Below are 57,671 nucleotides of genomic sequence, written 5' to 3'. Positions count from 1 at the left end.
CCAGGATCGCCAAGGGCGTGTGCCACTGACTGTCGCGTTTGAAGTGGCCGATGTCCTTGTGCACCTTGTTCAGGCGCGCATAGAGGTTCTTGCGTCGCCACAGCAGGGCGCCGATCAACAGCGCCAGGGGCAGGAACAGCAATGGCCGCTGTGCCAGGCCGTCGGTCAGTTCACTGAGGCTTGAGGCCCAGGGCAGGGTGGTGAGCTGTTTCTCCAGGCGCTGAGGGACTTCCTGCAGCCACTCGGCGTCCAGGGGCTTGTTGCTGGGAATCCAGAACATCTGCTCGTCGAGTGTCGCCCGCAGGCTCTGGGACGTGCTCAACAGCTGCTTCTGGTTCAGTTGCAGGGTGATGGATTCATTGAGCAGGGCGCTGAGCTCGCGGTTCAGGCGCTCCAGCAGGTCGGCGCGGGTTATCGCCAGGTCGATCAGGGTCCTGCGCAACTGAGGCGTGACCTGCTCCGGGGGTTGGGTCTTGAGCAGGTTTTCGACGTAGGCGCTGGGGCTGCTGAGCAGTTCCCGCTGCTGGTTGATCTCGAACTGGTAGAGGCGGATATCGGCGATTTCGTCCGCCAGGTCGCGGTCCAGTTTCAGGCGCGGCAGGGCCTGTTTCTGCTTGTAGAGAATCTTCGACAGCAGCAGGCTGCCCTTGAGCACGTTGATCTGTTCGTCCAGGGCCGCATCGCTCTGGCTCACGCTGTCCAGTTGCTGCTTGGTCTGCAGGTTCTGCTGGGTCAGCTCGTTGAGGCGGTCGGTGCACACCAGCAGGTAGTCGGAGAGCTTGAGGTTGGTGGCGCTCTCGGTGGCCAGCAGGCTACTGCCCCCGGCCTTCTGCGCCTCGATGGACTGCTGGGTCACGGTTTCCTGGGATTGGGCCAGGCGTTTCTGGTTGATCAGGGTCTGCAGGTCCTGGATTTCCTGTTCCAGGCGCGCGGTTTTTTCGATCAACAGGTCATGCTGGCTGTTGCCCAGGTCCTGGAGCTGGCTGTTGCCCGCCAGCTCCTGGCGGCGCAGGGGAATCAGGGCGTTGATCGCCGCCAGTTCGGCATTGAGCAGGTTGCGCTGGTCGGCACTGAGCAGCTTGCCGCCGTCCTTGCCGGACTTGAGTGCAGCGTTGATCTGCAGGATTCGCGTCTGGCTGCTGCTGATCTCGGCCTGGGCCCGCTCGGGGCGGGTCTGGGCAGTGATGGTCAGGCTATTGGCATCGGCCAGGGCCTTTTGCAGTTCGCCCTGGGTGGCGCTGCGCTCGGCCAGCAGTTGCTCCAGCTGGGACACCGCCAGCGTGGCGTAGCGCTGGGCCACCGGCACCACTTTGCTGGCCTTCAGACGTGCCAGTTCGCGCTGGTTGTCCGCAGTCAGGCGTGGCGCGTTGCTCAGCTGCTGCTTCAGGTCCGTCAGGCGTCGTTCGTAATCCTGCTTGTTGTTCAGCTGGTTCAGGGTGTTCTGCAGCAGGTTCTGCAGGGCCTTTTGATCGGCTTCCGGCAATTTGCGCTCGGCGATCTTGTCCAGACTTTGCTGGACCGACTCGGCGCTGGGGGGATCGCCGCCCTGTGCGGCGCCGACAGAGAGACTCAGGCCCAGCAGGGCAACAGCGATGAATTTACGCAGGGTAGGCATAGAAGTCGGTCAAGCAATTGGGAATAGGGGGGAACGCCGCGGCGATGGCCTGGCGCGTTCCCGAGTTTAGAGGAAGAGTCCGGGGCCGGGGCGACTTCCTTCGGGGAATCTGACGCCAACTTTGCCGATCTTGTTCCCGTCCATCACGGCCACGGTCCAGATGGTGTTGTTCCACTCCACCTGGTCGCCGACCACCGGCGCGCCGCCAACCTTCTGGGCAATGAAGGCGCCCAGTGGCATATCCGCGTCCTGGCCATCGAGCTTGAGCCCGTAGAGCGCCGACACCGCGCCCAGCTGGGCGTCGCCTTCCAGTACGAAATCGCCGAAGAAGCGCAGGTCCAGCCCGCGCTCCGGAGCCTGGCTGAAGAGCTTGCCCAGGGCCGGCAGGTTGTGTTCATGACCGATTACGCACAGCAGGTCGTCGGCCTCGAGCACGGTACTACCCGACGGATGGAGCAATTGCTGACCGCGAAACAGGGCCGCGATCCGCGTGCCTTCGGGCATCTTCAGCTCCCGCAGGGCGGCGCCGATGCACCATTTTTCCGCTCCCAGGCGGTAGACGAACAGTTCCCACTCGCTGGTGACGTGGACTTCCAGGGCCGCCCGGGAAATCGGTGCCGGCTCCGGCGGCACCGTGACCTTGAGCCACTTGGCCACCCACGGCAGGCTGGTGCCCTGGACCAGCAGCGAGATCAGCACGATAAAGAACGCCAGGTTGAAGTACAGCTGGGCGTTGGGCAGCCCGGCCATCAATGGGAACACCGCGAGAATGATCGGCACCGCGCCCCGCAGGCCGACCCAGGAAATAAACGCCTTTTCCCGGCCATGGAAGGCCTTGAACGGCAGCAGTCCCACCAATACCGAGAGCGGCCGAGCGAACAGAATCATCCACAGCGCCAGGCCCAGGGCCGGCAGAGCGATGGGCAGCAGGTCGTGGGGCGTGACCAGCAGCCCCAGCACCAGGAACATGCCGATCTGCGCCAGCCAGGCCATGCCGTCGAGCATGTGCAGGATGCCATGGCGGCTGCGCACCGGACGGTTGCCGATTACCAGGCCGCACAGGTACACGGCGAGGAAACCGCTGCCGTGCAGGGCGTTGGTCAGGGCGAACACCACCAGGCCGCCGGCAACCACCAGGATCGGATACAGGCCGTTGGCCAGGTGGATACGGTTGACCAGTTGCAGCATCAGCCAGCCGCCTCCCAGACCGATCACCGCACCGATGCCGAACTCGCGGATCAGGTCGGTCAGCAGGCTCCAGTGCAGGCCGGTGTGGCCGTTGGCGAGCATGTCGATCAGGGTCACGGTAAGAAACACCGCCATGGGGTCGTTACTGCCGGACTCGATCTCCAGGCTGGCGGTAACCCGTTCGTTGAGGCCCTTGCCCCCCAACAGGGAGAACACTGCGGCGGCGTCGGTGGAGCCGACGATGGCGCCGATCAGCAGCCCCTGGATCAGGTTCAGGTCGAACAGCCAGGCGGCAGCCATACCGGTCAGCCCGGTGGTGATCAGCACCCCCACCGTGGCCAGGGACAGCGCCGGCCACAGGGCCACGCGGAAGCTCGCGACCCGGGTGCGCAAGCCGCCGTCCAGCAGGATCACGGCCAGGGCCAGGTTGCCCACCAGGTAGGCGGTCGGGTAGTTGTCGAAGATGATGCCGCCGCCATCGACCCCGGCGGTCATGCCCACGGCGAGAATGATCACCAGGATCGGGATGCCGAGGCGGGAGGAAAGTGAACTCACCAGAATGCTCGCACCTACCAGCAACGCGCCGATCAAGAACAGGCTGTTGATGGTCGTCGCATTCAAAGGCAGTACTCCAGAGCGGAAAAGGCGGGCGCAAGCTGACCATGCAGTCTGCGTGCCAGCGATTCTAACCTGTTGAAATGCGCCACTGTCAAAAAGCTTTTGATGACAGTGGCGGATTTTTTTGGGGTGAATTCCGGCGCCGATTTACTGGCGTGTTCCGGGGCTGGCGAGCGGTTTCAGAGGCTGAATCGCGCGACCATGCTGTTGAGGTCCACCGCCAGGCGCGACAGCTCGTTGCTGGCTGCACTGGTCTGGTTGGCGCCGGTGGCCGATTGCACCGACAAGTCGCGGATGTTCACCAGGTTGCGGTCCACTTCCCGGGCTACCTGGGCCTGTTCCTCGGCGGCGCTGGCGATCACCAGGTTGCGTTCGTTGATCTCGATGATGGCGCTGTTGATGGTGTCCAGCGACAGGCCGGCACCGCGAGCGATGTTCAGGGTCGACTCGGCGCGCTCGGTGCTGTTGCGCATGGAGTCCACTGCGTGCTCGGTGCCGCTCTGGATGCTGCCGATCATGCGTTCGATTTCGCTGGTGGACTGCTGGGTACGGTGCGCCAGGGCCCGGACTTCGTCGGCGACCACGGCAAAGCCACGACCTGCCTCGCCGGCACGGGCGGCTTCGATGGCGGCGTTGAGGGCCAGCAGGTTGGTCTGGTCAGCCAGGCCGCGAATCACGTCCAGTACCTTGCCGATATCCCGGGACTCGTTGGCCAGGTCGCCGATCAAGCTGGCGGTGCCTTGCACGTCGGAGCTCATGCGCTCGATGGCGGACACGGTTTCCTGTACCAGATCGCGACCGTCACCGGCGGAGGTGGTGGCGTTCTTCGAAGCTTCCGAGGTGCTCACGGCGTTGCGTGCCACTTCTTCCACGGCGCTGGTCATTTCATTGACCGCGGTGGCGGCTTGCTCGATTTCGTTGTTCTGCTGGGTCAGGCCGCGAGCGCTTTCTTCGGTGACGCAATTGAGCTCTTCCGCTGCCGACGCCAGTTGGGTGGCGGAGCCGGAAATGCGCTGCAGGGTGTCCCGCAGTTTTTCCTGCATCTTGGCCATGGCGCGCAGCAGGCGTCCGGCTTCGTCGCTGCCGTCGACCGCGATCGGCCGGGTCAGGTTGCCTTCGGCGATCTCTTCGGCGGCGCTCAGGGCGTTGGCGATCGGTACGGTGATGCTGCGGGTCAGCAGCCAGGCGAACAGCAGGGTCAGGCCGGTGGCCAGGACCAATAGGGAGACCACCAGATTGAAGGCCGAGGAGTATTGTTCGGCGGCCTGCTGGTTGGTGTCGACGGTCTGCTGGGTGTTGATCTCCAGCAGCCGGTTGAGCACGGTGTTCATGGCTTCCGAGTTGTTCAGCAAGTCGGTGTTGAGCAGGTTGCGCAGCTCTTCCACCTGATTGCCGCGGGACAGGGATTTCATCCGCTCTTCGATCTGCCGGTACTGTGCCAGCAACTGGACGTACTGCTCGTAGGCGGTCTTTTCCTCGGGGCTGGTAATGAACTTCTCGTAGACGACCTGGGCGGCGCGGATCTGCTGGTTGCGCATGTCCAGCAGTTCGATGGTCTTTTGCTGGACATCGGGTTCACGGTTGACCAGCAAGCGATAGGACAGCACCCGCAGGCGCAGGGTCAGCTGAGTGAACTCGTCGAGGCTCTTGATGCTCGGCACGCTGCTCAGGGTGATGTCCTCGGCGGCGCCGCGGATCTTGCTCATCTGATTCAGGGCGAACACACCCAGGATCAGCATCAAGCCGCCGATCATGGCAAAGCCGAGGAAGGCCCGTGGTGCGATGTTCATATTACGAAGGGACATGGTGAGTACCAAAAAGGGCGCATCCGTGCGGGGGCTTGAGACTGATCTACCGTGACTTATCGGTCGTACGACTAAAGTCTTGAGCCTCGCCGTGGATTTAGCCTTTTGGCTACGCACCCGGCCGGGAGCGTCGATTGCCGACTGCGTCGGCCCCAGGCCCGGAATAGAGCCTTGGGGCCGGGGGCAGGGCTTTTACAGCTGGAATCGGGTCACCAGATTGTTCAGGTCAACGGCCAGGATCGACAGTTCGCTGCTGGCGGAGCGGGTCTGATTGGCGCCGGTGGTGGACTGCACCGACAGGTCGCGGATGTTCACCAGATTGCGGTCCACTTCCCGGGCCACCTGGGCCTGTTCTTCGGCGGCGCTGGCAATGACCAGATTGCGCTCGTTGATTTCGTTGATGGCGCTGTTGATGGTGTCCAGGGACTGGCCGGCGCTGCGGGCGATAGTCAGGGTCGACTCGGCGCGCTCGGTGCTGTTGCGCATCGAGTCCACTGCGTGCTCGGTGCCGCTCTGGATGCTGCCGATCATGCGTTCGATTTCACTGGTGGACTGCTGGGTGCGGTGCGCCAGGGCCCGGACTTCGTCGGCGACCACGGCAAAGCCGCGGCCGGCCTCGCCGGCACGGGCGGCTTCGATGGCGGCATTGAGGGCCAGCAGGTTGGTCTGATCGGCCAGGCCGCGAATCACGTCGAGCACCTTGCCGATGTCCCGGGATTCGTTGGCCAGCTCGCCGATCAGGTTGGCAGTGTCTTGCACGTCACCGGTCATGCGCTCGATGGCCGAGACGGTTTCCTGCACCCTGTCCCGTCCGTCCCCGGCGGAGGTGGTGGCGCTCTGGGAGGCTTCGGAGGTGCTGACCGCATTGCGTGCCACCTCTTCCACGGCGCTGGTCATTTCATTGACCGCCGTAGCCGCCTGTTCGATTTCGTTGTTCTGCTGGGTCAGGCCCCGGGCGCCTTCGTCGGTGACGCTGTTGAGTTCCTCTGCCGCCGACGCCAACTGGCTGGCGGAGCCGGAAATGCGCTGTAGGGTATCGCGCAGTTTCTCCTGCATCGTGACCATGGCCTGCAACAGGCGTCCGGCTTCGTCATTGCCGTCGACTGTGATCGGCCGGGTCAGGTTGCCTTCGGCAATCTCTTCGGCCGCGCTCAGGGCATAGGCGATGGGCTGGGTGATGCTGCGGGTCAGCCGCCAGGCGAACAGCAGGGTCAGGGCCGTGGCCAGCATCAGCAGCGCCACCACCAGATTGAAGGCGGTGTTGTATTGTTCGGCGGCCTCATGGTCGGCGACGGTGGAGTAATGGGTGTTGATCTCCACCAATTGATTGAGGGTCGCGTTGACCTTCTCGGCACTGTCCATCAGCTCGGTGTTCAACAGCCTTTGCATCTCGTCGAGCCGGTTGTTGTGCGACAGTTCGATCAGTTGGCGTTCCAGTTGGCGGTGGTGGGCCAGCAGAGTGCTGTATTCATCGTAGGCGGCGCGCTCTTCGGGACTGCTGATGAGCGTCTGGTAGAGCACTTGGGCTTCATCGATCTTCTGGTTGCGCTGGCTGATGGACTCCAGGGTCTGTTGTTGTGCCTGGGGGTCGCGGTTGAGCAGCAGTCGATAGGCCTGAATCCGCAGGCGCAGGCTCAACTGGGTGAACTCGTCGACGCTCTTGATGCTGGGGATGGTGTCCTGGGTAATCCGTTCGGTTGCCTCGCGGATCTTGCTCATCTGATTCAAGGCAAAGATCCCGAGGAGCAGCATCAAGCACCCGATCAGGGCAAAGCCGAGGAAGGCCCTCGGAGCGATATTCATGGAGCGCAGGGACATTGAATCTACCTCGGGTGGGCGCCGTACGCGCCGTGTCAGTCAGGGAAGTACCTGTGCTATCGCGTTGAAAAAACGCTTCTTGAATCGTCAGGAGTGCTTTCAGAAAAGTCTGATCCCTTGTTGGGAAAATTCATAAAAGTCCGAGGCGTCCGACGGAGCGTCAGGAACCCGAGGCCGGAATGACAGTCTCTAACAGCTCTCGCGGAAGGGTCATCGCCAGTAAAATCAAGGCTTTGCGCCTGGATATCCCTGGTATCCAGGGTGACTTTTCTTTATCGTACGCGCCCTTTGCAAACAGCCCGGAAGATCAAAATGTTGGAAGCATCCCTCAGCCAATTGGAACAATTGGTCAGTGACCTGGTGGTACAGAACCAGGAGCTGCTCGGCACGAACGAAACCCTCAAGGAACAACTGGCCCAGGCCAAGGATGAAAACGAAAGCCTGCAACTGAGCCTCATGGAGCAGGAAGAAAAGCAGGGCGCCACCGCGGCCCGCATCCAGGCTCTGGTTGAGCGTGTCAGTGCGAGCCCTGCCAACCCATGAGACATCACATCGATGGGGTGAAGGTGGTCTCGATCCTCGGTGAGGATTACTCGATCAAGGCGCCGGCCGGTGAGGAACAGACCCTCATGGACGCCGCGCTGATGCTCAAGGCGGCCCTGGCCGACACCAAGAAAAAATACCCGACGCTGATTGGCGAGCGCCTGTTGGTGCTGGCAGCGATGAACCTGTGCTCGCAGCAGATCGAAATGAAAAAGCAGCACGCCCAGGAGCTTGAGCGTTATCAGGAGCAGGTGAGCGCCACCGTCGAGGTGATAGCCAAGACCATTCAACAGAATTGATGGAAGTGCACACAGCCAGCGGGCAATAGGTTGGACAAGCAGGAGCAATGTTTGTATACAACTTCCCGCGGCTGGCGCGGTATCTCAGCCTCTTATAACCATAAGAAAGAGGTGTTCCATGCAATTCTGGCGACGCAGTATTCAATGGCAACTGATCCTCAGCATGGGTTCGGCCCTGCTGGTCAGTCTGTTGGTGGTCGTAGCGATCTACACGGTGCTGATCAATCACCTGACCCAGAACTACCTGGTGGAAAGGGCGCTGCCTTCGAGCATCGAAGCCATGCGCAACGATATCGAACGCATCCTCACCCAGCCGCTGACGGTCGCCCGGGACATTGCCAGCAACGGCATGCTGCGGGACTGGCTGGCGGCCGGTGAAGACCCGTCTCAGGCTCAGGTATTCATCGATTACCTGGAAGGCATCCGCGCTGAAAACCACGCTTTCACCACCTTGATGGTGGGCACCGCGACCAACCACTACTACAACGAGAAGGGCCTGGATCGCACCCTTAGCCGCTCCAATCCCAAGGATTCCTGGTTCTACAACTTCATCGACAGCGACAAGCCTCGGCTGCTCAACATCGACACCGATGTGGCCTCCGGCGAGCTGGCGATGTTCATCGATCTGCGGGTCAAGAAGGACGGCAAGCTGGTGGGGGTTGCCGGGCTGGGGTTGAGCATGAAAGAGCTGTCCGAGCTGATTCACAATTTCAGCTTCGGCGAGCGCGGCAAGGTCTTTCTGGTACGGGCCGACGGCTTGATCCAGGTGCATCCAGAGGCGCAGTTCAGTGGCAAGCGGCATTTGTCCGAACAGATCGGCGAGTCCGCGGCCGAGGCGGTCATGGGCCAGGAAGGCTTGACCCGCCGCCATTTCGAGCGTGATGGCGAGGACTTCGTGGCCTTGAGCCTGCCGCTGCGGGGCATGGGCTGGTCCCTGGTGGCTGAGGTGCCGGAGACGCAGATTTACGCCGACGCCCGGCAAGCCTTGTGGATGACCACCGGTATTGGTCTGGCCATCGCCCTGGTCTGCCTGATGCTGGTGGTGTGGCTGGCCCGTGGCCTGGTGCGCCCGGTGCGACAGGTGACCGAAGGGCTGGTGGCTATTGGCAGTGGCGGTGGCGACCTGACCCTGCGCCTGGATGCCAGCCGTGCCGATGAGTTGGGGGATCTGGCCCGGGGCTTCAACCGTTTTCTCGACAGCCAGCGCGGCATGATCGGCGAGGTGCTGGCGACCACCGAGCGTCTGCGGGCCTCGGTCGGACAAGTGGCGGCGGTGGTGGAGAACACCGCCGAGCGCTCCGGCCGGCAGCAGGAAATGACCGACATGGTGGCCACTGCGGTGCATGAAATGGGGCTGACAGTGCAGGACATTGCGCGTAATGCAGGGCAGGCGGCGGACGCTTCCCAGGCGGCCCGGGATGAAGCCCTGCAGGCCCGGGAAGTGGTGGGCGGTTCGATTCGGCATATCGAGAGCATGTCCGGGGAAATCGCTCTGGCTGCAGGCGCCGTGGGCGAACTGGCCGAGCAGGTGGCCTCCATCGATCAGGTGCTGGCGGTGATTCGCGGGGTTTCCGAGCAGACCAATCTGCTGGCCCTCAACGCCGCCATCGAGGCGGCCCGGGCCGGGGAGATGGGCCGGGGCTTTGCGGTGGTGGCCGATGAAGTCCGGACCCTGGCCCAGCGCACCCAGACTTCTACCGATGAGATTCAGCAGATGATCCAGGGGCTCAAGCAGGGGGCGGAGAACGCCGTATCCTCGATGCAGGCGGGGCAATCGGCCACCGGCACTGGGGTTCAGTCCAGCCAGCAGACCGGGGCTTCGTTGACGGCGATCACCGGGCAGGTGGAGCACATCAGCGACATGAACCAGCAGGTGGCCACTGCCACGGAAGAACAGTCGGCGGTGACTGAAGAGATCAACCGCAATGTCCAGGGCATTTCCGATCTGGCCCGGGCCACGGCGGCTGAAGTACACGCCTGTCGTGAGGACTGTCGGACCCTGCAGCGTCTGGCCGAAGACCTGGCGCGCCAGGTGGGCGGCTTCAAACTGCACTGAGCAGCCTGTAGGAGCTGGCTTGCCAGCGAACCGCACGCCACGCAGTGTCAGGCCGGACGCTTTGCCGGCAAGCCGGCTCCTGCGGCGCTCGCCTCAGAACCAGGCGTCCTGCATCTCCAGGCAGGTCGGGTCCCGGGTTTCCAGCAGCGTCAGCTCGTGCTGGCACCCCGGCACTTCCCAGGTCAGGAAGTAGCGCGCGGCCTGCAGCTTGCCCCGATAGAACGCCACATCTCCGGCATTGCCCCGAGCCAGTCCTTCCTCGGCCTTGATGGCCTGCTCCAGCCAGCGCCAGCCGATCACCGTGTGGCCGAATGCCTTCAGATACAGCGCCGAGTTGGCCAGGGTTGCGCTGACCTTGCCGCTGGCCAGATCCCCCAGCAGCCCCAGGGTCACGCTCTGAAGACGCGTCACCAGTTGCTCCAGGGGCTGACGCAGGGCGTCCAGGGATTCGTGTGCCTGGGCCTGCTTGCTGGTGTCGGCGATCAGGCGGATCAGGCGCTTGAGACCGGCGCCGCCGTTCTGCGCCAGCTTGCGCCCCAGCAGGTCCAGGGACTGGATGCCGTGGGTGCCTTCATGGATCGGATTCAGACGGTTGTCGCGGTAGTACTGCTCCACCGGGTACTCCCGGGTATAGCCATGACCACCGAGGATCTGGATCGCCAGCTCGTTGGCCTTGAGGCAGAACTCCGAAGGCCAGGACTTGACGATAGGGGTCAGCAGGTCCAGCAGTTCATGGGCCTGTTGGCGCTCGGCCTCGCTGGCCAGGGTGGTGGTGTCATCGAACAGCTTCGCCGCATACAACCCCAGGTCGAAGGCGCCTTCGACGTAGGCCTTTTGGGTCAGCAGCATGCGTCGCACATCGGCGTGCTGGATGATCGCTACCGGTGCGGTGGTCGGGTCCTTACTGTCCGGCAGGCGACCTTGCGGGCGCTCGCGAGCGTATTCCAGGGAATACAGATAACCGGCATAACCCAGCATCACCGCGCCCATGCCGACGCCGATCCGCGCTTCGTTCATCATCTGGAACATGTAGCTCAGGCCCTGGTGCGGCTTGCCCACCAGATAGCCCACGCAGTGGCCGTTATCGCCGAAATTCAGCGCCGTGGACGTGGTGCCGCGCCAGCCCATCTTGTGGAACAGTCCGGCCAGCAACACATCGTTGCGCGGCCCCAGGCTGCCGTCGTCGTTGACCAGGAACTTGGGCACGATAAACAGGGAAATTCCCTTCACCCCGGGCGGCGCATCCGGCAGCTTGGCCAGGACCATGTGCACGATGTTTTCCGACAGCGGATGGTCGCCGCCGGAGATGAAGATCTTGTTGCCCTTGAGGCGGTAGCTGCCGTCGGCAGCGGGTTCGGCGCGGGTGCGGATATCTGACAGCGACGAGCCGGCATGGGGTTCGGTCAGCGCCATGGTGCCGAAGAAACGGCCGTCGATCATGGGCTGCAGGAAGCGCTGCTTCTGCTCTGCGGTGCCGAAGCTCTCGATCAGGTTGGCGGCGCCCATGGTCAGGAACGGATAGGAGGTCGTGGCCGCGTTGGCGGCCTGGAAGTGGGCGAAACAGGCCTGGGACAGCAGGGTCGGCAACTGCATGCCGCCGGCCTCGAAACTGCGGGTCGCATTGAGAAAGCCGGCTTCGAGGAAGGCATCCACTGCCGGTTTCACTTCAGGAATCAGCACCGCTTGGCCGTCTTCGTAGCGCGGCTCGTTTTCATCGCCCTTGCGATTGTGGGGAGCGAAGAACTTCTCGGCGATGTTGCGGGCGGTGCCCAGGGCGGCATCGAAGGTTTCGCGGTTGTGCTCGGCAAACCGCTCGCGCTGGGTCAGGCCCTCGGCGTCGAGTACCTCATACAGCTCAAAGGCCAGATTGCGGGAACTGAGCAAGGTCTCGGACATGGCGGCTTACCTGATGATTAGGGAATGGGCCGAGTCTATGCGGGTGAATAAAGGCTGGATAGCAAGATTGATCACGGTGATGCAAAGCCCAAAAAACCGCTGTAGACGCCGGCTCGTGTAGGAGCGGGCTTGCCCGCGAAGACGTCATGGGAGGGCGATGGAGGGCTTAAGGGACTTTTCGCCGGCAAGCCGGCTCCTACAGAGGACGGGCAAAAAAAATGGGCGCCGGTGAGGGCGCCCATCGATGCAGCCGAACCTTCAGCGATCAGCCGATGGTCATCAGGCTGGCGTTGCCGCCGGCCGCTGCGGTGTTGACGCTCAGGGCGCGCTCGATCACCAGGCGCTCCAGGGCAATCGCGGTCTCGCCCTGGGACAGGCCCTGGACGCCAACGATGGCTCCGGCACGCTGGGCCACTTGCTGGCAAACGCCGCGCAGTTGGTCAGAGTCGCCATGATGCAGGACCGCGTCGAATACCACTTCGTCCTTGGTCCAATCCGCCACCCGCTGGATGCGCGCTTGCACGTCCTTGGGCAGGCGGGCGAACAGCGCTTTGCTGAGGTCGCTTTCCGGCCACACCGCCGAACCGCCGACGGCCAGTACTGCCGCCAGTTGCGTCAGCAGGTCGCCCTCGACCTCTGCCAGGCACAGGACGTGCTCGCGGGGCAGGATGGCATAGCTGTTGCGCTCGCCGGTCGGGCCGTTCAGTTGACGGGTGATACCGCTTTGCGACTGGCCGGCGAACTGTTTGCACAGGGTTGCCAGCTCCACCAGCTTGCTGCTCTCGGCCCAGGCTTGCAGGGCATTGAGCGGCTTGCTCAGGGCTTCGCGCAGACGCAGGTCCGGAGCGTTGGCAGCATCGGCGCGAACGAAGGATTGCTCGATGGCATCCACCGGACGGGTCGACAGCAGGCGGTACAGGTACAGCGGGCCGCCAGCTTTCGGGCCAGTGCCCGACAGGCCTTCGCCGCCGAACGGTTGTACGCCGACCACGGCGCCGACGATGTTGCGGTTGACGTAGACGTTACCGGCGTTGACGTTGTCCACCACCTTGGCAATGGTTTCGTCGATCCGGGTGTGCACGCCCAGGGTCAGGCCGTAGCCGGAAGCGTTGATCTGGGCGATCAACTGGTCGATGTCCTTGCGCTTGTAGCGCACCACGTGCAACACCGGACCGAAGATCTCGCGCTGCAGCTCATCGAAGCTTTCCAGTTCGATCAGGGTTGGCATGACAAAGGTGCCGCGCTTGCATTCTTCACTGTCGGCAATGGCCATCTGGTACACGCTGCGACCTTTGTCGCGCATGGCCTGGATGTGCTTCTCGATGCCGGCCTTGGCTTCGGCGTCGATCACCGGGCCGATGTCCACCGACAGGCGCTCCGGGTTGCCCAAGCGGTTTTCGGCCATGGCGCCCTTGAGCATTTCGATCACGCGGTCGGCGGAATCTTCCTGCAGGCACAGCACGCGCAGGGCCGAGCAACGCTGGCCGGCACTGTCGAAGGCCGAGGACACCACATCGATGACCACTTGTTCGGTCAGGGCCGAGGAGTCGACGATCATGGCGTTCTGGCCACCGGTTTCGGCGATCAGCGGGATCGGACGGCCCTGGTTGTCCAGGCGCCCGGCGATGTTGCGTTGCAGCAGGCGCGCGACTTCGGTGGAGCCGGTGAACATCACGCCTTTGACGCGTTCGTCACCTACCAGGCGGGCACCGACGCTTTCGCCCTGGCCCGGCAGCAGTTGCAGCACGCCTTCGGGAATCCCGGCTTCCAGCAGCAGGCGCACGGCCTGGGCGGCTACCAGCGGGGTCTGTTCGGCCGGCTTGGCCAGGACCGGGTTGCCGGCAGCCAGGGCTGCGGCGACCTGGCCACTGAAGATCGCCAGCGGGAAGTTCCACGGGCTGATGCACACCACAGGACCCAGCGGACGGTGGGCGTCGTTGCTGAAGTCATTGCGTGCCTGCACCGCGTAGTACCGCAGGAAGTCCACGGCTTCGCGCACTTCGGCGATGGCGTTGGCGAAGGTCTTGCCGGCTTCACGGGCCAGCAGGCCCATCAGCGGTTGGATCTCGCCTTCCATCAGGTCGGCGGCACGCTCGAGGATTGCGGCGCGTTCGGCCGGCGGCGTGGCCTGCCAGATCGGCGCGGCGTTCAGGGCGCACTGGATGGCGTTGTCGACGTCTTCCACCGTGGCTTCCTGGACATGACCCACCACGTCGCGATGATCCGACGGGTTGAGTACCGGCGCCGGGGTTTCGCTGCTGGAGGCGCAACCGAGCATCGGTGCGGCTTTCCAGTTGTTGTGGGCGGTGGCCAGCAGGGCGCAGGACAGCGACGCCAGACGGTGTTCGTTGGCCATGTCGATGCCGGCGGAGTTGGCACGCTCGGCGCCATACAGGTCACGCGGCAGCGGAATGCGCGGGTGCGGCAGGCCGAAGCCGCCTTCCAGGGTGGCCATCTGCTCGATCTGGTTCACCGGATCGGCCACCAGCTCTTGAATCGAGATCGACTGGTCGGCAATGCGGTTGACGAAGGAAGTGTTGGCGCCGTTTTCCAGCAACCGGCGGACCAGATAGGCCAGCAGGGTTTCGTGGGTACCGACCGGCGCGTACACGCGGCACGGACGGTTCAGCTTGCCTTCGGAAACCTTGCCTACAACCTGTTCGTAAAGCGGTTCACCCATGCCGTGCAGGCACTGGAACTCGTACTGGCCGGGGTAATAGTTCTGACCGGCGATGTGGTAGATCGCGGACAGGGTGTGGGCGTTGTGGGTGGCAAATTGCGGGTAGATGACTTCCGGCACCGACAGCAGTTTGCGTGCGCAGGCGATGTATGAAACGTCGGTGTACACCTTGCGGGTGTAGACCGGATAGCCTTCCAGGCCTTCGACCTGGGCGCGCTTGATCTCGCTGTCCCAGTAGGCGCCCTTGACCAGGCGGATCATCAGGCGGTGACGGCTGCGGCGGGCCAGATCGATCACGTAGTCGATCACGTACGGGCAGCGCTTCTGGTAGGCCTGGATCACGAAGCCGATACCGTTCCAGCCGGTCAGCTGTGGCTCGAAGCACAGGCGCTCCAGCAGGTCCAGGGACAGCTCCAGGCGGTCCGCTTCCTCGGCGTCGATGTTCAGGCCGATGTCGTATTGCTTGGCCAGCAAGGTCAGGGACAGCAGGCGCGGGTACAGTTCTTCCATCACGCGCTCGTACTGGGCGCGGCTGTAACGCGGGTGCAGAGCCGAGAGCTTGATCGAGATGCCCGGGCCTTCATAGATGCCGCGGCCGTGGGAGGCCTTGCCGATGGAGTGGATGGCCTGCTCGTAGGACGCCAGGTATTTCTGTGCGTCGTGCTCGGTCAGTGCGGCTTCGCCGAGCATGTCGTAGGAGTAGCGGAAGCCCTTGGCTTCGAACTTGCTGGCGTTGGCCAAGGCTTCGGCGATGGTTTCGCCGGTGACGAACTGCTCGCCCATCAAGCGCATGGCCATGTCCACGCCCTTGCGGATCATCGGCTCGCCGCTCTTGCCGATGATGCGGCTCAGGGAAGAGGTCAGGCCGGCCTCGTTGTGGGTCGACACCAGCTTGCCGGTGAGCAACAGGCCCCAAGTGGCGGCGTTGACGAACAGCGACGGGCTGTTGCCCAGGTGCGGCTGCCAGTTGCCAGTGCTGATCTTGTCGCGGATCAGCGCGTCACGGGTGCCCTTGTCCGGGATGCGCAGCAGGGCCTCGGCCAGGCACATCAGCGCCACGCCTTCCTGGGACGACAGGGAGAATTCCTGCAGCAGGCCCTGGACGATACCGGCACGGCCGCCGGCGCTCTTCTGGTTACGCAGCTTTTCGGCGATCGAGGCGGCCAGCTTGTTGGCGGCTTCGGCGGTGGCGGCCGGCAGGCGCGCCTGCTCCAGCAGCATCGGTACCACTTCCGGTTCCGGGCGGCGGTAGGCGGCGGTGATCGAGGCGCGCAGCACCGATTGCGGGAGGATGCTCTCGGCGAATTCGAGGAAGCATTGGTGAGCGTGATCGGTCTGCACGTCGCCGGCATCGTCGCCGTCCTTGGTGGTGACACTGCTCAGCTCGGTCAGGGTTGCACCGCCCTCGAGTTTTTCCAGGTAATTGAAAATCGCCTGCTTGATCAGCCAGTGCGGCGTACGATCGATCGAGGCCGCAGCGGCCTTGAGGCGCTCGCGGGTTGGGTCGTCGAGTTTGACCCCGAGGGTGGTGGTAGCCATATTTTTATCCTCATGTTTGCCACGCACGTGTGGCATCAGCTGGCGGCAAGATTATCCGTGCGCTGAAATAGGTGCAACCGGGTGCAACCCATTTTTAAGCGGAAAAAGCGGCAGCTTGTCAGGAATAAATTTCCTACATGAGATGCCATGCATCCTTATGGTGCCTTTGATTCTGAAAGACGCTTTTCTTGCTCCAAAAAGGAGCAAAAACGTCGCCAAAGGTCGATTATTCGACAAGGTGCAACTGATTCGATGCAAATTGGTTGCACCTTGTTCATTTTGTTGCATAGGATTCGCGCCCAAGGTGCAACCGTTCTTGCGGACCGGTTCATCGTCTGATGGCTTTCCTGGGGAAACATCAGTCATAAATGCGCGACCCGCCTGATCGTCTTCCAAACGTCATCGTTTGGCGGCAGGTGGCAGTGGTCGCCGCACCATAAAAACAAAGCCAGGGCGTAACTCAATGAGTGCAAGCAATCCAACCTTGATCACGTTCGTGATCTACATCGCAGCAATGGTGCTGATCGGTTTCATGGCCTATCGCTCCACCAACAACCTTTCCGACTACATTCTTGGCGGCCGCAGCCTGGGCAGCGTGGTCACCGCGCTTTCCGCCGGTGCTTCCGACATGAGTGGCTGGCTGCTGATGGGCCTTCCGGGCGCCATCTATATGTCCGGTCTTTCGGAAAGCTGGATCGCCATCGGCCTGATCGTCGGTGCCTACCTGAACTGGCTGTTCGTGGCCGGTCGCCTGCGGGTACAGACTGAACACAACGGTGATGCACTGACCCTGCCGGACTACTTCTCCAGCCGTTTCGAAGATAAAAGCGGCCTGCTGCGTATCATCTCCGCGGTGGTGATTCTGGTGTTCTTCACCATCTACTGTGCCTCCGGCATCGTGGCCGGTGCCCGTCTGTTCGAAAGCACCTTCGGCATGCCTTACGAGACGGCGCTGTGGGCTGGCGCGGCGGCGACCATTGCTTACACCTTTGTCGGCGGCTTCCTGGCGGTGAGCTGGACCGATACCGTACAAGCCACCCTGATGATCTTCGCCCTGCTGCTGACCCCGATCATCGTGCTGCTGGCCACCGGTGGCGTCGACACCACCTTCCTGGCCATCGAGGCCCAGGACCCGACCAACTTCGACATGCTCAAGAACACCACCTTCATCGGCGTGATCTCGCTGATGGGCTGGGGCCTGGGCTACTTCGGTCAACCCCACATCCTGGCGCGCTTCATGGCAGCGGATTCGGTGAAGTCGATTGCCAACGCCCGTCGCATCTCCATGACCTGGATGATCCTGTGCCTGGGCGGCACCGTGGCTGTGGGCTTCTTCGGTATCGCCTACTTCTCGGCGCATCCTGAGGTGGCCGGTCCCGTGACCGAGAACCCTGAGCGGGTGTTCATCGAACTGGCCAAGCTGCTGTTCAACCCATGGATCGCCGGTGTGCTGCTGTCGGCCATTCTGGCGGCGGTAATGAGTACCCTGAGCTGCCAGTTGCTGGTGTGCTCCAGTGCCCTGACCGAAGACTTCTACAAAGCCTTCCTGCGCAAGCACGCCTCCCAGCTGGAGCTGGTCTGGGTCGGTCGCGCCATGGTGCTGGTGGTGGCGCTGATCGCCATCGCCATGGCCGCCAACCCGGAAAACCGCGTGCTGGGCCTGGTGAGCTATGCCTGGGCCGGTTTCGGCGCCGCCTTCGGTCCTGTGGTGCTGATCTCGGTGCTGTGGAAGGGCATGACCCGCGACGGCGCGCTGGCCGGGATCATCGTCGGTGCCGTCACCGTGATCCTGTGGAAACACTTCGCTCTGCTGGGTCTGTACGAAATCATCCCGGGCTTCATCTTCGCCAGCCTGGCAATTCTGCTGGTGAGCAAGCTGGGCGCGCCGAGCGCTGGCATGGTCCAGCGTTTTGAAGCGGCCGAGAAGGATTTCAAACTCAACCACTGAGTGCGCAAATCCTGCCCTGATTGTTCGGGGCAATGAAAACGGCCCGCTGCGTTACCGCAGCGGGCCGTTTTTTTTAGTGCAGTTCAGCGTCGGGCTGGTTGAGGAAGATCAACACACCAAGGATCGCCATGTAGAACTTGAAGGCCGCGTCCTGGCCGTTCCAGGTCTGGGATTGCCACATCATGAACCACTCGCCACCCACCACCATGAAGCCGAAGAACCAGACGCAGAAGCCCAGGCAGAAGCCGGCAATCGCCCAGCGTTTGCGCCGGTTGAAGTAGCTGGCGACACCGTGCCGAGCCAGCCACAGGTGCAAGGCGCCAACGACCAGCAGCACGCCGGTCAGGGCCTCGCCGGTAATGATCAGCCAGTAGCCGACATTCCACAGCAGGGGCAGGGTCAGCGCGCGGTCGGTGGCGGTGTTGCCGGGGAACACGCTGTCCATGCTCAGTACATGCTGGACAAAGGCGAAGTTGGAGCCGTAGTCGCTGATGTTGTTGTAAGCCACCAGCAAGGCGAAAGCCGCCACCGCCAGGGTCATGGTGATTTTTACGTAACGCACAATCATGTTGGGTTCCTTTGAGGGTGAGTAATGATCCTGGGGGCTGGTTGGGGGTGGATGCGTCGGTGCCAACGCGGTGGGTGAAGGCCCTGGCGTCTGCTGCCAGGGCCGATGGATCAAGCTTGTTTCAGCGCCTGGTCGAGGTCCTCGAGCAAGTCCTCGATGGCCTCGATGCCGACTGAAAGGCGGATCATCTCTGGCTTGACGCCGGCCTTGGCCTGCTCTTCTTCGTTCATTTGCCGGTGGGTGGTGGAGGCCGGATGGCAGGCCAGGGACTTGGCGTCGCCGATGTTCACCAGGCGCTTGAAGATCTGCAGCGCGTCATAGAAGCGCACGCCCGCGGCGTAGCCGCCCTTGAGGCCGAAGGAGAGGATCGCCGATGGCTTGCCCTGCATGTACTTGCGCGCCAGTTCATGGTGCGGATGATCGGCGAGGCCGGCGTAGCTGACCCAGGCCACCAGCGGGTGGTCCTTGAGGAACTGCGCCACCTTGATGGCGTTGTCAGTGTGGCGTTCCATGCGCAGGGCCAGGGTCTCCAGGCCTTGCAGCAGCAGGAAGGCGTTCATCGGCGCCAGTGCCGCACCGGTGTTGCGCAAGGGCACGGTGCGGGCCCGGGCGATAAAGGCCGCCGGGCCGAACTTCTCGGTATAGACCACGCCGTGGTAGGCCGGCTCCGGGGTATTGAGGCTGGCGAACTTCTGCGGATGATCGGCCCAGGGGAAGTTGCCGCTGTCGACGATCACCCCGCCCAGGGAGTTGCCGTGGCCGCCGACGTACTTGGTCACCGAGTGCACCACGATGTCGGCGCCGAACTGGATCGGCTTGCACAGGATCGGCGTGGCCACGGTGTTGTCCACCATCAGCGGTACGTTACGAGCGTGGGCGGCCTGGGCCAGGCCCTCGATATCGACGATGTTGCCCGCCGGGTTGCCAATGCTCTCGCAGTACACCAGCTTGGTCTTGTCGTCGATCAGCTCGGCAATGGCTTCGGCCGAATCATCCCGGGCAAAGCGTACTTCGACCCCGAAGCTCGGCAGCAGGTGGGCGAACAGGGTGTAGGTGCCGCCGTACAACTGTGGCGTGGAGACGATATTGTCCCCGGCCTGGGTCAGGGTCTGGATTGCGTAGTGGATGGCAGCACTGCCGGCGGCCACCGCCAGCCCGGCAATCCCGCCTTCCAGGGCGGCCATGCGCTGTTCCAGCACATCGTTGGTGGGGTTCATGATGCGGGTGTAGATATTGCCGGGCACATCCAGGTTGAACAGGTCGGCACCGTGCTGGGCGTTGTCGAATTCGAAGGCGACGTTCTGGTAGATGGGCACGGCCACGGCCTTGGTGGTCGGGTCCGACTTGAATCCATGGTGCAGCGCAATCGTTGCGTCTTTCATAAATCCTCGACTCAGAAATAATCCATTAATGAGCACAGCCAGGCAGGTCGTGTGCCCGCGCAGCAGTCGGTGGTCCCGTGTGTCTGAGTCGCCAGCAACCGCTTGGTGTACCCCTCGCTTGGCCGCGAGCGGGCGCGTCAGTGTCCAATAGGCGTGACAGATGGGCAAGATGGCAGCGGGTTTGCGCCTGCAAATGCGATGGCGTGTCCTGACGCGGTCCCTGGCACAAGGTAAACTTGCGCTCCTGCGCAGGAGCAACCATGAACTATCGTCACGCCTTCCACGCCGGCAATCACGCCGACGTCTTCAAACACCTGACCCTGACCCGCCTCATCGCTCTGATGTCGCGCAAGGAGCAGCCGTTCGCCTACCTCGACAGCCACGCCGGCATCGGTCTGTACGACCTCAAGGGCGACCAGGCAAACCGTACCGGCGAGTACCTGGAAGGCATTGCGCGGTTGTGGGGCGACGCAGATCTGCCGGCGTTGACCGCCGACTACATGCAGGTGCTGCACAAGATGAACCCCGATGGTGAGTTGCGTTACTACCCGGGGTCGCCGGAGCTGGCGCGGCGCCTGACCCGTTCCCAGGACCGGGTGCTGCTCAACGAAAAGCACCCGGAAGATGGGCTGCTGCTCAAGGACAACATGAAGGGTGATCGTCGCGTGGCGGTGCACCTGGGGGAAGGCTGGCATGTGGCCCGGGCGTTGCTGCCGGTGGCAGAGAAACGTGCGGTGATGCTGATCGATCCGCCTTTCGAGCAGCTCGACGAGATGCAGCGCTGCGCTGCGTCGTTGAAGGAAGCCATTGGCCGCATGCGTCAGACCGTGGCGGCTATCTGGTATCCGGTGAAGGATCAGCGGGCCCTGCGGCGCTTCTATCAGGATCTGGCCGGTACCGGTGCGCCGAAGTTGCTTCGGGTGGAGCTGCTGGTGCATCCGCTGGATACGCCCAACAGCCTCAATGGCTCGGGTCTGGCGATTGCCAATCCGCCCTGGGGGCTGGAGGAGGAGCTGCGCGAGCTGCTGCCGTGGCTGTCGAAGAAGCTCGGCCAGACCCAGGGCGGCTGGCAGATGGACTGGTTGATCGCCGAGTAAGCGTTCGCTGGCAAGCCAGCTCCTACAGGAGGTTGTAGGGGCCGGCTTACCGGCAAAAAAATCAGATCGGGCAGGTCACGCCAGTGCCGCCGATCCCGCAATAGCCTTCGGGATTCTTCGCCAGGTACTGCTGGTGGTACGCCTCGGCGAAATAGACGGTCGGGGCTTCTGCGATTTCAGTGGTGATGTCGCCCAGGCCGGCCTTGGTCAGTTCCGCCTGGAACACGTCCCTGCTGTGCAGCGCCTGTTCCAGTTGGGTCGGGTTGGTGGTGTAGATCACCGAGCGGTACTGGGTGCCAATGTCATTGCCCTGGCGCATGCCCTGGGTCGGGTTGTGCAGTTCCCAGAACATCGCCAGCAGCTCCTTGTAGCTGACTTTCTCAGGCTCATACACCACCAGCACCACTTCGGTATGACCGGTCAGGCCCGAGCAGACTTCTTCGTAGGTCGGGTTCGGGGTAAAACCGCCGGCATAACCCACGCAGGTGCTGAACACGCCTTCGCGCTGCCAGAAACGCCGCTCGGCGCCCCAGAAACAACCCAGGCCGAAGATGGCGAAATCCACATTGCCCGGAAACGGGCCCAGCAGCGGGTTGCCGTTGACGTAGTGTTCTTCGGGCACGGTCATGGGAGTTTCGCGGCCGGGCAGAGCTTGTTCTTTGGTTGGAAGCACGTTTTTGTTCACCAGTATTTCCGAGCGCAAGACCATGTGTCGGTCCTCCATTCAGGTTGGGGAGTCGGTAAGAAGATAGACACGCAGTTTGCCCGAGTGTTACAGCGCTGTCAGGCAATTGGGCCGCGAGGATAGCGCTTGAGCTTGGCAATCAGTTCGGTGCCGGGAATCGGCCGGTCGAACAGGTAGCCCTGGCCGACGTCGCAGCGATGACGGCGCAGGAATGCCAGTTGCTCGGCGGTTTCGATGCCTTCGGCGACCACCTTGATCTTCAGGTTGTGGGCCATGGCGATCACTGCCGAGGTGATTTCCATGTCGTCCTGGTTATCGGGGATCTCGTGGATGAAGCTGCGATCGATCTTGATGATATCGATGGGGAATTTCTTCAGGTAACTCAGGGACGAATAGCCGGTGCCGAAGTCGTCCATGGCCAGTGTCAGGCCAAGCTTTTTCAGCTGTTCAAGCTGTTGGTGGGTGTCGTCGGTGGCTTCCAGCAGCAAGCCTTCGGTCAATTCCAGCTCGAGCAGCGAGGAGGGCAGTTGCTCTTCCTTGAGGATACTGGCGATGGACGCGACCAGGTCCGGGTCGGAAAACTGCTTGGGCGACAGGTTGATGGCCACGTGCAGGTTGCCCATGCCGGCGGCGGTCAGTTGCTTGCTCATGCGGCAGGCCTGGCGGGCGATCCACTTGCCGATGGGGATGATCAGGCCGGTTTCTTCCGCCACGCTGATGAACTGGTCCGGGCGGATCATGCCCTTTTCCGGGTGGTTCCAGCGCAGCAGCGCTTCCATGCCCAGCAGGCGACCGCTGCGCAGGCACAGCTTGGGCTGATAGAACACATCCAGTTCGTTCTGGGTCAGGGCCCGGCGCAGGTTGTTCTCGACGAACAGCTTGTAGCTGGCCTCGGCGTTGAGGGCTTCGGTGAAGACCTGCACCTGATGCTTGCCGTTGGCCTTGGCCTTGTGCAGCGCCAGGCCGGCGTTGCGCATCAGGGTCTGGGGGTCGCGGCCATGCAGTGGCGCGCTGGCCAGGCCCACGGAGCCGGTGACGCTGATCAGCTGGTTGTCGACGAACATCGGCTTGTCCAGGGTCATCAGCAGTTGGCTGGCGATCTGTTGCCCGGTTTCCAGGTCGGTGTTGTCCAGCAGTACGGCGAATTCGTTACTGGCAAAGCGCGCCAGGCTGCCGCTGGGGCTCAGGCTGTTGCGCAGGCGTCGGGCCAGGCTGATCAGCAGCTTGTCGCCGGTCTGGTGGCCGAGGCTGTCGTTGATCCGCTTGAAGTTGTCGATGTCCACCAGCAGCAGGCTGATCGGGGTATCGCTGTCTCGGGCGAAGCGTTCGTCGAGGTTGCGGATGAACGCGGGGCGGTTGCCCAGGTTGGTCAGGTTGTCGGTGTAGGCCAGGCGCTCGATGCGTTGCTGGGCAAGCTTGGTCTGGGTGATGTCTTCGTAGATGCCGATGTAGTGGGTCAGCTCGCGATTGTCGCCGTAGACCTTGGAGATCGACAGCTGGCCCCAGTAAGGCTCGAGGTTCTTGCGCCGGCTCTTGAACTCGCCTTGCCAGCTGTTGCTCTTGGCCAGGCTGGAAGGGGCATCGAACAACAGCTCGCTGAGGTTTTCCAGGGCCGGCAGTTCGGACAGACGGTGGCCGTGAACCTCTTCGGTGCTGTATTGGGTGATCGCGGTAAAGCTTGGGTTGACGTACTCCACCACGCCGTCGCAGTTGACCAGCAGGAAGGCGTTGGCACTCTGTTCCACGGCGCGCTGGAACAGGTGCAGGGCGCTGGTGGCGGCGCGCCGGTTGTGATTGTTGATGACCTGGGCGAACTGGTCCGCCAGTTCGCCGGCGAAGGCGATCTCGTCGGACTGCCAGGCCCGGGTCATGCCGGTCTGTTCCAGGCACAGCACGCCGACTACCTGGCCGTCGATGCGGATACTGGCGTCGAGCATGGCATTCACATCCCGTGGGCGCAGGCTCTCGGCCATCTCCCGGGTGCGCGGGTCGCGCATGGCGTTCTGGGCGTCGATGGCGCGGCAGCTGTGCAGGGCTTCCAGGTAATCGGGAAAACTGCTGGCGTCGATGGACTCCGGCATGCGGTATTCCTGGGGGCCGCGGTGGTAGGCGGCGATCGGCACGAGTTGCTGGTCTTCCAGGTTCCAGATGCTGGCGCAGTCGATCTGGTAGATGTCGCAGGCACTGCGGGTGATCAGCTCGGCGGCCTCCTTCAGGGAGTTGCCGGTGCTGTAGCGCTGGCGCGTCAGGAGCAGGATCAGGTCCTGCTGCGCACGTACCCGTTCCAGATGCTGCAACTGCTCCTGCTGGGCCCGCTGGTTGAGTTCCAGGGCGATCTGCAGGCGGGTGTTCTGGGTTTCCAGGTCCACGGTCGGCATTGGCGAGGCGTCGCTGAACAGGCCTTCCACCACCAGCAGGTAGCCGCGCAGCAAGTGCCGGTTGTGCTGTTTGTAGGCTTCCCCCAGCTCCAGGATGCTCAAGGGCCCCTGGCCGGTGTGCAAGGTGTAGCGGATCAGGTAATGGGGGCTAGTGCTCAGTTGCTGCTGGATGGCGTCGTGCAGCTGATAACGCGCCTCAGGCTCCATCAGGCTGGCATAGGGGGAGCCGACCAGGGCGCAGAGTTCGACGGCGGGCAGGCCGAACTGGCGTTCGCAATTGGGATCGAGAAACAGCAGCGCCCAGCTAGCTTCATTCAGCCGTTCGAAACGCAACATGCCGAGCCGCGAAGGCACAGGCAACTGCGTCACTACCTCGGCCGCCATACGGCTGGCGGCATCGGGTTGGCTTTTCATGGGGAAACTCGCTTCGAAATTGCTGATCGCGCCGGGCTCACGCCCTCTTTACTGTTGCCTGCGGCAAGGTTGCATCATGCGGCATCGACTGACAAGTAAGATGAAGGCTAAGTGCTATAAACCTGTATCGGCAGGTTGAAGGATTTCTGCAAAGTTACTTTTTCGGCCTTTCGCAGTCCCAGGTGACGGGCTATTGGCGACGTTTTTTTGGCAAAAAAAGCCCCGCCAAATTGACGGGGTTGAGGTACGAGCGTGGCGCTCGGAAAGCGTGCGCTACCGGCCCGCCCATGAGGCAGGCCGGTACGCCGGTTACAGCAGAATGGTGCGGATGTCGGCCAGCAGGTCGCTCAGACGCTTGGTGAAGCGAGCGGCAGCCGCGCCGTTGATCACACGGTGATCGTAGGACAGGGACAGTGGCAGCATCAGCTTCGGCTGGAAGGCCTTGCCGTCCCAGACTGGCTGGATGGTGGCCTTGGAAACACCGAGGATCGCCACTTCCGGCGCGTTGACGATCGGCGTGAAGCCGGTGCCGCCAATGTGCCCGAGGCTGGAGATGGTGAAGCAGGCGCCTTGCATCTCGTCCGCGGAGAGCTTCTTGGTCCGGGCCTTTTCCGCCAGGGAAGCTGCCTCGGCCGCCAGTTGCAGCAGGCTCTTCTGGTCGACATTCTTGATCACGGGTACCAGCAGGCCATCCGGGGTGTCCACGGCGAAGCCGATGTTCACGTACTTCTTGCGGATGATCGCTTTGCCGCTTGGTGCCAGGGAGCTGTTGAAGTCCGGCAGTTCCTTGAGCAGGTGCGCGCAGGACTTGAGCAGCAGCGGCAGGATGGTCAGCTTGACGCCGGCCTTCTCGGCCACGGCTTTCTGTGCAACACGGAACGCTTCCAGCTCGGTGATATCGGCCGAGTCGAACTGCGTCACGTGCGGCACGTTCAGCCAGCTGCGGTGCAGGTTGGCGGCGCCGGCCTGCATCAGGCGGGTCATTGGCACTTCTTCGATTTCACCGAAGCGGCTGAAGTCCACGACCGGAATCGGCGGGATGCCCGCGCCACCGGTTGCGCCGGCAGCCGGTGCTTCCTTGGCCTTCTGCATCATCGCCTTGACGTAGACCTGCACGTCTTCCTTGAGGATGCGACCGTGCGGACCGCTGGCGCTCACGGCGTTCAGCTCGACGCCGAATTCGCGGGCCAGTTGGCGCACAGCCGGGCCGGCGTGAACTTTCGCGCCTGGTTTGGCCGGTGCGGCAACTGGAGCAGCAGCGGCAGGCGCGGCGGCGGCAGGAGCAACTTCAGCTTTCGCCGGGGCAGGTGCAGCGGCAGGCGCCGGAGCGGCTGCCGGGGCTGCGCCCTTGACCTTGAGCTTGAGGATCAGGTCGCCGGTACCGACTTCGTCGTCCAGCTTGATCGACACGCTTTCCACGATGCCGGCGGCTGGCGATGGGATTTCCATGCTGGCCTTGTCGGATTCGAGGGTAATCAGCGACTGGTCGGCAACCACGCTGTCGCCAGCCTTGACCAGCACTTCGATGATCTTCGCCTTGCCGGCCGAGCCGATGTCCGGAACGTGAATGTCCTGGACGCTGTCGGCCACTGGCGCAGCTGGAGCAGCGGCTGGTGCAGGCGCGGCGGCAGCCGGAGCGGCAGCGGCAGGAGCCGAAGCACCGGCCACTTTCAGGGCCAGGATCAGGTCGCCAGTGCCCACTTCATCGTTGAGCTTGACGCTGATGCTCTCGACCACGCCGGCAGCCGGCGATGGGATTTCCATGCTGGCCTTGTCGGATTCGAGGGTGATCAGCGACTGATCGGCCTCGACGGTGTCGCCGACCTTGACCTGGATCTCGATGATCTGGGCCTTGCCCGACGAGCCGATATCCGGCACGTGCACCTGCTGTACCGAGGCAGCGGCAGGAGCGGCAGTTGGAGCGGCAGCAGCAGGTGCTGCGGCCGGCTGTTCAGCCTTTGGCGCAGCAGCAGCGGCAGGTGCAGGGGCCGCAGCAGCGGCGCCCTCGACTTCCAGCTCCAGCAGTTCGTCGCCCTCTTTCAGGCGGTCACCCAGCTTCACTTTCAGGCTTTTGACCACACCGGACTTCGGCGCAGGGATTTCCATGCTGGCCTTGTCCGACTCCAGGGTCAGGATGCTCTGGTCGGCTTCGATGCGATCGCCGACCTTGACCATCAATTCGATTACTTCACCTTCACCGCTGCCGATGTCAGGTACGCGAATGAGTTCGCTCACAGAAAGTCTCCTCAGCAGTCCAGTGGGTTGCGTTTTTCCGGGTTGATACCGAACTTGGTGATGGCTTCAGCCACGACCTTAGGTTCGATGTCACCACGGTCAGCCAAGGCTTCCAGGGCTGCCAACACCACGAAGTGACGGTCTACTTCGAAGAAGTGACGCAGTTTCTTGCGGCTGTCGCTGCGGCCGAAACCGTCGGTACCCAGGACTTTGAATTCCTTGGATGGGACCCACTGGCGGATCTGTTCGGCAAACAGCTTCATGTAGTCAGTGGAGGCGATGACCGGACCTTTACGGCCGTTCAGGCACTCTTCGACGTAGCTCAGCTTCGGCTTCTGGCCAGGGTGCAGACGGTTGCTGCGCTCTACGGCCAGGCCATCGCGACGCAGTTCGTTGAAGCTGGTCACGCTCCAGACGTCGGCAGCGACGTTGAACTCGTCACGCAGGATCTTCGCCGCTTCGCGAACTTCACGCAGGATGGTGCCGGAGCCCATCAGCTGCACGTGGTGCGCGGCTTCGCGGGTGTCTTCTTCCAGCAGGTACATGCCCTTGATGATGCCTTCCTCGACACCGGCCGGCATGGCTGGCTGCTGGTAGGACTCGTTCATCACGGTGATGTAGTAGAAGACGTCCTGTTGCTCTTCGGTCATCTTCTTCATGCCGTCCTGGATGATCACCGCCAGCTCGTAGCCGTAGGTTGGATCAAAGGTGCGGCAGTTCGGGATGGTCCCGGCCAGCATGTGGCTGTGACCGTCCTCGTGCTGCAGGCCTTCACCGTTGAGGGTGGTACGGCCGGCGGTACCGCCGATCAGGAAGCCGCGGGTGCGGCTGTCGCCGGCAGCCCAGGCCAGGTCGCCAATGCGCTGGAAGCCGAACATCGAGTAGAAGATGTAGAACGGCAGCATCGGCTGGTTGTGGCTGGAGTACGAAGTGCCGGCAGCGATGAAGGAGCTCATGGCACCCGCTTCGTTGATGCCTTCTTCGAGGATCTGGCCCTTCTTGTCTTCGCGGTAGAACATCACCTGGTCTTTATCGACTGGCTCGTAGAGCTGGCCGACGGAGGAGTAGATGCCCAACTGACGGAACATGCCTTCCATACCGAAGGTACGGGCTTCGTCCGGGATGATCGGCACGATGCGCTGGCCGATTTCCTTGTCCTTGACCAGCTGCGCGAGGATCCGCACGAAGGCCATGGTGGTGGAGATTTCGCGGTCGCCGGAACCGTCGAGGATGGCCTTGAGGGTATCCAGTGGCGGAGTCGGGATGCTGAAGCTCTTGGCGCGACGCTGAGGCACGAAACCGCCCAGTGCAGCACGACGCTCGCTCAGGTAACGGGCTTCGGCGCTGCCTTCTTCAGGTTTGAAGAACGGCAGGTTCTCGATGTCGTCGTCTTTCACCGGAATGTCGAAACGATCGCGGAACAGCTTCAGGCTGTCGACGTCGACTTTCTTGGTGTTGTGCGCGGTGTTCTTCGCTTCGCCGGCGCCGGTGCCATAACCCTTGATGGTCTTGGCCAGGATGACGGTTGGCTGCTCTTTGTGGTTGACCGCTTCGTGGTAGGCCGCATAGACCTTGTACGGATCGTGGCCGCCGCGGTTGAGTTTCCAGATCTCGTCGTCGGACAGATCGGCAACCATCGCTTTGAGTTCAGGGGTATTGAAGAAGTGCTCACGGACGAACGCGCCGTCCTTGGCCTTGTAGTTCTGGTACTCGCCGTCGATGACTTCGTCCATGCGACGTTGCAGGATACCGTCGACGTCCTTGGCCAGCAGTGGGTCCCAGAAACGGCCCCAGACCACCTTGTTGACGTTCCACTGGGCACCACGGAACACGCCTTCGAGTTCCTGGATGATCTTGCCGTTGCCGCGAACCGGGCCGTCGAGGCGCTGCAGGTTGCAGTTGATGACGAAGATCAGGTTGTCCAGCTTCTCGCGGCCGGCCAGGGAGATCGCGCCCAGGGATTCCGGCTCGTCGCACTCGCCGTCGCCCATGAAGCACCAGACTTTCTGCTTGCCGGCCGGGATGAAACCGCGGGCTTCCAGGTACTTCATGAAGCGTGCCTGGTAGATCGCCTGGATCGGGCCCAGGCCCATGGAAACAGTCGGGAACTGCCAGAAGTCAGGCATCAGCCACGGGTGCGGATAGGACGACAGACCGTTGCCATCCACTTCCTGGCGGAAGTTGTTCATCTGGTCTTCGGTGATGCGGCCTTCCATGAACGCACGGGCGTAGACGCCTGGCGATGCGTGACCCTGGAAGTAGATCAGGTCGCCGCCGTGTTCGTCGGTCGGGGCCTGGAAGAAGTAGTTGAAGCCGATGTCATACAAAGTGGCGCTGGAGGCGAAGCTGGAGATGTGACCGCCCAGGTCAGAATCTTTCAGGTTCGTACGCATGACCATGGCCAACGCGTTCCAACGTACCAGCGAGCGAATGCGGCGTTCCATGAACAGGTCGCCAGGCATGCGTGCTTCGTGGGTGACGGGAATCGTGTTGCGGTACGGCGTGGTGATGGCGTAGGGCAGTTGCGAGCCGCTGCGGGTCGCGAGTTCGCCCATACGGGTCATCAGATAGTGAGCACGGTCTTCGCCTTCTTTGTCGAGAACCGATTCCAGGGCGTCCAGCCATTCCTGGGTTTCGACGGGATCGAGGTCTTGCATGGCTTGCTCCAGGGCGGAAAGGCTTCCAGAATCGGTTGCCTGAGTTTGCGACTGGCCTTGTGGGCAGACGATTATAAATTCTTGGATTGCCGGAGGTTGATCCGGCGGCGTGTAGTTTTACTACAAATCGTCGGCCATTTCAGCCTTTCGAATGTATATACGAGTAGTAAAACTACAGAAGAGCGGCTTATGGCCTCCTGCTGCGTTGTGAGAATAATCGTTACTGTTGGTCGGTGACTAACGGGAATAGGTAATAAATTAATGCCGCCTGCTAAAAAAAACCTATTTTCAGCTATTTCTAACTTTTGTTCGACAGTCCATCAGGCTGCCTGCCCTCGATATCCCTCTCCGCCTGCCTTTTCCACGCCGATCAAGGATAGCCCATGAGTCTGCCCGCGCTTGCCCCAGTCCCCGCGATTCTCCTGCCATTGGTCAGCCGTGCAGAGCAGTCGTTCCGCGCTGCGGTGGCGGCCCTTGAAGGCGGCCCCGATGGCGCGGATTGGAGCGCCGAGCGCTGGGCCGAGTTTGCCCGGGTCAGCGCCGCCAGCGACTTTGTTATTGAACAGAGCCTGCGTGACCCTTTGATGTTGCTGGAGCTGGTGCGCTCCGGTGAGCTGGACCGGGCTTTTGCTGCGGGTGAGTTGTGCGCGCAGATAGCAGTGGCGGTGCAAACGGCCGAGACCGACGATCAACTGGGGCGCGTACTGCGTCGCCAGCGCACTCGCCAGCAGGTGCGGATTATCTGGCGCGACCTGACCCGGCGGGCGGATCTGGTGCAAACCTGCCGTGACCTTTCCGACCTGGCCGACGCTTGTATCGATCAGGCCTATCAATGGCTCTACCGGCGGCACAGCCAGCAGTTCGGCGTGCCCACTGGTGGCCGCAGCGGCGAGCCCCAGCAGATGGTCATTCTCGGGATGGGCAAGCTGGGAGCGGTGGAGCTCAACCTGTCGTCGGACATTGACCTGATCTTCGCCTATCCCGAAGGCGGCGAGACGGTGGGCGTCAAGCGCCCCCTGGACAATCAGGAATTCTTCATCCGTCTGGGCCAGCGTCTGATCAAGGCTCTGGACCCCATGACCGTCGACGGATTCGTGTTCCGGGTCGACATGCGCTTGCGGCCTTATGGGTCCGCCGGTGCCCTGGTGCTGAGTTTCAATGCCCTGGAACAGTACTACCAGGACCAGGGGCGCGACTGGGAGCGCTACGCCATGATCAAGGCCCGGGTGGTGGCGGGGGATCAGGTGGCCGGGGCGCAATTGCTGGATATGCTGCGGCCCTTCGTTTATCGCCGGTACCTGGACTTTTCCGCCATCGAAGCGCTGCGCACCATGAAGCAACTGATCCAGCAGGAAGTCCGGCGCAAGGGCATGGCCGATAATATCAAGCTGGGCTCGGGGGGCATTCGCGAGGTGGAGTTCATCGCCCAGGCCTTTCAGCTGATTCACGGCGGTCGCGACCTGAGCCTGCAGCAGCGTCCTTTATTAAAGGTACTGGGTACCCTGGAGGGGCAGGGCTATTTGCCGGCGGCGGTGATCAGTGAGTTGCGTGAAGGTTACGAATTCCTGCGCTACACCGAGCATGCGATCCAGGCCATCGCCGACCGGCAGACCCAGATGCTGCCGGACAATCCCCAGGATCAGGCGCGGATCGCTTTTATGCTCGGCTTCGCCGACTGGAGCGCCTTCCATGAGCAACTGATGTACTGGCGCGGGCGGGTGGAGTGGCACTTCCGCCAGGTGATTGCCGATCCCGATGAAGACGAAGGTGCTGAAAGCGAAGTGGTGGTGGGAGGTGAGTGGTTGCCGTTGTGGGAGGAAGCCCAGGACGAGGAGGCCGCCTGCCGACAGCTGCAGGAGGGCGGCTTTGTCGATGCGCCCAAGGCCCTGCGGGCTCTCGCCAGCTTGCGCGGCAGTCCGCAGTTGCGGGCCATGCAGCGCCTGGGGCGTGAGCGTCTGGACGCCTTTATTCCGCGGCTGCTGGCCCAGGCTGTCGAACATGCCAATCCGGACCTGGTCCTGGAGCGGGTCTTACCGCTGGTTGAGGCGGTGGCGCGGCGTTCGGCCTATCTGGTATTGCTCACCGAAAACCCGGGCGCCTTGCGCCGCTTGCTGACCCTGTGCGCGGCCAGTCCGTGGATTGCCGAGCAGATCACCCGTTTCCCTCTGCTGCTTGACGAGTTGCTCAACGAGGGGCGCCTGTTCAAGCCGCCCCTGGCGCCGGAACTGGCAGCCGAACTGCGCGAGCGCCTGACGCGAATTCCCGAGGACGACCTGGAGCAGCAGATGGAGGCCCTGCGCCACTTCAAGCTGGCTCACCGTTTGCGGGTGGCCGCCTCGGAAATCGCCGGTAGCCTGCCTTTAATGAAGGTCAGTGATTACCTGACCTGGCTCGCCGAGGCGATTCTGGAGCAGGTGCTGGCCCTGGCCTGGCGCCAGACCGTAGCCAAGTACGGCGCGCCACAGCGCAGCGACGGCACCTTGTGTGATCCGGGCTTCATCATCGTCGGTTACGGCAAGGTCGGTGGCATCGAGCTGGGCCACGGTTCCGACCTGGATCTGGTGTTCATCCATGATGGTGATCCCCAAGCGGAAACCGATGGGCCCAAACCCATAGATGGGGCGCAGTTCTTCACCCGGCTGGGGCAGCGCATCATCCATCTGCTGACCACTCAGACCAACTCCGGCCAGCTGTACGAAGTGGATATGCGCCTGCGGCCGTCCGGCGCTTCGGGTCTGCTGGTGAGCTCCTTGGGTGCTTTTGCCCGTTATCAGGAGAACGAGGCCTGGACCTGGGAGCATCAGGCGCTGGTACGGGCGCGGGTGCTGGTGGGCAGCCAGGATGTCGGCCAGGCCTTTGAAAAGGTCCGGGCCGTGGTGCTGGGCAAAAAACGCGACCTGCCCAAGCTGCGTCAGGAAGTCAGCGAGATGCGGGCCAAGATGCGCGACAACCTGGGCAGTCGCCTGACTGCCGCCGGAACCGCGGCCAACGCCTTCGAAGCCACGGCGCCGTTCGACCTCAAGCAGGACGCCGGAGGTATCGTCGATATCGAATTTATGGTGCAATACGCGGCCCTGGCGTGGTCCGAAGAGCACCCGTCATTGCTGCGTTACACCGATAACATCCGCATTCTGGAAGGTCTGGAGCAGGTCGGGCTGCTGCCGGCGAGCGATGCCAGCCTGCTGCGCGAGGTCTACAAGGCCTACCGTTCCGCGGCACACCGTCAGGCGTTGCAGAATGAGGCTGGAATCATTAACGGTGATCAATTCGTGACCGAACGACGGGAAGTGTTACGAATTTGGCGCGAGCTGGGGCTAAGCTAAACGGCATAATGCGGCCGCAATTGTATTCGGCGGGCTGCGAGGCTCGCCCCAACTGAACCGACGGTGAAGGCCGCGGTGCTGGATTCTCGAGGCGGGGAGGCGTATGCCTCCCCGGCTCGTTTATGGAAACCACATGAATATTCTGATCGTTGGGCCCAGTTGGGTCGGTGACATGGTGATGGCGCAGACACTCTTCGAGTGCCTGAAACAGCGTCATCCACAATGCGAGATCGACGTGCTGGCCCCCGAGTGGAGCCGGCCGATCCTGGAGCGCATGCCCCAGGTGCGTCGGGCCTTGAGCTTTCCTCTTGGTCACGGTGCCCTGGAACTGGCGACCCGTAGGCGTATCGGCAAGTCCCTGGCCGGTCAGTACGATCAGGCCATTCTGTTGCCCAACTCGCTGAAGTCAGCCCTGGTACCGTTCTTTGCCGGTATCCCCAAACGCACCGGTTGGCGTGGCGAGTTCCGCTACGGCCTGCTCAACGATGTGCGCAAGCTCGACAAAGAGCGCTACCCGTTGATGATCGAGCGTTTCATGGCCCTGGCCTATGAGCCGGGCGCCGAATTGCCTCAGCCCTATCCACGCCCGAGCCTGCAGATCGATCCGCAAAGCCGCGAGGCGGCCCTGGCCAAGTTTGGCCTGAGCCTGGATCGCCCGGTGCTGGCGTTGTGCCCCGGAGCGGAGTTCGGTGAGGCCAAGCGTTGGCCGTCCGAGCATTACGCCCAGGTGGCCGAGGCCAAGATCCGCGAGGGCTGGCAAGTTTGGCTGTTCGGTTCGAAGAACGATCACGCGGTGGGTGAAGAAATCCGCGGACGGCTGATTCCCGGATTGCGCGAGGAGTCGACCAATCTCAGCGGCGAAACCTCCCTGGCCGAGGCCATCGACCTGCTGTCCTGTGCCGATTCGGTGGTGTCCAACGACTCCGGGCTGATGCACGTGGCGGCCGCGTTGAATCGCCCGCTGGTGGCGGTGTATGGCTCCACCTCCCCGGGCTTCACTCCGCCCCTGGCGGATCAGGTCGAAGTGGTGCGCCTGGGGATCGAGTGCAGTCCGTGTTTCGATCGCACTTGTCGTTTCGGTCATTACAACTGCCTGCGCCAACTTCTGCCGCAGCCGGTGAACGAAGCCCTGCAGCGGTTGCAGGGCACTGTGGTCGAGGTCCAGTAAGTTGCGGGTACTGTTGATCAAGACCTCCTCCCTGGGTGATGTGATTCATGCATTGCCGGCCCTTACCGATGCCGCGCGAGCGATCCCGGGGATCAAGTTCGACTGGGTGGTGGAAGAAGGCTTCGCTGAGATTCCCTCCTGGCATCCGGCGGTAGGCAAGGTGATTCCGGTGGCGATCCGTCGCTGGCGCAAGAACCTCTGGCAGACCATCAAGAGCGGCGAGTGGCGGCGTTTCAAACAGAGCGTGCGCTCGACCAAGTACGACTTGGTGATCGATGCCCAGGGCTTGTTGAAAAGCGCCTGGCTGACCCGCTACGTGCGCGCCCCGGTGGCGGGGCTGGACAAGCACTCTGCCCGTGAACCCCTGGCTTCGCGTTTCTACTCGCGGCGCCTGGCGGTAGCCCGTGGGCAACATGCGGTGGAGCGGGTGCGCCAACTGTTCGCCGTGGCCCTGGGCTACGACTTGCCCCAGGGGCTGGGTGACTATGGCCTGAATGTCGAAAAGCTGGTGGAGTTGCCGCGCAAGAAGCCTTTTGTGCTGTTTCTCCATGGCACCACCTGGGACACCAAGCATTGGCCTGAGGCCTATTGGCGCGAACTGACCGAGCGCATGGGCATGCTCGGGGTCGAGGTCAAGCTGCCCTGGGGCAATGCTGCCGAGAAGGCCCGGGCGGAGCGTATCGCCAATGGCCTGAAAAACGCCACGGTACTGCCCAAGCTGAACCTGGCCGGAGTCGCCAAGGTGCTGGCTGACGCTCAGGCCTGCGTGGCCGTGGACACCGGTCTCGGGCACCTTGCCGCCGCTCTGGATGTTCCGACCATTTCGCTGTTCGGCCCCACCAACCCGGGCCTGACCGGCGCCTATGGCAAGGTGCAGATTCACCTGGGGAGCAACTTCCCCTGTGCGCCGTGCCTGCAGAAGAAATGCACCTACCAGCCCACCGCTGTGGATCAGCAGCGCTATGACATCAAACGCGAGTGGCCACTGTGCTTCACTCGCCTGAACCCCGAGCGTGTCGCCAGCCGACTGAGCACCTTGTTACTGGCTGAGGAGCCGCGCTGATGCAATTGGCTTTTGTCCTTTATAAGTATTTCCCCTTCGGCGGCCTGCAGCGCGACTTCATGCGCATAGCCCTGGAGTGCCAGCGCCGCGGGCACCAGATCCGCGTCTACACCCTGATCTGGGAAGGCGACGTGCCTCCCGGCTTCGAAGTGCTGGTAGCGCCGGTCAAGGCGCTGTTCAACCATCGTCGCAACGAAAAACTCAGCGCCTGGATGGAGGCCGACCTGGCCAAGCGTCCGGTGGACCGGCTGATCGGCTTCAACAAGATGCCGGGGCTGGACGTGTACTACGCCGCCGACGGCTGCTTCGAGGACAAGGCGCAGAACCTGCGGCACTCCCTGTACCGTCGCTGGGGGCGTTACCGGCATTTCGCCGAGTACGAGCGGGCGGTGTTCGCCAAGGATGCCAAGACCGAGATCCTGATGATCTCCGAGGTCCAGCAGCCGCTGTTCATCAAGCATTACGACACCCCGCTGGAGCGCTTCCACCTGCTGCCACCGGGCATTGCCCAGGACCGCCGGGCACCTGCCAACGCCGCCGAGATCCGCGCCGAGTCCCGTCGTGAGTTCGCCTTGAAGGATGACCAACTGCTGTTGGTGCAGATCGGCTCCGGGTTCAAGACCAAGGGTGTGGATCGCAGCCTCAAGGCGTTGGCAGCGTTGCCCTCGGCGCTGAAAAAACGCACCCGGCTGTTTGTAATCGGCCAGGACGACCCCAAGGTATTCCAGGTACAAAGTGCTGCATTGGGGCTGAGCGACCAGGTGCAGTTCATGAAGGGGCGCAGTGATATCCCGCGTTTCCTGCTGGGGGCCGACCTGCTGATTCATCCGGCCTACAACGAAAATACCGGCACCGTACTGCTTGAAGCCCTGGTGGCTGGCTTGCCGGTGCTGGTGAGCGCGGTCTGCGGTTACGCCCATTACATCGCCGAGGCCGAAAGCGGCCTGGTGCTGGATGAGCCGTTCGAGCAGGCGCAGCTCAATCAATACCTCACCACCCTGTTGACCGACGACGCTGCACGCGCGACCTGGAGCCGTAATGGCCTGGCGTTCGCCGAGACGGCCGACCTTTACAGCATGCCGCAGCACGCTGCGGATGTGATTCTGGCGGAGCAACACCGATGAAGTTGATGCTTGCCGAACCCTTCAAGACCCTCTGGGCAGGACGTGATGCGTTCGCCGAAGTCGAGGGGCTCAAGGGCCAGGTCTACCGTGAGCTGGAAGCGCGCCGTACCTTGCGTACGGAAGTCGAGGGTCGCGGTTATTTCGTGAAGATCCATCGTGGCATTGGCTGGGGCGAGATCGTCAAGAACCTGATCACCGCCAAGCTGCCGGTGCTGGGTGCCGGCCAGGAATGGCGGGCGCTGGAGCGTCTGCATCAGGTTGGCGTGCCGACCATGACGGCCGTGGCCTACGGCGAGCGCGGCAGCAACCCGGCGGACCAGCACTCGTTCATCGTCACCGAGGAGCTGGCGCCCACCGTCAGCCTTGAAGACTTCAGTATCGACTGGGTCAAGCAGCCGCCCGCGCCTGCTCTGAAGCGGGCGCTGATCGCCGAAGTGGCGCGCATGACCGGCACGATGCATCGTGCCGGGGTCAATCACCGCGACTGCTACATCTGCCATTTCCTGCTGCACACCGACCGTCCCATCACACCCGCTGAACTGAAACTTTCGGTGATCGACCTGCATCGTGCCCAGACCCGGGCGAAGATCACCCTGCGCTGGCGCAACAAGGACTTGGCAGCCCTGTATTTCTCCGCCCTGGATATCGGCCTGACGCGCCGCGACAAGTTGCGCTTCCTCAAGGGCTATTTCCAGCAGCCGCTGCGGCAGATCCTCGCCGAAGAAGCGGCGCTGCTGTCCTGGCTCGAAGGCAAGGCGGAAAAACTCTATGCACGCAAGCAGCGGTACGGAGACGCACTCTGATGGCGAGTTGGAACCTGGACCCCGCCTATCACGAGTTGGCGCAAGACTTCGGCAGTCTGGAAGCGGTATTTTCCCTGCAGGGCGAGCATCTGACCCGGGACCCTCTGTCTGAGGTCATTCGAGTCAAGCGTGCCGGCGTCAATTACTACGTCAAGCGCTATACCGGTGCCGGCAAGAACCTGCGGCGCTACCTGGGCAAGCCCCGGGTCAAGTTCGAATGGCAGAACCTCAAGCGCTTCGCCAAGTGGGGCATTCCCACTGCCGATGTGGTGGCCTGGGGCCTGGAGCGTCGTGGCCTGGCCTATGCCAGGGGGGCGATGATCACACGCGAGCTGCCGCGCACCGAGGACCTGTCGGTGCTGGCCGACCGCAACGATCCGCGGCTCAAGGATCGGCGCTGGGTCGACGGGGTGAGTCGTCAGCTGGCGGCCTATACCCGGGTCATGCATGACCACCGCTTTACCCACAACGATTTGAAGTGGCGCAACCTGCTGATCGACGATCAGGATCGGTTGTACCTGATCGACTGTCCGAACGGCGATTTCTGGCGTGGATTCTGGCTCAAGTACCGGATCACCAAGGACCTGGCCTGCCTGGACAAGGTGGCCAAATATCATCTGTCGGCCACTCAGCGCCTGCGTTTCTATCTGCAGTATCGCCAGCGCGATCGCCTGAGTGCCGCCGACAAGGAGCGTATTCGCCACGTGGTGAGATTTTTCGAGGGGCGCGAATGACTGATTTTCTGGCGTCCGAGGAGCGTGCGCTACTGGAGCGTAACGGTCTCGGCACTTTTGACCAGTTGTGGACCACGCAATTGGATGCGGTGGATGAGCCCAATACCAGTCGCGGCGGCAGCAGCAGTGTCTTTCGCCTGGATGTGGAAGGGCAGGGGTTCTATCTCAAGCGACAGACCAACTACCTGACCCGGACCCTGCATCGGCCTTTCGGCGAACCGAGTTTCGCCCGGGAGTTTCGCAACATCCGGCGTTATCAGCAGTTGGGCATTCCTGCGTTGCAGGCGGTGTTCTTTGGCATGCGCAAGGTCAATGGCGAGTCCCGGGCCATACTCCTGACCCGGGCCCTGGATGGTTGGGACGACCTGGATGCGCTGCTGTTGCGTTGGGATGAACTCAGTGACCTTCAGCACCAGGCGGTGCTCAAGGCTTGTGGGCAACTGGCCCGGCAACTGCACAGTCTGCGTCAGGTGCATGGCTGCTTCTATCCCAAGCATATTTTCCTGCAAGGCCATGGCGAGGGGTATCAGGCGCAGTTGATCGACCTGGAGAAAACCCGGCCCTTGCTGTTCGGTCAGCGCGACCGGGTCAAGGACCTGGAACCTTTGCTGCGCCGGGCTTCGGTGTGGAGTGCCGACGAAGTGCGCTGCCTGTTGGCGGCCTATCTGGATCAACCCCCGGACAGCTCCCTGGTGGGCGCCTGGGCCGATCGCCTCAGTGCTCGCAGCAGTCACAAGGAATCTCGCTGATGCGTTTGTCCGAGCTGAAAAACAGGGGGCGCAGCCCGGCCCTGCCCCTGAGTCTGGAGCTGGCGGACGCCGCCGGCCCGGCACAGTTGCAGTTGCTGACCCTGCTGCGAGTGCTGCCGGGGCAGCGCTATGTTGGCGCCGGCGTCTGGCGTGGGCGTCCGGTGCTGGCCAAGTTGCTGGTGGGGCCCAAGGCTGCGCGGCATTTTCAGCGGGAATTGCAGGGCGTACGCCTGCTGGCGGAGCAGGGGCTGACTACGCCGCTGCTGCTGGCGGACGGCTTGCAGGAAGGCGAGGGCGGCTGGTTGCTCTTCGAGTTCCTGGAAGGGGCACAGAGCCTTGGCGATGCCTGGAAACAGGTGGAAAAGCTGCCGGTGCTGGCCGATGAGCAGGCTGCCGTGCTGGCTGAGGCGCTTGGGGCGATCGCCCTGCTGCACGCCAAGGGCCTGTGGCAGGAAGACCTGCACCTGGACAACCTGCTGCGTCATGGCGGCAAGCTGCACCTGATCGATGGCGCGGGGATCTGTGTCGAAGAGGCTGGCAAACCCCTGTCCCGGCAAAAGGTCCTGGAAAACCTGGGAGTGTTCTTCGCCCAGCTACCCAAGAGCCTGGAGCCCTTCACTGAAGAGTTGCTGGTGCATTACCTGCTGAGCAATGCCGAGCATGCCTTGCCCCTGGAAGCTTTGGAAAAGCAGGTGAGCAAGGTACGTGGATGGCGCCTGCGGGACTTTCTCAACAAGGTTGGTCGTGAGTGCACGCTGTTCAGCGTGCAGCGCGGACCTTTCGCCTTGCGGGCGATCCGTCGCGAGGAAGAGGCGGCGATGCTGCCTGTGCTGGAGCAGGCCGATGCCCTGCTGGACCAGGGGCATCTGTACAAGACCGGTGGCGCCGCCAGCGTTGGTCGGGTCGAGGTCGCGGGGCGGACCCTGGTGGTCAAACGCTACAACATCAAGGGCTTGGCGCATTGGCTCAAGCGTTTCTGGCGCCCGAGCCGGGCCTGGCACTCCTGGCGTGAAGGCAATCGCCTGGAATTCCTGGGGATTGCCACGCCCAGGCCCCTGGCGGTGCTGGAGCAGCGTTTTCTGTGGTTGCGCCGTCGGGCCTATCTGGTGACCGAGTACCTGCCGGGGCCGGACATCATCGAGCGTTTTGCGCCGTTCGTGGGCAGCGGCGAGGCGCCTGAGTCGGAGTTGCTGGCGCTGGATCAGCTGTTTGCCCAGTTGATCAAGGAGCGCATCAGTCACGGCGACTTCAAGGGTCACAATCTGTTCTGGCAGGAAGATCGCTGGGCCCTGATCGATCTCGATTCCATGTGTCAGCACGCCAGTCTGAGCAGTTTTGCTCCGGCTTTTGCCCGAGACCGCGCACGTTTCATGCGCAACTGGCCCGAAAGCAGCAATTTGTATCAAGTGATTGATCAGCGGCTGCCCAAAACGGTCCATAGCGCTGAGGCCTGATCTGCGACCTATAGCCGCTGCTGCTGGCAGCGGCTGTGGGCCGTGGCGGATGCGGCGCCCTGGCTTGCCGCTTGCCGCTAGAGGCTTGCCCCTGCTTTTACGTTATAATCCCGCCCTTTCGTTGTTTCTCGCCCCTTTGCGAGCACACTTTATTTTCAAGGCGCACTGCGCCCGCATGCAGACTAAACGAGGCTAGACCCCTGTGGCATTGACGATTCTTGGCCTGTCCGGCGCCCTTAGCCATGATCCTTCAGCAGCCCTGTACATCGACGGCAAGCTGATTGCCGCCGCTGAAGAAGAGCGTTTCGTGCGCGACAAGCATGCAAAGAACCGCATGCCCTACGAGTCGGCGAAGTTCTGCCTGGAGCAGGCCGGGATCAAGCCTTCCGACGTTGACGTGGTAGCGATCCCGTTCGCCCCTATCAGCCTGTTCGGCAAGGCGCGCTGGCACTACGCCAAGCGGTACTGGTATGCGCCGGACCGCGCCCTGGACGCGATCCTGATGGGCAACCGTCGCTACAAGCGCTATCGCAAGAAGATCGTCTGGTGCCTGGAGCAATTGGGTTTCGATCCGAAGAAGATCAAGATCGAGCCGGTGGAACACCACCTGGCTCACGCTTCCAGTGCCTATCACTGTTCGGGTTTCAAGGAGAAGACCGCGATCCTCGGGATCGACGGCAAGGGTGAGTACGCCACCACCTTCTTTGGCTACGGTGAAAACGGCAAGATCCACAAGATCAAGGAATTCTTCGACCCGGACTCCCTGGGTGGCCTGTATGGCGCTATCACCGAGTTCCTCGGCTTCGAGATGCTCGACGGCGAGTTCAAGGTCATGGGCATGGCGCCTTATGGCGATGCCAGCAAGTACGACTTCTCCCGTCTGGCCAGCTTTGAAAACGGCGAACTGGTGATCAACACCGACTACGCCAACGTCATTGGCCTGCGTCGCTACAAAGAGAAGGGCAAGGGGTTCTACTTCTCGCCAAAACTCATCGAGTGGCTGGGTCCCAAGCGCGAAGGCGACATCGCCGACGAGCCGTACATCCACTACGCCGCGAGCATGCAGGCGCTGTTCGAGAAACTGGCCCTGCAGATGATCGACCACTACCTGGGCGACGTCCTCAAGGAAACCGGCAAGCTGGCCTTCGCTGGCGGCTGCGCGCTGAACGTCAAGCTGAACCAGAAGATCATTGCCCGTCCTGAAGTCAAAGAGCTGTTCGTGCAGCCGGCTTCCGGCGACGCCGGCACTGCAGTGGGTGCTGCTGCGTACGTGTCCCATGCCCGTGGTGTGCCGGTAGAGAAGATGGAACACGTCTATCTCGGCCCGTCCTACAGCAACGAAGACGTGATCGCGGCCTGTGCCCGTCACCCGAACAAACCGGCCTGGCGCCAAATCGACAACACGCCTGAGCGTATTGCCAAGATCATGGTGGATGGCAATCCGGTGGCCTGGTTCCAAGGCCGTATGGAGTTCGGTCCACGGGCCCTGGGCGGTCGCTCGATCATCGGTTGCCCGAGCGCCGCGGGCGTTGCCGACCGGATCAACGAGCAGATCAAATTCCGCGAGCGCTGGAGGCCTTTCTGCCCGTCGATGCTCGACACTGTCGGCCCGCAGATGATCAAGGTCGACCATCCGGCGCCATTCATGACCTTCACCTTCGAAGTGGCTGAAGAGTGGAAGACCCGGGTGCCGGAAGTGGTTCACGAAGACGGTACCTCCCGGGCTCAGGTGCTCAAGCGCGAATACAACCCGCGCTACTACGACATGATGAAAGCGTTGGAAGTCCTGACCGGTAACGGCGTGTCGCTGAACACCTCGTTGAACCGCCGTGGCGAGCCGATGATCTGCTCGCCGACCGACGCCCTGAACATGTTCTACGGTTCCGATCTGCAGTACCTGATCATGGAAGACATTCTGGTGGTCAAAGACGGCGTGGACCCTTATGACACGCTCGGCTGAACGCCATGTGCTGCAGTTCTGCCACGGCTATGACGGGCCGTTCCTGGACTGCGCTCGGCAATACGCCAACCTGTTCGCGGGCAGCGGCTATCGGGTGACCACGGTGTTTCTCACCGGGGCCGCCGATGCCGATGTGGCTGCCGGCTGTGCGTCCGATGAAGTGCTGTTCATGGAATACAGCTCCAAGGCCATTCGTGGCCTCAAGCTGGGTGCCATTCGTGACCTGCGCAAGATTGCCGCTTCGCGCAATTTCAGTTTTTGCATCGCTCATCGCTTCAAGCCGATCTATATCGCCTTGCTGGGGACCGCCTTGCCGGTGATCGGAGTTCATCACGCGTTTTCCGACTACAAGCGCCGTAGCCGGCAGATTTTCGCCGGGCTGTTTCGCAAGCGCCTGAGCCTGCTGGGGGTTTCCGACGCGGTACGTGACGACATGCGTGCCTGCCTGCCCAAATGGCCTGCGGCGCGAATCCAGACGTTGTACAACCGCATCGACCTGGACGCCTTGCAGGCCAGCCAGTTGGACGCGGCCCAGGCCCGCAGTGAGCTGGGTCTGTCCGCGGATGCCTGGATTGTCGGCAACGTCGGACGCCTGCACCCGGACAAGGATCAGGCCACTTTGCTGCGGGGCTTTGCCGCCGCCGTGCCGCAATTGCCTCAGCAGAGTCAGCTGGCAATTCTGGGGACCGGGCGCCTGGAGAAGGATCTGAAATCCTTGGCCCGTGAACTGGGTGTGGCTGATCGTGTGTTGTTCCTCGGGCAGGTGCCGGAGGCTCGGCGCTATTTCCGTGCGTTCGACGTATTTGCCTTGAGCTCCGATCACGAACCCTTTGGCATGGTCCTGCTGGAAGCCATGGCGGCCGGTGTGCCGTTGCTGGCCACCGCCTGTGGTGGTGCAAAGGAAGTGGTAGAGGGCGTGGGCATTCTGTTTCCTCTGGGAGACGCCGAGCACATGGCCCAAGGGCTGCAGCACCTGGCCGCGATGGATGATCATCAGCGCCGGGTCTGTGCCGAACTGATGCTCGACCGCCTGCGCGAGCGTTTCTCCGACCGTGCTGTACGCGATGTGTTCTGGCGTTTGCCGCAAGTCACCGATCTGACCGCGAGGGGCTGATGCTCAATCGATTTCAAGGCTGGCGCGAACGTGGCTGGTCAGTCATTGATGCGTCGACCTATGCCGAGGCCTGGCAGCGGTTTGGTGGCAGTGTGGCGACTCATCCGCTGGTGGTGGAGCAACTGGCAGACCTGGCGCAGATTCCCGTGCGTTATCTGGCCTGGGAACAGGACGGCCATCTGCAGGCGGCCATTGCCACCTGGGGGCGGGATCTGGCGCTGTCCAAGGACGTGCTCAAGCGAGCCGGCAAGAAGGGCTTGTTCGACATCGGCAATGCCGAGCTGATCCTGCCGGCCGCCGCCGATGCCCAGGTGCCGCTGCGTCATCGCGGGCGTTACCTTTCTGCGCTTAACGAAGGGCGCTTCAGCACCCTCAAGCCTCAGGCCGAACAATTGGCCATGGCCCGTACCCCTGAAGAGCTGTCGAAGAAATTTCGCTACAACCAGCGTCGCGAACTGCGTCTGCTGGAAGAGGCGGGCGGAGTGGTGCGCGCGGTCAGTGATTTCACCAGTGCTGAACTGGCGGCCATTTACTGTGACCTGTTCCAGCGCCGCTGGGGCTTTCCGGCCACTGGCGCCGAACGTATGGCCGAGGTGTTGGAACGCTTGCGCGAGCTGCTGATCGGCTCGGTGATTTTCCTCAACGATGCGCCGATTGCCGTGCAGTTGATCTACCGGGTCGAAGCGCCGCAGTGGATCAGTGTGGAGTACGTCAACGGCGGTGTTGACCCGCAGACGCGTGAGTTCAGTCCGGGTAGCGTGCTGAGCTTCCTCAACACCCAAAGTGCCTGGGAACAGGCTCGGGCCCTGGACAAACCGCTGCGTTTCTCCTTCGGTCGCGCCGACCGTGAGTACAAGGACCGTTGGTGCAATCCTGTGCCGGTTTTTCAGGTGTGAGTCCATCCATGAGTCGCAAACAGCAACTGCTCAAGCGCCACCGGCGCAATAAACGAATCGCCCTGCTGGCGGGGCTGGTGCTGTTGCTGCTGATTGGCGTGCTGGTGGCCTGGTGGTTGCCGCTGCTGCTGGCCGTTCTCGGCTGGCTGGCCCATGAGGCCTGGTTTGCCGATCACCTGTTCTACTCGCCCAAGGATGACTACTGCTACGACTTCGGCAACGAGGCTCGGCAGGTCGCAGTGCGCCTGGAGGCGGGGCGCCTGCTGGTAGGCTCGGCGCAGGAGCTGGCCGCGGATGAGACGCTGATCCTCGGGGTTCAGGTCAAGAGTTCCTGGATCGGACGCTTTCTCGATCCGGCCATTGAAGTGCTGGGCGGCCCAACGCTCGACCGTCAAGCGTTCGAGCGTGGGGTCAATGGCCTGCGTTATCTCAACCTTAGCGGCCTGGCTGGCCCCCTGATCGGTGGCGAGCTGCAACTGCGCGGGCGTTTCTGTCGGATTCGGGTCCAGCCCCAGTTGATGGCCTGGCGCGATCCCGACTACCGGCGCCAGCGAGTGATGGTGATCGCTCCCCATGCCGACGATGCCGAACTGGCAGCCTTTGGCTTGTACAGCCAGGCCGACGAAGCCTGGATCGTGACCCTGACAGCGGGGGAAATCGAGGCCGAGCATTATCAGGCCATGGGTATGAACCCAGTTGAGGCGGCGCGAATCAAGGGTCGCTTGCGGGCCTGGGACAGTATTGCCGTGCCGCGTTGGGCTGGAGTGCCTGAAGCCCAGTGCGTGCAGCTGGGGTACTTCTGCCTGCAGCTACCCGCCATGCAGGCCGCTGCGCAGCAGCCGGTGGCCTCGCGTGAGGCGCAGTTGAGCGATATCCGCCTGTTCCGCCAGTTCAATCCGTTCCCGCTGCCCGCCGATCGAGATGGGTTGCCGACCTGGGACAACCTGTTGGCTGATCTGCGCGAGCTGCTGCTCAAGGCGCGGCCCGAAGTGCTGGTGTTGCCGCACCCGTCACTGGACCCTCATCCCGACCATATCTGTGCCCAGGTGGCGGTGATGCAGGCGCTGGAGGGCTTGGACTGGCAACCGACCACTGTGCTCGGCTATGCCAATCACCTGCATGACAATGATCGTTGGCCGATGGGCGATTCGGGGGCGGGCATTGCTTTGCCGCCAGTGTTCGATTCGACGACAGTGTTGCGTCCCTGGTGCTTGCCACTGTCCCAGGTTGAGCAATATGACAAGGCCATGGCCTTGGGCATGATGCATGACCTGCAGCCGAGAATGCCGTTCAAGCGGCGTCTGCGCAGGTCGATACAATGGCTTCTGGCTAGTAGAGTGCCTTCGACCCTGGGAGAGAATGAGTTCTTTCGCAAGGCAGTACGGCGGCACGAACTGTTCTGGCTGTTGCGGCAGCGATAAAACCGGCATAAACACAGGAATCTGTTGTGCCCCTAACCTGACAGCGAGTCTTTTGTGATCAATCCACGCCCGCGAATCCTGTTTCTCATGCCCTATTTCGGGCGCTGGCCATTCTGGCTGCCGTTTTTTCTCGAAAGCTGCCGACGCAATCCGGATATCGACTGGTTGTTTTTCAGCGATTGCGGGACTCCGGAGAATCTGCCGCCTAACGTCCAGTTTGAAAGCATCAGCTTTGCTGATTACTGCGCTTTGGTATCCCAGCGCCTGAACATCGATTTTGCGCCCAATGCGGCCTACAAGCTCTGTGATATCAGGCCAGCAATGGGGTATATCCATATTGATCGGCTGGAGGGCTACGACTTCTGGGCTTTCGGCGATATCGACCTGGTCTACGGTGACCTGCGGGCCTACTTCACCGCGGATCGTCTGGCGAAGTATGACCTGTTCTCCACCCACGAGCGTCGGGTCGCTGGGCACTTGTGCCTGATACGCAACAGCGCCCGCCAGCTTGAGTTGTTCAGGCAGATCAAGGACTGGCAGACGCGCTTTACCGATCAGCAGCATCACGCACTGGATGAAGGGGCGTTCAGTCGGATTTTTCTCTGGCGCAAGAACTTCCCGAAGCCGCTGTTCAAGCTGGTGGGCAAGTTCAATCCATGGCGCCGTCGCAGCGAGTTCACTGAGGCGTTCAGTACGCCGGGCGGAGTGATCGATTGGCATGACGGCAGTCGTGATTTTCCGACGCGCTGGTACTGGAAGGATGGGCATCTGACCAATGACCGCGACGGCGCCCGCAGTTTTCCGTATTTCCACTTTGTGTGTTGGAAGCGCAATGAGTGGTCGGACTTGCCGGAGCATGATGCCCAAGAAGTCCAGGCCCTGGCCAGCGAGTCGTCCTGGGTCATCGATGCCACAGGTTTTCATCGGGGAGAGTTATGAGCCAGCGCTTCAAGGTCCTGCAGCTGCAGCCGGACTACAACGTCAAGTCTCACGACTTCGCCGATCTGGCCGAGCAGATTGTCAAGGCTTTGCCGGCTGAGCGATATGAAGTCACCGCGGCCTTCCTGCGGGGGCGCCCCGGGCCGAACGATCCGGTAAGCCGGGCTGCGCATTCGGTGTATTTCGAATTTTCCGACAAGTCTCTCAAGGGCATGCGCCTGCGGGCCATGTGGCGGCTGTATCAGTTCTGCCGCAAGGAAAAATTCGACGTGGTGATCTGCAATCGCTTCAAGCCAGTGAACATGATGTTGACCCTCAACCGTTGGTTGAAGGCCCCACTGTGCATCGGCATTTCCCACGGTTTTGGTGAGTACGACAGGTTTTACCGGCGGCGCCAGACACAGCGCCTGATCGACCGGCACTGGCGCTTTGTCGGTGTGTCGCCCGCGGTCAAGCAGTACCTGCTGGATTGCCAGTGCGGCTTCACCGATCAGAACACCTGGGCGATCACCAACGCCATCGATATCGAACAGGCCGAAGCCTTGCAGCATTCCCGCGAGCGCTCTCGTGAACTGTTGGGGTTGGACCCTTCAGTGCGCCTGATCGGCGCTCTGGGGCGCCTGGTGCCAGTCAAGGGCCACACTTACCTACTGCAGGCATTTGCTCAGCTCAAGGACAAGTACCCACAGACTCAACTGGCGATCATTGGCGCCGGGCGCGAAGAGGCCAATCTGCGCGCCGAGATCGAGCGTCTGGGGCTGCAGGGTCGGGCCCATCTGCTGGGCTTCAAGGAGAACGCCCTGCAGTACGTGCGTGCCTTCGACATCTGGACCATGCCGTCGCTGGCCGAAGGCTTGGGCCTGGCGCTGCTGGAGGGCATGAGCGGGCAGTTGCCGGTGATCGCTTCCAATGTGCCGGCGATGCTGCCGCTGATCGAAGGGGCCGGTGGCCTGGCGGTGGAGCCGGCCAATGTGCCGGCGCTGAAGGCGGCCCTGGACAATTACCTGGGGCTCTCCGATGAGGCGCTGGCCGACAAGGGCCAGCAAGCGTATCGCTATCTGCAGAAAGAACATGATATCGAGGTGTTCCGCGAGGAGTACCTGCAATTGATTGACTCGGGATTGAGTCAGGCGGGCAAGAGGCAGTAATGACAGACCAGCAACCTGTGGTGACGGTAATCATCGCCTCCTACAACCACGCGCCCTATATCGAGCAGAGCATTCTCAGTGTGCTCAACCAGACCTATTCGAACATCGAACTGCTGGTTGTGGATGACGGTTCAAGCGATGACAGCGTCGAGCGTATCCGGCGTTTGCAGGCGTTGCATGGTTTCGACTTCCGCGTCCAGCAGAATCAGGGGCTGACCAATACCCTCAATGGCGCCATCGCTCGGGCCAAAGGCAGCCTGATCGTGCCCTTCGGCTCCGACGACATTATGCTGCCCGAGCGTATCGCGACCCAGGTGGCGTACCTGGACGGCAAGCCTGAAGTCGGGATCTGTGCCGGCAATATCGAGTTGATCGACAGCGATGGCAACCTGTTTCCCGAAAATCGCCAGCGCCGTGACGTGCCGTTCCGGCGTCTGGACTTCGATGACATGTTCCTTGAGCGCAAGCCTTACCCGCCAGCGCCGACGTTGATGATTCGCCGTGAGGCACTGGAGAAGGTCGGTGGTTTCGACCCGAGTATCCGTCTTGAGGACTTGCTGATCGAGCTGAAGATCACCCATGCGGGTTACTTTATCGATGGCTTGAACGTATTGATGGCGCGTTATCGCAAGCACGCCACCAACTCCTACAAGAACCACCGCTTCATGATCGACAACATCCTGCGCACCTACGCTTTGTTCAGTGAGCATCCGCTGTACGAGGAGGTGCGCTACAAGTTCCTCAGCTCGATGTTCCTCAAGGTGTCCAACCGCGATCGGAAACTGGCTCGTGAATTGTTGTCGCAGATCCCGTTCAAGGCCTGGAACAAGAAAACCTGGCGTGGGCTGGGTCGTCTGTATTTTTCGCCGCTGGAAAAAGACTGAAGGGGGCGCCGGAGCATGGGCTGGATTCAACGCTTTCTTGAAAAGCGCGCCAAGCGTGCGATCCGCAAATTGCCGAAAATCGAACGCGGCGTGGTGCGCTTCCAGCAGCGTTATCCGGGTTACAGCATTGGCCGCGGCAGTTATGGCTTGCCTGAGGTGCATGACTGGCAGGAAGGCTCGACCCTGAGCATTGGCGCTTACTGCTCGATCGCCGAAGGCGTGCAGATTTTTCTCGGTGGCCACCACCGTGCGGACTGGGTCAGCACCTATCCCTTTCCCGCAATGCTGCCCCAGGCCGCGCATATCAGCGGTTATGCCGGCACCAATGGCGATGTGCGGGTGGGCAGTGATGTGTGGTTGTGCTCCAACAGCACACTGTTGTCCGGTGTGACCATTGGCCATGGCGCGATTGTCGCGGCGGGGGCCTTGGTCACCAAGGATGTGGAGCCCTATGCGGTGGTCGGTGGCAATCCGGCGCGCTTCCTGCGGTGGCGCTTCCCCGAAGAACAGCGCCAGCAGTTGTTGCAGAGTGCCTGGTGGGACTGGCCGGAAGCCGAGTTGCACGGGCTTGCCGACAAGCTGTGCAGCGATGATATCGAAGCCTTCCTGGCCTATGCCCGGCAGCGTCAGGCCTGACGTTCAGCGGCTCAATCCCCTGTGCCCCGATACCCTGGCAGCCTTGTGCGGCTGCAAGGGTACGGATGTGGGTGTGCAGGGCTTCAGTGGGCGCCTTGGCGCTCGTCGCTCGCAGGCAGTTGCTTGAGCAGGCCGGTTGCACGGGACATCGAGGTGGGCAGGGCATAACCGGCCTGTAGTGCGTTCAGGTGCTCCTTGAACAGCCAGCCACGATCTTCGGTATAGCGCTGCATGTGCCGCAGATTGCGCTGGCGCAGTGAAGTTCTCAGTGAGGAGGGGTAAACCCGCAGATCGGCAAGATCGATCAGGCCGAACTCGCCATTCTCCAGCACCAGCACATTGGCCAGATGCAGCGAGCGAAAGTACACCCCTTGTTCATGCAGTCGTGCCATGAACGTACCGAAGTCCTTGATCAGCTGCGCGCGCTCGTCTGCCGAGCCTGCCAATTGCAGGCGCTGGCGCAGGGTCTGCCCAGGCAGTGGCTGGTAGCGCACGGCGTTGCTGCCGTCGGCAAGTCGGTACAGGCCCAGGATGACCGGGGTGATAATGCCCAGATCACGTAATTGCTCGCTGTTTGCGGCAAAGCGCTCGGAGTAGGGGTTGAACCCTCCTGAGGTGTACCAGCGACGAGGGCGGAACAGCTTGAAGAAACTGCCATCCTCCAGACGCAGGACCTTGGGCCCCAGGCCATCGGCTTCGATGACCTGGGCATCGGCGAGCAGTTGTTCGGCTGCGGCCGGGGTCAGTGAGGCTACCTGCAGGGGCGGCGAACGTTTGGCGCGCTGGTGAATGCACAGGGCAGCGATCAGGGCCAGGGGGATCCACAGCAGGAACCAGTGCTCCTTTGGACGCGAAAGAATCCCGCCGCCTTCTGTCAGACCGGCGCCAATACCAAAGACCAACCAGCTGGAAGCCAGGATCAGCAAGGGGGTGGCGCGAAGCTGCCAGCTCTTGAGCAGGGCCCAGGCCTGCATGAACAGCCACGGCAGCAGGCCGAAGATGCCCACATAGTAGAGAACCCCCAGGGCAAAGTTGTGTGGCTCCTCCAGGAGGAAGCCGATACCCGGGTCCAGGGACAGGCTGGCGTTATAGCCATGACCGATCCAGGGATGATTGACGATCTGTTCCAGCGCCAGGCGCCAGAGGTCGAAGCGCGAAGAGCTGCCACGCTCCAGAAGCATCTGCGAGAACATGAGCAGGACCGCCGCGCCGCCTACTGCCATGCCCGCAAGCAGCATCAACGAGCGACGGTTCCAGCTGATGAAGCTCAGCCAGAGAGCGGCCAGGGTCAGCGCCACCAAGGGCGTCCTGGAACCGGTGGCAATCAGTGCGGCAAACATGATGGCCATTGCCGGAATGCTCAGCCAGAGCATCTGGTAGCGGCGACAGGTCATGCTCAGGCTCAGCCAGTAGACGCAGAAGAACCCGAAGACGTGGGAGCTCAGCAGCGGATTGTCAAAGGCTCCGGCACCCACCATGCGCAGATCGGGGGTGTGGTAGCGAACGAAGACATACAGATTGAAGATCGAGGCGAGCAGGGCAACGATCGCCGCGCAGAAGATCAGTGGCTGCAATATGTCATTGCGATAGCGAACCAGCAGGGTACAGCCGGCAAACAGCATCAGCGTATGCAAAGGGGTCTTGATCTCTCCCAGCACGCTGTCGACCGGCGGGCTCCAGGCCAGGCTGGCGATGGCCCAGGTACAGAACAGCAGCATGGCGATGAAGATAGGTTCGCGCAGCAGTCCTTTCAGTTCGCTGGGGCGTGTGCATAGGGCAATCAGCGTCGGGATGCTGAACAGGCCGTAGTACAGCTTGTGCAACAGGCTGCGGCCGGGGAGGAAAAACAGCGCGCAGAGCAGTAATAGATACCCTAGCGGCAGAATCCACAGGCAAATGAAATCGAATACTCGATTCGACGTGTTGCGAAGAGCATTGGGTTGCATGCTTAGACGTTCATCCCGGAAGTTAAGCTGGCAATCATAACGATTAATACCGGGCGGTGTCGTTGGTCAGCTGAACAATCTCGGCCCCTTGGGAGTGCCGGTACCTCGAACAAGCTGTGCTAAAGTCAGCCTCCTTTTTGACGACATTCCCGTGATATGACCGACTCCAGTCCCAGCGCAAGCCCCTCGAGCTTGAAAATCTACTTCCGTCTGCTTGGCTATGTGCGGCCCTATATTGGTCTGTTTCTCATCAGCATCGTCGGGTTCCTGATCTTCGCTTCGACCCAGCCCATGCTCGGCTACATCCTCAAGTATTTCGTCGATGGCCTGTCCAATCCCGAGGCTGCGCTGTTTCCCACTGTGCCCTACTTGCGAGACATGCGGTTGCTGCAGGCGGTGCCGCTGTTGATCGTGCTGATCGCTGCCTGGCAGGGCCTGGGCTCCTACTTGGGGAACTACTTCCTGGCCAAGGTTTCCCTGGGGTTGGTGCATGACCTGCGGGTGCAGTTGTTCAACAACCTGCTGACCCTGCCCAATCGCTACTTCGACAAGCACAACTCCGGACACCTGATCTCGCGGATCACGTTCAACGTGACCATGGTCACGGGGGCGGCGACAGATGCGATCAAGGTGGTGATCCGCGAAGGCATGACGGTGATCTTCCTGTTCGCCTCGCTGTTATGGATGAACTGGCGCCTGACCCTGGTGATGATTGCCATCCTGCCGCTGATTGCGATCATGGTGCGTACCGCCAGCAAGAAATTCCGCAAGCAAAGCAAGAAGATCCAGGTTGCCATGGGCGACGTGACCCACGTTGCCTCGGAAACCATCCAGGGCTATCGGGTGGTGCGCAGCTTTGGCGGCGAGACCTATGAGCAGCAGCGCTTTCTGGCAGCCAGCCAGGGCAACACCGACAAGCAACTGCGCATGACCCGCACCGGCGCGATCTACACGCCGCTGCTGCAACTGGTGATCTACAGCGCCATGGCGGTGCTGATGTTCCTGGTCCTGTACCTGCGTGGCGATGCGTCGGCGGGGGAAATGGTGGCTTACATCACCATGGCCGGGCTGCTGCCCAAGCCGATCCGTCAGCTGTCGGAAGTCAGCTCCACCATCCAGAAAGGCGTGGCCGGTGCGGAAAGCATCTTCGAACAGTTGGACGTCGAACCTGAGGTCGATCGTGGCACGGTGGAGCACGCCAGCATCAGTGGGCACTTGGAAGTGCGTAACCTGAGTTTCACTTATCCTGGTACTGAGCGTCAGGTGCTGGATGACATCAGTTTCAGCGTCGAGCCGGGAAAAATGGTCGCCCTGGTGGGGCGCTCCGGCAGCGGCAAGTCGACCCTGGCCAACCTGATCCCGCGCTTCTATCACCACGACAAGGGCCAGATCCTCCTGGATGGCACCGAGGTCGAAGATTACCGTCTGTTGAACCTGCGCCGGCATATCGCTCAGGTTACCCAGCACGTCACCCTGTTCAGCGACACCGTGGCCAATAACATTGCCTATGGCGATCTGGCCGGCGCACCACGGGCGGACATCGAAAAAGCAGCGGCCGACGCCTATGCCATGGACTTTATCGCCCAGTTGCCAGAAGGCCTCGACACTCAGGTCGGGGAGAACGGCGTGCTGCTTTCAGGTGGCCAGCGTCAGCGCCTGGCGATTGCCCGGGCCTTGTTGAAGAATGCACCGCTGCTGATTCTCGACGAGGCCACCTCGGCCCTGGACACCGAGTCCGAGCGGCATATCCAGGCCGCCCTGGACAAGGTCATGAAGGGACGCACCACCCTGGTGATCGCGCACCGTCTGTCCACTATCGAGAAGGCGGACATGATCCTGGTCATGGATCAGGGACGGATTGTCGAGCGCGGCACTCACGCCCAGTTGCTGGCCCAGAATGGCTACTACTCGCGGTTGCATGCCATGGGCCTGGAAGAGCCCGCACCCAGCGGTATCGCCTGAGTCTTCCCGGGGAGCGGGCCCGCTCGCTCCCCGGAGCCTCCAGGGTGTGCAAGGCACCTTGGCATCATTTGTATAACCCGCCTTACAGTCTTGACCAAGGCTAAATAATTCTGCGTTTCTCGCTTGTTATGGTTCCCGCCTGAATCTTCGAACGGATCGAGAGGGCCATCCTTCTCGCGTGGGTATCGCAATGCTGCAACGTTTTGTGTGGAAGTTATTACCCAAGACCCAGCGTCATTTCCTGTTGGGTCGCCTGTCGGTGGTGGATCGTCAGGTGGTGAACAAGTCCATGTCCGCCAATGTGCGTTTTCCCGATGCTTTTGCCCGTCATTCCTGCCTGTTTATCCACGTTCCCAAGTGTGCCGGCAGCAGCGTCTGCTCGGCCTTGTTCGATGGCTGGATGCCGGGTCACCTGCCGCTGTACTGGTATGAGCAACAGTTCCCACAGGCGTTTTCCAGCAGTTTCAAGTTCGCCTTCGTCCGCGATCCCCTGGAACGTGCCTACTCGGCCTATGCCTTTTTACGGGGCAACCGCCTGGGGCGACGGGATCAGGCGGCCCAGAGTCTGGTGACGCACTACCGGGACTTCGACGACTTCGTCGGCCGCTGGCTGCATTCGGAGAATATTCACAGGCAGATGCATTTTGCGCCCCAGAGCGACTTCCTCACCGACTCCCTGGGGCGCCTGGCCCTGGACTTCGTCGGCTATCAGGAGCACCTGCAACGTGACTTCCAGCTGCTGTGCCAGCAGTTGGGGGTCGATGCCCAACTGCCCCATGTCAACGGCACTGCACAACGCCGCACCACGCCTGTCAGGGAATTCTGCTCGGTACGCACTCGTCGCCTGGTGCGCCGTGTCTATCAACGCGACTACGAGATGCTGGGTTATGAATAAGCTCGCTTGTGCACCTCAGGAACAACTACAGATCCGCCCCTACAGCCTGTCGCTGTCCATCGAGGCCCGGGCCGCGCTCAAGCAGCAGAAGCCCTGTTGCCTTTGGCTGACCGGCTTGTCGGGGGCCGGCAAGTCGACCCTGGCCAACCTGTTGGAACTGCGCCTCAACGAGTTGGGCATGCATACCTTCGTCCTCGATGGCGACAATGTGCGCAGTGGCCTGTGCCGTGACCTGGGAATGGGGGCAGAGGCGCGCAAGGAAAACATCCGCCGCATGGCCGAGGTGGCGCGACTGATGGTGGAGGCTGGGCTGCTGGTGATCGTGTCGGCGATTTCACCGTTTCGCGCCGAGCGTGATGCTGCCCGGGCGCTGTTCGGGGCCGGACAGTTTATCGAGGTGTACATCAGCACACCGTTCGATGCCTGTGCCCGGCGCGACCCCAAGGGCCTGTATCAGGCGGCCCTGGAGGGCCGTATCAAGGATTTCACCGGCCTCGACAGTCCCTATGAAGCGCCACTGCAAGCCGATTGCGAGATCGATACCTCCAGCGTGGAGTTGCCGGAGGCGATCCGCCGGCTGCTGCAACTGTTGCCGCGCAAATGAACCGCAGGAAATCTTCGCAGGCCTCACTCAAGGCATAGAACTAGGCGGCGCCAACCCTGTGTTAATATCGCGCCCCTGTTCATTTTGTATGTGGGATGCTCCATGAAGTTGTCCATGCCGCGATTCGATCAAGCCCCTGTCTTGGTGGTCGGCGATGTCATGCTCGACCGTTACTGGCATGGTGGTACCTCACGGATTTCCCCTGAGGCGCCGGTGCCGGTGGTCAAGGTCGAGCAGATTGAGGACCGCCCGGGCGGTGCCGCCAACGTTGCCCTGAACATCGCCGCCCTCGGTGCGCCTGCTTCCCTGGTGGGCGTGACCGGTGACGATGAGGCTGCCGACAGCCTGGCTAACAGCCTGCAAGGTGCGGGTGTACGTGCACTGTTCCAGCGCATTGCCCACCAGCCGACCATCGTCAAGCTGCGGGTCATGAGCCGTCACCAACAGCTGCTGCGCATCGATTTTGAAGAACCCTTCGCCACCGACGCCCTGGCCCTGGCGGCCGAGGTTGACGCTCTGCTCGATGGCATCAAGGTGCTGGTGCTGTCCGACTACGGCAAAGGCGCTCTGCGCAACCACCAGGTGCTGATCGCGGCCGCGCGGGCCCGTGGCATTCCGGTGCTGGCGGACCCCAAGGGCAAGGATTTCTCCATCTACCGTGGTGCCAGCCTGATTACGCCGAACCTCAACGAGTTCGAAACCATCGTCGGCGGCTGCGCCGACGAGCACGAGCTGGTGAGCAAGGGCGCCAAGCTCATGCACGATCTGGAGCTGGGGGCACTGCTGGTGACCCGTGGCGAGCACGGCATGACCCTGCTGCGTCCGGAGCATCCGGCCCTGCATCTGCCGGCCCGTGCCCGTGAAGTGTTCGACGTCACCGGGGCCGGTGATACCGTGATCTCCACCCTGGCGGCAGCGATTGCCGCCGGTGAAGAGCTGCCCCACGCCGTGGGCCTGGCCAATCTGGCCGCGGGCATTGTGGTCGGCAAGCTGGGTACGGCGGCCATCAGTGCACCGGAGCTGCGTCGGGCGATCCAGCGCGAGGAAGGTTCCGAGCGTGGCGTCCTGAGTCTCGACCAGCTGTTGCTGGCCATCGATGATGCCCGGGCGCACAACGAGAAGATCGTGTTCACCAATGGCTGCTTCGACATCCTCCATGCCGGGCATGTGACCTACCTTGAGCAGGCCCGGGCCCAAGGTGACCGATTGATCGTGGCGATCAACGACGATGCTTCGGTCAGCCGCCTGAAGGGGCCTGGACGTCCGATCAACAGTGTCGACCGGCGCATGGCGGTGCTGGCGGGGCTGGGAGCCGTGGACTGGGTGATCAGCTTCCCTGAAGGCACTCCGGAAAACCTGCTGTCCCAAGTCCGCCCGGACGTGCTGGTCAAGGGCGGTGACTACGGCATCGATCAGGTGGTAGGCGCCGATATCGTCACGGCCTACGGCGGTACGGTGAAGGTGCTGGGATTGGTGGAGAACAGCTCCACCACCGCCATCGTCGAGAAGATCCGCAAGACCGACAAGGCCCAGTAACGGCTACAGTCTGAAAAAAGGCGCCTGTTCCAGGCGCTTTTTTTTGCCTCAGCCTTGGCGCCTGGCCTTGGCGGGAACCATCTTGCGCAGGATCTGCCGGGCCTTGCCGGTCAGGCGCGAAAGTTTCGAGTCCTTTTCCGGTTCGCTCAGGCCTCGTTGCCTGAGCCAGTCCTTCCAGCGAATCCGCTCCTCACGCACCACCCAGCCGTCCTGCTGGGCGAAGCTTTCCGCCAGGTACAGGCCGCGGGTGCTGGCCGGGTGCAGTTGGTCTTTCTTCAAGGTGTACAGCTCGGCGCAGGGCTGGCCATTGTCCAGGGGCATCAGGTAGAGATCCGGACGCTTGCGGTCCAGCCGCGCCACCAACTGGTCGCCCTCCAGCCGCTCGTCTACGTGGAACAGGCTCAGCGACTTGGCTTCCTTGGGGACGTCCAGGCGCAGGTCGTAGATCAGTTGCAAGGAGGCGGTGGGCAGGTGCACATAGGCCCGGGGTCGCTCCAGCAGTTGCAGGTTGGCGCAGCGTACCGGTCGCGCGGCTCCGGACAGCGGAGTCAGGCGAAAGGGCAGAGCCTCGCGGTAATGCAGGGCCCCGGCGTAAGGGGCGGGTAGCCAAGTGTCGTTGAAGCGCCCGCCGAGCCAGCCTTCCGGGGTTTCCAGCAGGCATTCCTCGGCGATTTCCTGGATGGCCGTGTGCAGCGGCAGGTTCAGTTCATGGGCGGGCACGTAGCCGGAGATCAGCTTGAGCACCACGTCACCGCGGTCCTGGCGTCGCTGGCGCACCAGCACCCAGTAGTCACGGTTCTGCCAGTGCAGGGTCAGGCGTACCGAAACCCCGAGGTTGGCCAGTTCCAAGGCAAACCTTTCGTTGTCGGCTACCGTCACTGCGCGTCGGCGCTGCAAGGTCTGAGCGAAGTTCAGCGGCATCCCGACGCTCTGGTAGCAGAGGCCTTCGGGAGTCGCTTCGACGAACAGGGGCAGGGTCTTGAAGTTGCTGGGATTCTTTCTAATCAGCGGTCGCGACATCTCGGCTCCTTCTTGCGTCGGGGTCGGCCGCGTCGGCGGCATCAGTTTTTGCCTAGAACCTGTGCCACGGTCGCCACGTTATGGGCCAGGTGTAACGGATTGATGGTCCCGACAATAGCACTGGCAACACCGGGCCGGTCAAACAGCAGTTCGAAGCTGGCCCGCACCGGATCGATGCCCGGGCTCAGGCAGACGTGGCCGCTGGCCAGGGCCTTTTTCACCAGGATGCCTTTGTGGTGGGCGGCGGCATAGTCAATGACCGCCCGCTCAGCCTGTTCGTTCAGATTGTAGGTAACCATGGCGCAATCGCCTTGCTCCAGAGCCTTCAAGCCGCCATCGACGGTTTTGCCGGAGAAGCCGAAGCCGCGGATCTTGCCCTCTTGCTTGAGCTGCGCCAGGGTCAGGTAGACCTCGCTGTGGTCGAGAATGGCCAAGTCGTTGCCGTCGGAATGCACCAGCACCAGGTCGATGAAGTCGGTTTCCAGGCGTTGCAGGCTGCGTTCCACGGACAGTCGGGTGTGAGCGGCACTGAAGTCGTGGCGGGACACGCCGTGGGCAAACTCTTCACCGACCTTGCTGACGATCACCCATTCCTGGCGCTGGCCGCGTAGCAGGGGGCCCAGGCGCTCTTCGCTGCGGCCGTAGGCGGGGGCGGTGTCGATCAGGTTGATGCCCAGGTCGCGGGTCAGCTTGAGCAGCATGCGGGCTTCCTGGTCATCCGGAATCTGGAAACCGCTGGGGTACTTCACCCCTTGGTCGCGGCCAAGCTTGACCGTGCCCAGGCCCAGGGGCGAAACCATCAGTCCGGTGCTGCCGATGGGGCGATGCAGGTTGTGCAGGGTTGGCTGGCTCATGGCAGCAGTTGCTCCCA

The 57,671-nt window shown here is 62.3% G+C and carries 41 protein-coding genes and 4 pseudogenes (2 of these 45 only partly in view); 26 read left to right on the top strand and 19 right to left on the bottom strand.

All coding sequences use genetic code 11. The features are described 5' to 3' along the window. The 6 genes and pseudogenes from mscK to FW796_RS14965 form a co-directional block, all read right to left on the bottom strand. Positions 1-1,615, bottom strand: partial view of a mechanosensitive channel MscK gene (gene mscK, locus FW796_RS14990; RefSeq protein WP_346634498.1) — the 5' end (the start) only. The gene continues 1,739 nt to the left of window position 1, outside the view; 1,615 of the gene's 3,354 nt are visible here — the first part of the coding sequence; it begins with the start codon at positions 1,613-1,615; its stop codon lies off the left edge, out of view. Between the two features lie 66 nt (positions 1,616-1,681). Beyond that, positions 1,682-3,424, bottom strand: coding sequence for a potassium/proton antiporter (locus tag FW796_RS14985; RefSeq protein ID WP_346634499.1), 1,743 nt, complete (start codon positions 3,422-3,424; stop codon positions 1,682-1,684). A gap of 176 nt (positions 3,425-3,600) precedes the next feature. After that, positions 3,601-4,200 (bottom strand): annotated as a pseudogene (locus FW796_RS14980) (methyl-accepting chemotaxis protein); the annotation flags it as partial. A 303-nt stretch (positions 4,201-4,503) separates the two neighbouring features. Continuing rightward, positions 4,504-5,160 (bottom strand): annotated as a pseudogene (locus FW796_RS14975) (MCP four helix bundle domain-containing protein); the annotation flags it as partial. A gap of 258 nt (positions 5,161-5,418) precedes the next feature. Then, complete coding sequence (locus FW796_RS14970; protein ID WP_446439599.1) at positions 5,419-6,282, bottom strand: methyl-accepting chemotaxis protein; 864 nt, start codon at positions 6,280-6,282, stop codon at positions 5,419-5,421. Then, positions 6,274-7,029: pseudogene (locus FW796_RS14965) on the bottom strand (MCP four helix bundle domain-containing protein); the annotation flags it as partial. The pseudogene FW796_RS14965 and the gene FW796_RS14970, both read right to left, overlap by 9 nt. A 327-nt stretch (positions 7,030-7,356) precedes the next feature. Between FW796_RS14965 and FW796_RS14960 the strand changes: the two are divergent. From FW796_RS14960 to FW796_RS14945, 4 genes and pseudogenes are all read left to right on the top strand, one after another. Next, positions 7,357-7,587: a hypothetical protein gene (locus tag FW796_RS14960; RefSeq protein ID WP_102862842.1), complete on the top strand. Its 231-nt coding sequence runs from the start codon at positions 7,357-7,359 to the stop codon at positions 7,585-7,587. Beyond that, positions 7,584-7,886 carry a cell division protein ZapA gene (locus FW796_RS14955; RefSeq protein ID WP_346634501.1) on the top strand — a complete coding sequence of 101 codons (303 nt, stop codon included), beginning with the start codon at positions 7,584-7,586 and terminating at the stop codon, positions 7,884-7,886. The genes FW796_RS14960 and FW796_RS14955 overlap by 4 nt, the downstream gene beginning before the upstream one ends. A gap of 118 nt (positions 7,887-8,004) precedes the next feature. Next, positions 8,005-9,075 (top strand): annotated as a pseudogene (locus FW796_RS14950) (cache domain-containing protein); the annotation flags it as partial. A gap of 21 nt (positions 9,076-9,096) precedes the next feature. Next, positions 9,097-9,942, top strand: a complete 846-nt coding sequence (locus tag FW796_RS14945) for a methyl-accepting chemotaxis protein (protein WP_446439598.1) — start codon at positions 9,097-9,099, stop codon at positions 9,940-9,942. A 93-nt stretch (positions 9,943-10,035) separates the two neighbouring features. Here FW796_RS14945 and FW796_RS14940 read toward each other — a convergent pair whose 3' ends face one another. The 3 genes from FW796_RS14940 to FW796_RS14930 all read right to left on the bottom strand — a co-directional run bounded on the left by FW796_RS14940 (position 10,036) and on the right by FW796_RS14930 (position 16,453). Next, positions 10,036-11,838 carry an acyl-CoA dehydrogenase gene (locus tag FW796_RS14940; RefSeq protein WP_446439516.1) on the bottom strand — a complete coding sequence of 601 codons (1,803 nt, stop codon included), beginning with the start codon at positions 11,836-11,838 and terminating at the stop codon, positions 10,036-10,038. 265 nt (positions 11,839-12,103) lie between these two features. Further along, a complete protein-coding gene (gene putA, locus FW796_RS14935) occupies positions 12,104-16,057 on the bottom strand; it encodes a trifunctional transcriptional regulator/proline dehydrogenase/L-glutamate gamma-semialdehyde dehydrogenase (protein WP_346634504.1) in 3,954 nt (1,317 codons plus the stop codon). 51 nt (positions 16,058-16,108) lie between these two features. Continuing rightward, positions 16,109-16,453, bottom strand: coding sequence for a hypothetical protein (locus FW796_RS14930; protein WP_346634505.1), 345 nt, complete (start codon positions 16,451-16,453; stop codon positions 16,109-16,111). A gap of 67 nt (positions 16,454-16,520) precedes the next feature. Here FW796_RS14930 and putP point away from each other — a divergent pair, with 67 nt between their 5' ends. After that, the gene (gene putP, locus FW796_RS14925; protein WP_346634506.1) at positions 16,521-18,005 is read left to right on the top strand and encodes a sodium/proline symporter PutP; all 1,485 of its coding nucleotides are present in this window, start codon (positions 16,521-16,523) and stop codon (positions 18,003-18,005) included. A gap of 73 nt (positions 18,006-18,078) precedes the next feature. Here putP and FW796_RS14920 read toward each other — a convergent pair whose 3' ends face one another. Next, the gene (locus FW796_RS14920; RefSeq protein ID WP_346634507.1) at positions 18,079-18,573 is read right to left on the bottom strand and encodes a DUF2165 family protein; all 495 of its coding nucleotides are present in this window, start codon (positions 18,571-18,573) and stop codon (positions 18,079-18,081) included. Between the two features lie 110 nt (positions 18,574-18,683). Continuing rightward, complete coding sequence (locus FW796_RS14915) at positions 18,684-19,955, bottom strand: O-acetylhomoserine aminocarboxypropyltransferase/cysteine synthase family protein (RefSeq protein ID WP_346634508.1); 1,272 nt, start codon at positions 19,953-19,955, stop codon at positions 18,684-18,686. 260 nt (positions 19,956-20,215) lie between these two features. Here FW796_RS14915 and FW796_RS14910 point away from each other — a divergent pair, with 260 nt between their 5' ends. Beyond that, positions 20,216-21,052, top strand: coding sequence for a 23S rRNA (adenine(2030)-N(6))-methyltransferase RlmJ (locus FW796_RS14910; protein WP_346634509.1), 837 nt, complete (start codon positions 20,216-20,218; stop codon positions 21,050-21,052). 61 nt (positions 21,053-21,113) lie between these two features. On the opposite strand, the gene msrA is transcribed toward FW796_RS14910, so the two are convergent. The 4 genes from msrA to aceE form a co-directional block, all read right to left on the bottom strand. Further along, entirely contained in the window at positions 21,114-21,761 is a 648-nt protein-coding gene (gene msrA, locus FW796_RS14905) for a peptide-methionine (S)-S-oxide reductase MsrA (protein ID WP_446439515.1), read from the bottom strand. A 74-nt stretch (positions 21,762-21,835) separates the two neighbouring features. Continuing rightward, positions 21,836-24,529 carry a sensor domain-containing phosphodiesterase gene (locus tag FW796_RS14900; protein ID WP_346634511.1) on the bottom strand — a complete coding sequence of 898 codons (2,694 nt, stop codon included), beginning with the start codon at positions 24,527-24,529 and terminating at the stop codon, positions 21,836-21,838. 309 nt (positions 24,530-24,838) lie between these two features. After that, a complete protein-coding gene (gene aceF / locus FW796_RS14895; RefSeq protein ID WP_446439514.1) occupies positions 24,839-26,764 on the bottom strand; it encodes a dihydrolipoyllysine-residue acetyltransferase in 1,926 nt (641 codons plus the stop codon). An 11-nt stretch (positions 26,765-26,775) separates the two neighbouring features. Then, on the bottom strand, positions 26,776-29,421 hold the full coding sequence (aceE, locus tag FW796_RS14890; RefSeq protein WP_123473066.1) for a pyruvate dehydrogenase (acetyl-transferring), homodimeric type: 2,646 nt from the start codon (positions 29,419-29,421) through the stop codon (positions 26,776-26,778). A 383-nt stretch (positions 29,422-29,804) separates the two neighbouring features. Between aceE and glnE the strand changes: the two genes are divergently transcribed. The 16 genes from glnE (at position 29,805) to FW796_RS14810 (ending at position 48,837) form a co-directional block, all read left to right on the top strand. Then, positions 29,805-32,744 carry a bifunctional [glutamate--ammonia ligase]-adenylyl-L-tyrosine phosphorylase/[glutamate--ammonia-ligase] adenylyltransferase gene (gene glnE / locus FW796_RS14885; RefSeq protein ID WP_446439513.1) on the top strand — a complete coding sequence of 980 codons (2,940 nt, stop codon included), beginning with the start codon at positions 29,805-29,807 and terminating at the stop codon, positions 32,742-32,744. A gap of 133 nt (positions 32,745-32,877) precedes the next feature. Beyond that, a complete protein-coding gene (waaF, locus tag FW796_RS14880; RefSeq protein WP_346634514.1) occupies positions 32,878-33,912 on the top strand; it encodes a lipopolysaccharide heptosyltransferase II in 1,035 nt (344 codons plus the stop codon). 1 nt (position 33,913) lies between these two features. Beyond that, complete coding sequence (gene waaC, locus FW796_RS14875; RefSeq protein WP_346634515.1) at positions 33,914-34,975, top strand: lipopolysaccharide heptosyltransferase I; 1,062 nt, start codon at positions 33,914-33,916, stop codon at positions 34,973-34,975. Then, the gene (locus FW796_RS14870; protein WP_446439512.1) at positions 34,975-36,099 is read left to right on the top strand and encodes a glycosyltransferase family 4 protein; all 1,125 of its coding nucleotides are present in this window, start codon (positions 34,975-34,977) and stop codon (positions 36,097-36,099) included. Before waaC ends, FW796_RS14870 begins: the two co-directional genes overlap by 1 nt. Further along, positions 36,096-36,902, top strand: coding sequence for a lipopolysaccharide core heptose(I) kinase RfaP (gene rfaP / locus FW796_RS14865; RefSeq protein WP_404938115.1), 807 nt, complete (start codon positions 36,096-36,098; stop codon positions 36,900-36,902). Before FW796_RS14870 ends, rfaP begins: the two co-directional genes overlap by 4 nt. Next, on the top strand, positions 36,902-37,636 hold the full coding sequence (locus tag FW796_RS14860) for a lipopolysaccharide kinase InaA family protein (RefSeq protein ID WP_346634518.1): 735 nt from the start codon (positions 36,902-36,904) through the stop codon (positions 37,634-37,636). The genes rfaP and FW796_RS14860 overlap by 1 nt, the downstream gene beginning before the upstream one ends. Further along, positions 37,633-38,385: a lipopolysaccharide kinase InaA family protein gene (locus tag FW796_RS14855; protein ID WP_346634519.1), complete on the top strand. Its 753-nt coding sequence runs from the start codon at positions 37,633-37,635 to the stop codon at positions 38,383-38,385. The genes FW796_RS14860 and FW796_RS14855 overlap by 4 nt, the downstream gene beginning before the upstream one ends. Then, entirely contained in the window at positions 38,385-39,839 is a 1,455-nt protein-coding gene (locus FW796_RS14850) for a lipopolysaccharide kinase InaA family protein (protein ID WP_446439511.1), read from the top strand. The genes FW796_RS14855 and FW796_RS14850 overlap by 1 nt, the downstream gene beginning before the upstream one ends. A gap of 202 nt (positions 39,840-40,041) precedes the next feature. Further along, on the top strand, positions 40,042-41,799 hold the full coding sequence (locus tag FW796_RS14845) for a carbamoyltransferase family protein (protein ID WP_346634521.1): 1,758 nt from the start codon (positions 40,042-40,044) through the stop codon (positions 41,797-41,799). Further along, complete coding sequence (locus tag FW796_RS14840; protein ID WP_346634522.1) at positions 41,783-42,913, top strand: glycosyltransferase; 1,131 nt, start codon at positions 41,783-41,785, stop codon at positions 42,911-42,913. The genes FW796_RS14845 and FW796_RS14840 overlap by 17 nt, the downstream gene beginning before the upstream one ends. After that, the gene (locus FW796_RS14835) at positions 42,913-43,809 is read left to right on the top strand and encodes an antimicrobial resistance protein Mig-14 (protein ID WP_346634523.1); all 897 of its coding nucleotides are present in this window, start codon (positions 42,913-42,915) and stop codon (positions 43,807-43,809) included. Before FW796_RS14840 ends, FW796_RS14835 begins: the two co-directional genes overlap by 1 nt. An 8-nt stretch (positions 43,810-43,817) precedes the next feature. After that, the gene (locus tag FW796_RS14830; protein ID WP_446439510.1) at positions 43,818-45,230 is read left to right on the top strand and encodes a PIG-L deacetylase family protein; all 1,413 of its coding nucleotides are present in this window, start codon (positions 43,818-43,820) and stop codon (positions 45,228-45,230) included. Positions 45,231-45,284: 54 nt separating this feature from the next. Continuing rightward, positions 45,285-46,169 carry a DUF6625 family protein gene (locus FW796_RS14825; protein ID WP_346634525.1) on the top strand — a complete coding sequence of 295 codons (885 nt, stop codon included), beginning with the start codon at positions 45,285-45,287 and terminating at the stop codon, positions 46,167-46,169. Next, entirely contained in the window at positions 46,166-47,317 is a 1,152-nt protein-coding gene (locus FW796_RS14820; RefSeq protein ID WP_346634526.1) for a glycosyltransferase, read from the top strand. The genes FW796_RS14825 and FW796_RS14820 overlap by 4 nt, the downstream gene beginning before the upstream one ends. Then, positions 47,317-48,201 (top strand): glycosyltransferase, encoded by an 885-nt coding sequence (locus FW796_RS14815; RefSeq protein ID WP_346634527.1) that lies wholly within the window; start codon positions 47,317-47,319, stop codon positions 48,199-48,201. The genes FW796_RS14820 and FW796_RS14815 overlap by 1 nt, the downstream gene beginning before the upstream one ends. A gap of 15 nt (positions 48,202-48,216) precedes the next feature. Further along, complete coding sequence (locus FW796_RS14810) at positions 48,217-48,837, top strand: CatB-related O-acetyltransferase (RefSeq protein ID WP_346634528.1); 621 nt, start codon at positions 48,217-48,219, stop codon at positions 48,835-48,837. Positions 48,838-48,920: 83 nt separating this feature from the next. Here FW796_RS14810 and FW796_RS14805 read toward each other — a convergent pair whose 3' ends face one another. Beyond that, positions 48,921-50,783 (bottom strand): O-antigen ligase family protein, encoded by a 1,863-nt coding sequence (locus FW796_RS14805; protein ID WP_446439509.1) that lies wholly within the window; start codon positions 50,781-50,783, stop codon positions 48,921-48,923. 156 nt (positions 50,784-50,939) lie between these two features. Here FW796_RS14805 and msbA point away from each other — a divergent pair, with 156 nt between their 5' ends. The 4 genes from msbA to hldE all read left to right on the top strand — a co-directional run bounded on the left by msbA (position 50,940) and on the right by hldE (position 55,780). Beyond that, positions 50,940-52,745, top strand: a complete 1,806-nt coding sequence (msbA, locus tag FW796_RS14800) for a lipid A export permease/ATP-binding protein MsbA (protein ID WP_346634530.1) — start codon at positions 50,940-50,942, stop codon at positions 52,743-52,745. 190 nt (positions 52,746-52,935) lie between these two features. Further along, positions 52,936-53,640 (top strand): sulfotransferase family 2 domain-containing protein, encoded by a 705-nt coding sequence (locus FW796_RS14795; protein ID WP_346634531.1) that lies wholly within the window; start codon positions 52,936-52,938, stop codon positions 53,638-53,640. Further along, positions 53,633-54,244 carry an adenylyl-sulfate kinase gene (gene cysC, locus FW796_RS14790; RefSeq protein ID WP_346634532.1) on the top strand — a complete coding sequence of 204 codons (612 nt, stop codon included), beginning with the start codon at positions 53,633-53,635 and terminating at the stop codon, positions 54,242-54,244. The genes FW796_RS14795 and cysC overlap by 8 nt, the downstream gene beginning before the upstream one ends. 102 nt (positions 54,245-54,346) lie before the next feature. Beyond that, positions 54,347-55,780: a bifunctional D-glycero-beta-D-manno-heptose-7-phosphate kinase/D-glycero-beta-D-manno-heptose 1-phosphate adenylyltransferase HldE gene (hldE, locus tag FW796_RS14785; protein WP_346634533.1), complete on the top strand. Its 1,434-nt coding sequence runs from the start codon at positions 54,347-54,349 to the stop codon at positions 55,778-55,780. Positions 55,781-55,828: 48 nt separating this feature from the next. Here hldE and FW796_RS14780 read toward each other — a convergent pair whose 3' ends face one another. The 3 genes in view from FW796_RS14780 to FW796_RS14770 are tightly spaced (at most 41 nt apart) and all read right to left on the bottom strand, a layout consistent with a single transcriptional unit that may run on beyond the window. Next, the gene (locus tag FW796_RS14780; protein ID WP_404938120.1) at positions 55,829-56,800 is read right to left on the bottom strand and encodes a metal ABC transporter ATPase; all 972 of its coding nucleotides are present in this window, start codon (positions 56,798-56,800) and stop codon (positions 55,829-55,831) included. Positions 56,801-56,841: 41 nt separating this feature from the next. Continuing rightward, on the bottom strand, positions 56,842-57,654 hold the full coding sequence (locus tag FW796_RS14775) for an aldo/keto reductase (RefSeq protein ID WP_346634535.1): 813 nt from the start codon (positions 57,652-57,654) through the stop codon (positions 56,842-56,844). Next, on the bottom strand, positions 57,651-57,671 hold the final stretch of the coding sequence (locus tag FW796_RS14770) for an NAD(P)/FAD-dependent oxidoreductase (protein WP_346634536.1). The gene runs 1,155 nt beyond the window's last position; only the last 21 of its 1,176 coding nucleotides appear in the window; its start codon lies beyond the right edge, outside the window; it ends in the stop codon at positions 57,651-57,653. The genes FW796_RS14775 and FW796_RS14770 overlap by 4 nt, the downstream gene beginning before the upstream one ends.

Source organism: Pseudomonas sp. 910_21 (assembly GCF_052850735.1).
Note: the sequence above shows the minus strand (reverse complement) of the source record. Positions and strands in the feature narration are given on the sequence as shown.

Bases quoted from the DNA above. Each gene is read 5' to 3' on its own strand.
- FW796_RS14970 (WP_446439599.1), bottom strand. From the start codon at position 6,282: ATGCAGGAGAAACTGCGCGATACCCTACAGCGCATTTCCGGCTCCGCC.
- FW796_RS14960 (WP_102862842.1), top strand. From the start codon at position 7,357: ATGTTGGAAGCATCCCTCAGCCAATTGGAACAATTGGTCAGTGACCTG.
- FW796_RS14955 (WP_346634501.1), top strand. From the start codon at position 7,584: ATGAGACATCACATCGATGGGGTGAAGGTGGTCTCGATCCTCGGTGAG.
- FW796_RS14945 (WP_446439598.1), top strand. From the start codon at position 9,097: ATGATCGGCGAGGTGCTGGCGACCACCGAGCGTCTGCGGGCCTCGGTC.
- FW796_RS14940 (WP_446439516.1), bottom strand. From the start codon at position 11,838: ATGTCCGAGACCTTGCTCAGTTCCCGCAATCTGGCCTTTGAGCTGTAT.
- putA (WP_346634504.1), bottom strand. From the start codon at position 16,057: ATGGCTACCACCACCCTCGGGGTCAAACTCGACGACCCAACCCGCGAG.
- putP (WP_346634506.1), top strand. From the start codon at position 16,521: ATGAGTGCAAGCAATCCAACCTTGATCACGTTCGTGATCTACATCGCA.
- FW796_RS14920 (WP_346634507.1), bottom strand. From the start codon at position 18,573: ATGATTGTGCGTTACGTAAAAATCACCATGACCCTGGCGGTGGCGGCT.
- FW796_RS14915 (WP_346634508.1), bottom strand. From the start codon at position 19,955: ATGAAAGACGCAACGATTGCGCTGCACCATGGATTCAAGTCGGACCCG.
- FW796_RS14910 (WP_346634509.1), top strand. From the start codon at position 20,216: ATGAACTATCGTCACGCCTTCCACGCCGGCAATCACGCCGACGTCTTC.
- msrA (WP_446439515.1), bottom strand. From the start codon at position 21,761: ATGGTCTTGCGCTCGGAAATACTGGTGAACAAAAACGTGCTTCCAACC.
- FW796_RS14900 (WP_346634511.1), bottom strand. From the start codon at position 24,529: ATGAAAAGCCAACCCGATGCCGCCAGCCGTATGGCGGCCGAGGTAGTG.
- aceE (WP_123473066.1), bottom strand. From the start codon at position 29,421: ATGCAAGACCTCGATCCCGTCGAAACCCAGGAATGGCTGGACGCCCTG.
- glnE (WP_446439513.1), top strand. From the start codon at position 29,805: ATGAGTCTGCCCGCGCTTGCCCCAGTCCCCGCGATTCTCCTGCCATTG.
- waaF (WP_346634514.1), top strand. From the start codon at position 32,878: ATGAATATTCTGATCGTTGGGCCCAGTTGGGTCGGTGACATGGTGATG.
- FW796_RS14870 (WP_446439512.1), top strand. From the start codon at position 34,975: ATGCAATTGGCTTTTGTCCTTTATAAGTATTTCCCCTTCGGCGGCCTG.
- rfaP (WP_404938115.1), top strand. From the start codon at position 36,096: ATGAAGTTGATGCTTGCCGAACCCTTCAAGACCCTCTGGGCAGGACGT.
- FW796_RS14860 (WP_346634518.1), top strand. From the start codon at position 36,902: ATGGCGAGTTGGAACCTGGACCCCGCCTATCACGAGTTGGCGCAAGAC.
- FW796_RS14855 (WP_346634519.1), top strand. From the start codon at position 37,633: ATGACTGATTTTCTGGCGTCCGAGGAGCGTGCGCTACTGGAGCGTAAC.
- FW796_RS14850 (WP_446439511.1), top strand. From the start codon at position 38,385: ATGCGTTTGTCCGAGCTGAAAAACAGGGGGCGCAGCCCGGCCCTGCCC.
- FW796_RS14840 (WP_346634522.1), top strand. From the start codon at position 41,783: ATGACACGCTCGGCTGAACGCCATGTGCTGCAGTTCTGCCACGGCTAT.
- FW796_RS14835 (WP_346634523.1), top strand. From the start codon at position 42,913: ATGCTCAATCGATTTCAAGGCTGGCGCGAACGTGGCTGGTCAGTCATT.
- FW796_RS14830 (WP_446439510.1), top strand. From the start codon at position 43,818: ATGAGTCGCAAACAGCAACTGCTCAAGCGCCACCGGCGCAATAAACGA.
- FW796_RS14820 (WP_346634526.1), top strand. From the start codon at position 46,166: ATGAGCCAGCGCTTCAAGGTCCTGCAGCTGCAGCCGGACTACAACGTC.
- FW796_RS14815 (WP_346634527.1), top strand. From the start codon at position 47,317: ATGACAGACCAGCAACCTGTGGTGACGGTAATCATCGCCTCCTACAAC.
- FW796_RS14810 (WP_346634528.1), top strand. From the start codon at position 48,217: ATGGGCTGGATTCAACGCTTTCTTGAAAAGCGCGCCAAGCGTGCGATC.
- FW796_RS14805 (WP_446439509.1), bottom strand. From the start codon at position 50,783: ATGCAACCCAATGCTCTTCGCAACACGTCGAATCGAGTATTCGATTTC.
- msbA (WP_346634530.1), top strand. From the start codon at position 50,940: ATGACCGACTCCAGTCCCAGCGCAAGCCCCTCGAGCTTGAAAATCTAC.
- FW796_RS14795 (WP_346634531.1), top strand. From the start codon at position 52,936: ATGCTGCAACGTTTTGTGTGGAAGTTATTACCCAAGACCCAGCGTCAT.
- cysC (WP_346634532.1), top strand. From the start codon at position 53,633: ATGAATAAGCTCGCTTGTGCACCTCAGGAACAACTACAGATCCGCCCC.
- hldE (WP_346634533.1), top strand. From the start codon at position 54,347: ATGAAGTTGTCCATGCCGCGATTCGATCAAGCCCCTGTCTTGGTGGTC.
- FW796_RS14780 (WP_404938120.1), bottom strand. From the start codon at position 56,800: ATGTCGCGACCGCTGATTAGAAAGAATCCCAGCAACTTCAAGACCCTG.
- FW796_RS14775 (WP_346634535.1), bottom strand. From the start codon at position 57,654: ATGAGCCAGCCAACCCTGCACAACCTGCATCGCCCCATCGGCAGCACC.